Raw genomic sequence first — 48,152 nt, 5'->3', positions numbered from 1 at the left:
CCGCAGGGCAATACTTACGACAACACAACCGGCCAAACCGTTGAAGGGTCTACGATTTGGCAGCGTGACGCGGCGGGCAATCTCGAGCTGCGGACGGCGGTAGAAACCTGGATCGGGGTTAAGGCCGTGCCCAAAAAACGTGGCGTTAAGCCGGTCACGATCATGACCGCTACAGGCGAGCAAGTCACTCGATATCCCTGGTGGTATGACACTGAGCGATCGAAATTCACAATTCAGGTTGATGTTTATACGGAGTAACAGGCGATGGACGCTGTAGGGTTTCTAAGCGATCGGCTAAAGCATTTAGAAGAAACGGTGAATCAGGGCGATCGCGCGATTTTGCTCGAGCTGGGTGAAATTCGTGAAAAGTTGGGGGGTGTCACTGGCCTGACGGATCAGGTGAACGACATCGATGGCCGGGTGAACGCGATCGAACAGTTGTTGGCCCGGGCTGGTGAAACCGGACTGGTGTTGGCGGCCCGGGCCGCCCGGGCGGCCCAAGCCATGCCCGGGGGTTGGCGCGGTTGGGGCTTCCTGATTTTGGTGAGTGCGATCGCGGTTGATTTGCTGGTTGACTTGCTGGGCTGGGGGGAACTGCTGCGGGCGATCGCTCACCGGCTGTTTTAAACTTCGCGGCTCAACTATCAGTGATTTTGCAACGATCGCCACTTTGCATTTGTTTCGCTTAAGCTGCCCGTTTAATTGGGTGACCCCTTTCCTTGCTTTGCTACTGAATCGCACAAGGCCTTATCTGAGGCTTCTTTCAACAATTGAAGAAGCGTCAGAGCGTCTTTTGGGGGCTTACGACGTTTCGGCCCAAACAACTCGTCAACAAAGAAACGTCCATCCTTGAGTATCGACAGCCGAAGGGTTACACCTGAAGGGGGGTAAAGTGTCCAGATATTGATGTTCGGTTCTTTGTACCAATCCCAGCCCAGTTGTTTCACGGCAGCTTGCAGGTTGCGGATAGTGCGGCGCTCGATCCTGCTCAATTGGTTGCTTATCATTGGTCAATCCTCAATTTTGCCCAAATAGGTCGATCGCAGTTTGCCTGCCGATCGCCATCGCAGATACAGATATGGCCCATGGCGGCCAATTTTTTTTAGCTCGAAATATCCACCGCTCGGTTGTGCCGATTTTTCGGCTTTTCCACAACTTAGGGAGCGGTTTTCTTGGGTTTCGGCGGGGGCTTGCTCCCTAAGAGCTTGGGACAATCCCGCGATCGCATCCTGCAATAACAGCAGCTCCGAGGGGGATAGTTTGGCGGCGGCCTGGATGGCGATCGACAACCGATCGATCTTTCGACCGGCTTCCGGTGGTGCAGGTGGTGCGGGTGGTGCAGGCCCCCAACTGGGGTCAAGCTCCCTGCTTTTGCGATCGGGCTGCAACTTTGCCGCAATTGGGCATACATCAAGACCTAATGCGAGCTGCTCTCTCATTTCTCCCGGGGTAGAATTACCAAACCACAGAGCCTTTTCACAACAAAGCAAAACGAGCGATCGCATCGGGCGATCGCTCGTTTTTTTGGGCGCTACTCGGTTGGGGTCGGCGGATCTTCAGGCGCGAGCGTTTCTACAGTTTCCTGCCACTCCGCGAGAACTTGCTTCAGATTGTCTAGACGATTCCTGAGGCGCTGTTCTCGACGATCCAAGCGTGCTCGGTCTGATTGGCAATCCTCAATCTGATCCTGCAATTCCTCAATCAAGTAGCCAAGCGTTTTCCCGTGAGTTCGCGGCTTAGGTCGCCGCCTAGGAGACCCCGTGCAAACTGTTCGATCAGTTCGCTGCGGCTTACTCCCAGTGATCGCCCTTGAGCTTCGAGTGCATCCCAGGCCGTCTGAGTCAGAGTGAGAATCCGCTCTTTCTTCGTTTCCCCGTATTGACGGTTCCTTGCTTTCGGCATTGAAAACCCCTTCCATAACTTCTCCTCAAGATTACCCCCGGTAACACTTGCCAGTTTACCAGGGGTATTGATAAAGTTGATCGCATTACCCCAGGTAATAGCAGATTGAGCAAAGCGCCCCTGATGGCGCGGTCTATGACCAGCGCGGGATTTGGGGGAGACCGGCACAAACGGCGGCCGGCCACCTTGCACCCGAGATCACCGCGTGAATTTGCGTCCCTGAGTTGTGTTGAGAGATTGGTTTGCGGCGGGCGATTCACCACACGGACGATCGCCCACTTTCCTTCCCCCCAAACTTCGGAAAATTGCCTATGCAGAAATCTATCTACGACGACCGCACTGAGGCTCTCACCTTCGGGGCAGAGCAACTGTCTCTACTGGTGGCCCGAGTTCGGCAAGCCCTGAAGGAACTGGGTTACACCATCCGCAAGCGCAACCAGCGCCCTGAGTGGCTGATCATCGCGCCTAACGAAAAATGGGCGCTGCTGGTCTATTCCCAGTCGAACGGATGGCAAGTCAAGGGGCCAGCCGATGAGTCCGACAAGATCGCGATCGCTGACACAATCCAACACTTCGTTATTGCCATCAGCGCCTATGAAACCCGCGCCAAAGAATCCAAAAGATATTGATCTGAAGGACTTCAGCCCATCCCTGCCCTGGGTTGTCTACCGGTTGGGCCGTCCCAACCGCCACGGCCAGCGGTCGCGGATCCGACAAGCTGCCTTCACCAGCTATTCCTACGCTCAGATCTTCGTCCGGGGATTAATTGCCATTAATTCCGATTTGGCTCCATGCCTGGAAATCCAAAACCGTGAGGGGAGGTTACCCGATGATTCGATTGTTAGCCGTGCCTAAGGTGAATCGTCTCCATTGGCTCCATGCCTTGAGACCCGCTGGCCGACTATTGCCGCTGCATCCTGGCGTACCGATCCGATCAGTGCGGCCTCGGCGCGATGTTCCCATCGGGGGTGAGGCCGAATGCTGGTGCTATGAGTTGTCCGATCAAGAGCTGACCGATTGGCAAAAATCAATCTTGGTCAGGTCAATGGACCAGGAGGGGCTGGATCGAGAAGCAACACTATGCAGGCTCGATCGCGGTTTCCCCGTGCCCGTTGCTGATGTCGATTTTGTCCAGATCGAAGCCAACGGGGCCATCCAAACGGTTGTGATGTTTCCAATTGAAATACCGGAGGTCACCGTTTCATGAATTCAATGATTTGGGTGGGCGATCGATTCCTGAATTTGAACTGGATCCGGCAGATTCAGGTAGACGAAGAAACCGGCGAGCTGACCATCGTTTGGTCAGATGGCGATCTCCTAATCCTCAGTGGAGCGATGGCCGTAGGGCTGTTCCGGGATTTAAAGGAACGGTGCGCCGCCAAAAATCGGGCGCTGGATGTCGTAACAGACCCGAAATTCGAGTCACCCGATTGGTTCCATGAACTTTGGGGTTCAAGTCAATACCCGGGGCCAGTGGATCTTGGAGACGACATCCTAGACGAACTTGAGTTTTAGACATGCCCCAATCTTGCTCGGTCTGACTCACCGGGCAAGCTTGGGGCAGCGTCCAAACCTGCTCCAACCGTCTGGCGATCGCGCTTAGGGCCTGAAGGACGAATCGAGCTTTCGCGCTCTTTCTTATTCATAGGCTCGGCGCGATCAATTGACGGTTTAACCCACGCAACCGGCCCATAACCAAAAGCCGGTAAATGCCTCAAGAGGGAATTGAGCTGGGCATAGTCCCTGGCTTTTGGGTGATTCATAGGCTCGGCGCGTGGGATAAATTAACACCCAATCATGCCATGAGAATTGTTGGCCTTGACGTAAGTAAGTCCTCGGTCACCGCTTGCGTCACAGACACCAGACCGACTGAACCTAGACAATTTTATTACGATGCAAAATTCCTAAGTTTGCCCGCCAACGCGGCCGGCATCAGGGCCTTACTCGACTTGGGGGCCGATGTGGCCGTCATGGAACCCACGGGGGTGAACTATTCAAAACTGTGGGGAACTCAGCTCGCCCGTGCCGGTGTGCGGGTGGTGCTGGTCGGCCACAAGGAACTGCGGGGTTATCGTGCGGGTCATCTCGGATTACCCGATAAAGATGACGATGCTGATGCCTTGGCCCTGGCCTGCTACTACTGGGACTATTGCGACTCACCACGGCGGTTTGTGTCCGATCGCACTGAGGCGATCGTGCAAATCAGGCGATTGGTGTTGCGGCTGTGTCATCTGAACCGGGTGCAAAGTCCGATCATTAACCGATTGCGTCAGGATCTCGCGTGGCAATTTCCAGAGGTGGCCCATGTCAAATCAAAGCGGGTTTTGCTCTCAGATTTGCCGCCGCTTCTATGGAGCTGGATGGCTGGGCTGCGTCCGTCGGCCAAATACGATCGCCTATACGCGGCGACTTGTGGCCTGGGCCTGGATGATCTATCGCGCAATCATGCGGCCCGGCTTTGTGATCTGCACTCGGAAGAATGCGCGATCGAACGTCAGCTTTACCAATTCCTGCAACATCCTGACTTTGCGCCCTACCGCAAAGTTTTTGCCCGCTTCGGCTTCGGTCTGAGGGTTGAGGCCTTACTGATTTCGCAGATTTACCCGATCGAGAACTACCTAGGGCCCGATGGGAAACCTGAGATCAAGATTCGCAAGGGTCGCAAGTCTGGTAACCCAACCAAGCGGCATCTCAGCCTGCGGCGATTCACCAAGGCCTTGGGCTGTGCTCCTGGGCGTGAAGAATCAGGCGACATGAAGCGCGTCCAGGTCGTTGGTGGATCTGATTTATGCCGCCGCGCTCTTTGGCAGTGGATCTTCACTCGGATCGAACCTGAGCGGGCCCGGCCGAAAAATCAAATTGGAAAGCTGCTGGGCGATCGGCTCGATCAAGAGAAGTCAACTAAGCCCATTAGGCTCGCTCGCTCCCGGTGCGCTGGCTACGCTGCCCGGTTGTTATTCTGCGAGCTGGTTTCAGCCCTTATTACATAGGCTGGGTTCACTCAAAAATTTGACCCCAAAGCGATCGCTCGTAATTACGGGCGATCGCTTTGCTGTGTCTGGATTTTGGTGCTGTGGTGAATCTCAGCATTTATATTGACTAGAGGGAATAGGATGGCTCAGGGTTGAAAGGGTTGATTTTTCCTAGCCTAATCGTCCCAGACAAGGGGTTTAAGTCCCTTGTCCCCCGAGATCTTGCAGTGGCAGGCTGCAAGTCTCGGGGATTGGATCATAACCCCTATACCCAGCATTCAAACATCACTGCCCTAGAGCACAATATGGAACAGATTTAGCCCCCAATTCAAAACATAGCCAACTGCCAAAGCGAAGGGGAAAATAAATGACACCATCAACAGGGCAGTTTTGACTCCTCGCTCCTTGATGATCATCTGCAATTGGGCAATGCAAGGCAAAAACAGAGTCAGCACCACTGCTGCAATCAGCAGTTGATCGCCCGTGAGCTGACCGCCCTGCTGCAAATCAAATAAACCCGCAGCGCCATAGTCCCGCCGGAAGAAACCATAGAGCAAAATGGGTGCGGTTTCTTTGGGCAAACCTAAGCCTAGGGCGATCGGCTCAATGCCGCTAATTAGCCAATCAAAAATTCCCGTTAAGCGACCCACCCAAATAATAGCCGAAGCCCAAATGAACAATGGCAGTACTTCCCAGAAATACCACTTCATCCGCACCCAAGTTTTGGTGATCACGTTGCGGATTTTGGGCAGGCGCAGAGGGGGCAGTTCAATATAAAACTGAGCCGCAGAACCGGGCAGGAATTTATCAATTAAGAAGCCGGCCAGCAGGAAAATGCCCACGATCAACCCAGCCCAGGTGACCAAAGCCGCTGGGCGCTGGGCCAGGAGTCCCAAAATCACACCCCATTGGGCTGCACAGGGAATAGCCAAGGACAGCAAAAAAGTGGCGATCAGTCGTTCCCGCTTGGTTTCCAGGGTGCGGGTAACGATCGTGGCCATGGTGTCACATCCCAGCCCCAAAACGATCGGGATAACAGCTCGGCCCGAGAGGCCGATCGCCTTAAACAGTCGATCGAGCATCAGGGATAACCGAGGCAAATAGCCGCTATCTTCTAACAGGGAAAACATTAGAAAATAGGTCGCCACCACCGGCAACACAATCGCCGTGGCGTAGCGAATTCCGAGGGTAATAATTCCGTAATCATGGGCAAAGAGATCCTGCAAGGCGGGCCAGGGAATCACTTGCTCCGTGACATGGTTCACAACGGGGTTAATTTGTTCCTCAAAGAAGGTTTCAATCCGATCGACCAGTTCCCCGGCTCCGAATTCCCCAACGAATTTATAAACTCCCCAATAGAGCACCAATACCAAAATGGGGAAACCCGAAATGGGGTTCACCGTTAGCTTATGGATCCGCTCGCCCCAACGGCGCTGGCTGGGGTTCGGTTCCGCTAAGGTGTTTTGTTCGATCGCCTGGGCAAATCCTTGGCGTGCCTGGGCAATTTCCAGCGAAATCGGTCGGCTGAGTTGGGCTTGGGTCGTGGCGATTAATTGCTCTAGATCCTGTTGTCGATCGCCCGGTAGTTGCTCCCACAAATTGGGGTCTTTTTGCAGCAACAACAGGGCAAAGCTGCGAGATGACAAATGGCGATCGGCAAAGTCTTGACCCCAGCCCGATCGCCACCAAGTTTCAATTTGGGCGATCGCCACTTCGATCGGCTCTAAATATTGGATTGTTAGACTCATTTCTGTTTTCTATTGGCCTGCTCCTGGGCGGCCTTGATAGTTCAGCAATCGTTCAGCGATGGCACGTCCTAGCCCACCGCGGCCAAGACTGGGGCTGGGGTGCTGGCTAGGCGATCGGCCAGGGTTTCTCGCAATTGATCCACGCCCCAGTTGCGGGCCGCCGCCATCAACACCACCGGCACGCCTAACTCTTCAATCAGGGCTTCCCGATCGATGGTCAGGCCCCAACGCTGGGCCTCGTCCATCATGTTCACTGCCACAATCACGGGCAGCTCTGCTTCTAGCAACTGCACCGTTAGCGCCAACATCCGCCCCAAATTCTTGGCATCCAGCACATGGACGATCGCCCCAAAGGGTTCCGACATCAGCAAATCTCGGGCCACCCGTTCTTCTTCGCTAATCGGCAACAGGGAATACATTCCCGGCGTATCAATCACGCTGACGGCGCGATCGTCCAGGGTCATGGCCCCGCGCGTCACTTCCACCGTTGTGCCGGGATAGTTAGACACCGTGACGTAAGTGCCAGTCAGGGCATGGAACAGGACGGATTTGCCCACATTCGGCATTCCCACCAGGGCAACTTGTGGCCCACTGGGTTCGATCGGGGGCCGGTTGAAGTTTTCGCCAAAGGGCAACCACCGCAGCGATCGCTTAGACCCACAACTTCCGTTGTTTTGATGGCACTGATGACAATCCATGACCCAACTCTCCCTGGCAATCTTGCCGGGCAACGTAATTTGCAGACGCTATTTCAAGACGCTATCCCAAAGTGCTCAAACCCAAGTGCTCAAACACCTGCAAGCAGCCAATGCCAACGCCAGCCCCGGACTGAGAGCATTTTGAGACGGTCGCCCTCATTTTAGAAGTGGCAGGAGAGCTTACTGGAAATCTGCAAGACTTTCTCAATAATCCTGATTCTACTTCTTGAGCAGTTTAGAGTCTAGAGAACCGGTGCTGGGGCGGGGCGATCGGCCCTGATCTGTGCCGAAATTTGGGAAGTGGCCGGGCCGATCTAGAAAGTGCAAACCGAAGTCGGCAAGCTCAAGAAATTCAGAATTTTCAATAATTGCAGCGATTGGGTGGGTATTGGGAATAGTGGAACTTTCACCCATTGCCAACAAACCATGGAGGGTCAAATTCTGTAATTTTGGCAATTAGCCTCCCGAGAGCCATGCCACTCTATTAAGAAAAATCAGCAATTTTATTGAAAATATCCGTCTATTGCACTTACACTGCTAATGAGTTTGGACAGTTCTGTCCCTCCAAAAGCTTTTCCCCTAAGATCCTTGAAGCCACCGCGCCCCTGGGGGTTTGTCCCGCTGGGTCGTGGGCCACTGGCTGGGATTGTTTGTGCCCCCCATCCTTGTTATGGGGAACTAAAGCCATGAGTCATTCCTCAAACCCCGATCGCGAGCCATCCGTAACCCCTGAGCCGCAACCGTTGGCTAATTCAGGGTTGGACTCGGCCGCTGAGGTCTCTCCAATCGCCCCAGCTTTCCAGGAGCAGCCCCCCGAGTCCGATCGGCTGGTGATCAATGCTTCCTCTGCCCCTCCTCAATCCCAACCTGTGAATTCTGATTCTGATCTGGCCGAAACGGCAACGGGTGCGTTGGCGCAATCCACCCCATCCGGCGCGATCGAGCCGGGCCCTGACTCTGCGTTAAGCAACCTCACCCTGTCTGCCCAATTGGGGCAATGGTTGCAGGAATACGGGGAAATTACGACGATTTTGCCGGTGTTGGCGGGCTTGTTTGTCACAACCCGGTTTCAACTGCGCGGCTCGCGGGCCCTGTTGACCAACCTGGCGATCGCGGCGGTGGTGCGCCAAGTCATTCTGTACTTCAAGCAGCAGGCCAATAGCTCGGCGGGCACGTTGGCGATGGTGACGGCGGGGGCGGCTTTGGCCACGGTGGCCACAACGTCGGCCCCCAGCAACCAATCCACCGCCGCTGCCCAGACGAGTCCCATTTCCCTCACTGAACTGGGCAATAATTTGGGCGTTGGTTTGGGTTGCGAAGATTGCACGATCGTCCATTCCGTGCCGGGGCGGATTCGGTTGCGGATCGATCGCCTCCGCACCGATCGAGCCTATGGCAAGCGGCTGGAAACCCTGCTGAAGGATGAGCCGATCGTGTTGGGCACGCGGATCAATCAGGCGGCGGCCTCCTTGGCGATTCAATACGACTCCACGGGCCTCTCGGATTTGGAGTTGGGGTTGCGATTGTTGCAGGTGTTGAATCGCGCCAACCAGGATTAGCCACCATCAGGATTTCAGCGAAAAGGGCATGGCAATGGCAAACATGGGGCAGACCGTGGCGGACGATCGCACCTGGCGCTGGGAACGACCGGCGGCCTGGACCCATTGGGAATTGATCCATTGGCAGCCGGGCCGGGTGCGGGTGCGTTGGTGGCCGGCGCGGTCTTCGGCCCTGGCGGTGGAACGGTTGGAAACGGCCCTGGCGGCGCGATCGGACGTGGCGGCGGTGCGGGTGGTGCGGGCGGCCGCTTCGGTGACGATTGTGTATCACGATCGCCAATTACCAATGGCCGGCCTGCGATTGCGCTTGGATGACTGGCTGGCCCTGGCTTGGCCCGATCGGGCCCTGCTGTTGCAACCGGCCCCAGACCTGCCAGCTCCTACCACAGTCGGAGACCCGACAGAAGCGGCGGAGGATGAAGAAGAGGAAGAAGCCTCCTTGCCCCAAACCTTGACGGCCTTGGCCCTGGCGGGGTTGGCCCGGTGGCGGCCCCTGTTGCCGTTGCGGGTGTTGGCGACGGTGGCCCTGTTGCGGGCCGTTTGGCCCGTGGCCCAGCGGGCCTGGCAAAGCGTGACGGTCGATCGCCGCTTGAACATTGATTGCATGGATCTGTTGGCGATCGGTCTCAGCAGCAGTGGCGGATCTTTGGTGGTTCCGTCCTTGGTCTTGACTCTGCACGCCTTGGGGGATGCGATTCGCGATCGCACCGCGCGGGCCACGGCCCTGCGAACGGCTAATTTGTCCGATGCGATCGGGCGGTTTGCTTGGGTGAAAATGAACGACGGGCCACCCCAACGGATTCCCAGTGACCAGCTCCAGGTGGGCGATTTGGTGGTGGTTTATCCCGGTGAGCAAATTCCCGCCGATGGGCCGGTGCTGTCCGGTGAAGCCACGATCGACGAAAAAAGCCTGACTGGGGAACCCTTGCCCGTGGCCGCCAGCGCCGGCCGCTGGGTTCATGCTTCAACCTTGGTGCGATCGGGGCAAATTTACCTGCGAGCCGAACGGGTGGGCAATCAAACCCGTGCCGCCGCCAGCTTGGCCCTGCTGGAACAGGCCCCGGTCTATGACACTCGGATGGCCAACTATGCCGAACGGCTGGCTGACAGGGCGATCGGCCCGGCCCTGATTTTGGCCCTGGTGGTGCTGATTGCCACCCGCGATCCGGCTCGGGCGGCGGCCATTCTGACCCTGGACTTTGTGACCGGCATTCGGCTATCGATTCCCACGGCGTTCCTGGGAGCCTTGAACCACACCACCCGTCACGGCGTGTTGGTGCGCAGCGGGCGAACCCTGGAACAGTTGGCGGCGATCGATACGGTGGTGTTCGACAAAACGGGCACGCTCACCCAGGGCGACATTGTTTTAGAGCAAGTGTTGCCCGCCCAACCGAACATCACCCCTGATCAACTCCTGCAACTGGCCGCTTCGGCGGAACAGCGGCTCACCCATCCGGTGGCCGAGGCGATCGTGCGGGCAGCGGCCGATCGGGGCCTGACCCTGAGCGATCGGGGCGAATGGAACTATGAAGTGGGCTTGGGGGTGCGGGCCCAACTGGCGGCGGGTGATGTGCTGGTGGGCAGTGCGCGATTCTTAATCCAACAGGGTGTGACAGGTTTGGGCGAATGGCTGACCACCCTGGATCAACAGGCCAGCAGCCAACCCTCGATCGCCCAGCCTTCGATCTATGTGGCCGTGGATGGCCGATTCATGGGCGAACTGCGCTACACCGACCCCCTGCGGCCCGAAAGCGCGGCCCTGGTGCAAACCCTGCAAACGGAATTGGGGTTGGATGTGCGGTTGCTGACCGGCGACACGCCCGCCCGCGCGGCCCAGGTGGCACGGGCCCTGGAAATTCCAACTGATCGGGTCTATGCGGAAGCCTTTCCCGATCGCAAAGCCACCATCATTCGCGATCTGCGGCGATCGGGGCGCACCGTGGCCTTTGTGGGCGATGGCCTCAACGATTCCGTGGCCCTGGCCTATGCGGATGTGTCCATTTCCTTTGAGCAGGGGTCGGAAATTGCCCGCGAAACCGCCGATGTGGTGTTGATGAATAACCATTTGCTGGATTTGCTGGAGGTGTTGACCATCGCCCGCCAAACCCAAGGGTTGATTGAACAAAACACCGCCTTGGTGGTGTTACCCAACCTGATTGCCTTGGGCTTGGCCACCACCCGCGGCCTCAGCCCCCCGATCGCCACCGCCATCCACAACGGCTCCGCGATCGCCGCCGGTCTCAATAGTTTGCGCCCCCTGATTCAGCACCACTTTTTTGAGCGGCCCCGCGATCGCTAGCGTTCCCTCCCCGCCCACCGATCGCCCCTGTTCACCCCAGCGTTCACCTCGTCGTTCAACCTGCGTTCACTGCCTCGATTTGCAAACCCTTCACCCCCTTCAGACCCATGGCTTGGATTCATCTGGATAAATCCGTGATCACCTTTCATGTCAAGGAAATGATTGAGGATGGCTGTCAACAGGACTTGACTGCCTTGCTGGGGTTGGGGGCCGTCCTGGTGGGGCCCGTGGTGGTGCGATCGCTCCTGCAATCCTTGCACCAGCGCCAACGCCCGATCGCCCTGAGCGATTGGATTACCCAAGCCCAACAAACGGCCCCCGCTCCCACCCTGCGCCTGGCTCCCGCGGCCCAAAACCAACGCCCCAACCGCGCAATGGCAATTGGGGCTTCTCAGCAGGATTCAGTTCAGGGCACAGCACAAACCAACAACGCCGCTTAGGAGAGCGTTAACCGCTCGATCGAACTCGGCAGGAACACCTTGGTGTTCATTCCTGGGTGCTTATATGGGCGCTTATAATTGGGCGCTCATTGTTTGATGACATCGGGACAGAATTGGGCAGTGAGTGGATCGGCTGGCGCATCCAGCCCGATCGCTCACCCTTCCCATTAGACCAGTCGGTGTTCTTCTTCCGGCGAGGTTGCATTCAACGCCGGGGTCACCTCCGATCCGGGCGCACTGGCCGTTAAACCCAGCGGTACCCGAGCTTCCGCGAGGGCTTCAGCACGGGCCTCCGCCGCAATATCCGCGATCATTTCGCCGGTTTCCGCGATCGCGGCTTTTGTCTTTTCAAACAACACAACCCCGGTTTTCAACCCTGCCTTGAGCGCTGGTTTCAACAAAGGCAAAATAATCGGGGCAACCACCACCGTTGCCACACCGGCCAAGGCCACCTTAGCCGCAGGTTCTTGAGCCAAACCGATAATGCGCGATCTCAGACGAAGTTCGCCAAGATTCATCATGGGAGTTACTCGCCACCGACGATACATGCCCTAATTCTATCAAGTCTTTCCAAAAGGATTGGCTTAAAACAATCTAGATTTCAGGACAACATCAGTCAGCTTATTGAATATTTTTTAGAGGATTGTGATCGCAATTTTGGGCTGCAAAATGATTGAAAAATGACCCAAAGCAGTCCTGTGATTCGTTTATGATTCCAGATTCCTATAGAGAATTTCTGTCAAATTTTACGCCAACGGATCTCCCAATTGAGCACCCAACGGGTCTCCCAACTAATCTCAAGGAACCCAGAAATTGGATGCCGAGGATGTCTGAAAAGCCAAGGCTAGGAGAAAACTTGGGTTGGTGGTCGCCTGGTGGTGCTGGTTCCAGTTCGTCGCGGCCGTAAAAAGCGAGGGCGATCGATTCCCGATCGCCCTCGCTATTGATGCTCTTTATCGATGCCCTTTATCGACGCACTGAAGCTGTGCCGCATGAAGGGCCGAACGGTCTTACCGCGCGCCCACCAACAGCTTGTCAGCGTTCTTCGCCGTTTCAAAGAAGAAGGCGGCGTTTTCTTCCGGGGTGGTGGACAGAATGCCATGGCCCAGGTTCAGGACGTGACCCTTGCGGCCGGCCTTGTTGATCGTGTCGATGATTCGATCGCGGATGAATGCCTTGGAGCCAAACAGCACGCCGGGATCGATGTTGCCCTGCACCATGATGTCTGGGCCCAGGCGACGACGCGCATCGGCCATATCCACCGTCCAATCAACGCTGACCACATTTGCGCCCGATTGGCCCATCCGTTCCAGAATGCCGGCGCTGCCGCTGATGTAAAGCACCAGGGGCACATCAGGGTAGCGATCGCGCACCTTCTTGAAGGCCCGTTGTTGGTAGGGCAGGGCAAAGGTGTCGTAATCCTGGGGCGACAGTTGACCCGCCCAGGAGTCGAACATTTGCACCATTTGTGCGCCGCAATCGATTTGGTGACACATGTAATCTGCCACCATGTCCGACAGCTTTTCGAGGAAAGCGTGCAGCACGGCTGGCTCCGAGAAGGCCATCCGCTTAATCACGGCATATTCTTTGGAGCTTTTGCCCTCGATCGCGTAGGCCGCCAACGTCCAGGGCGCGCCCACAAAGCCCAATACGGCCGCCTTGTTGCCCACTTCTTGGCGCAGGGTGGTCAAGATGGTGCGGATGTAGGGCATGGCCGCATCGGGATCCAGACGAGTCAGGGCCTGGACTTGCTCCATTGTCCGAATTGGCGACTCAATCACGGGGCCGCGGCTTTCGATGATGTCGAAGGGGATGCCGATCCCGGTCAGGGGCGTGAGAATGTCCGAAAACATGATCACGCCATCGGGTTGGAAGGCGCGGAAGGGTTGCAGGGAAATTTCGATCGCCAAGTCAGCAATTTCTGAGCGATCGCGGAAGGACGGATATTTTTCGCGCAAATCCCGATAAACCTTCATGTAACGCCCTGCTTGGCGCATCATCCACACGGGCGGGCGAGGCAGTTCTTCGCCCCGCAGCGCTCGCAACAAATAAGGCGTATCGTTTGCGCTGGTCATCGTCGCCGCTTCCTTCTTACAAAAACCGGTTTGTTAAATCGAGTGCTTTGACAGCTTACCACCCGTGCGAGCAAGGGCGACTCTCTTGCTTCGTAACGGTTTGCAACGATTTTCGGGCCGCAATTTAGGCAGTCATGGGACGGAGATTTAAGCAGTCATGGGACGGAGATTTGAGCCAGGAAAAATTCCGGGACCCAAATTTCGAGACCACTCGAATCGGATTGCTCCAAGAATCATGCGCCACTCAAGCGACTCTCGCAATTGTGCCAATAACCTAGCCAAACTACATCCGCCCCGGTCAAATCTCAACCAGGTAAAATAAAGATAAAACTCATTGAGCTATCTGCATGGATGGCGATCCCTTCTGGGAGGATTCTTAATCCGGACAATTAGATGAACCGTGGGCAATGGGGCAAAGGCACAGGTGCATCTGCCACAAAGCCGGAAAATCTAGCGCTGAGAAAATCCAGCGCTCAAAAATGCTAGGACGGCGGGTAATCAATCCGCTATGCTGCTGGCAATTCCCCCTCCATGCCGAGTCTGACCGTTAGCCTTATCTAACCCCCCCCAAACACATGGAACCCTCCACCATGGGCGATCGCGCCGCCAGCCCCCGCCCGGAACGCGAAAAAGTTGAGCTTTCGATTCGTCTCGATCCGGACTTGCTCGATCGAGTCAATCACCTGACCGACGATCCAAGCAAAATTATCGAAGCCGCTGTGCGCCAATGGTTGCGGGGTGGCCCAGCCCGCGAGGATGACCTCTCGCGGTTGTTGCCGCGCAATCCCGTTGTGCCGCCCCGTGGCGAATGGAACGATTAGCCGATCGGCCTGAGCTTGTGTTCCCTGAGCTTGTGTTCTTAGATTGCGTTGCCAGTTGTGTTGAATCGCGGAAATTGTGGTGAACTGGGCCTCAGGATTGAAGCTCAGAGATGTTACCACTGAGGTTATTGAGCGGTTATGGCCCTGTAAGCGAGCGCGTAATGTCTGGATCCCCTTCGTCTTCGGATTTTTCGCCATCTACGTTGACCTCCCCGGACAACTCCGCCATGGATCCGACTGTCCTCCCGCATCGCCCTGGTGATCATCGGGATCTGACGACATATCCAGCGCCGCTTGGGTCTCTTGGTGTGGGTTCATCTCCGGTTAGCGTTCCCTCAGAATCGATCGCACCAGAATCGATCGCACCGGGATCGATCGCCTCGGGATCCGTCAGATCGGGATCCGTCGTGTCTGGCTCTGTGCCATCTGATTCTGTGCCGTCGGGAGGGGTTGCGCCCGAATCTGGTGCGCCTGAATCCAGCCTGCCGGAAGCAACCGCGAAGCCAGGGCGATCGGGCATGACCATTGATGAACCCCTCGCGCTTCAGCACTTGGGGGCCGAGTTGGCCTACATCCAAGACAACGAGGGTCACTATCGAGCTTTCCACTGGCGAGAAGCCGCCGCCGTGGGCCTCGATTCCCAACTCATTTGCGCGGCTCCGCCCGAAGAACCCCTCTTTGGGCCAATCAGCCTGCCTGAGTATTTTGAGATTTTGAATCGGGTCATCTTGCAGGGTGCTCCAGAACGTTTAACTTGTCGCCTGGCCTGGGCGAATCAGTCGCGTACTTTTGATTTAGTGCTCAGTCCGATGCTGGGGGACGATGGGCGAGCCGATCGGGTGTTGGTCATGGGGCGATCGATTTCAACGCGATCGCACGAGCCAATGACTCCGGCGAATCTCCCTTCTGCCCTGGATGCTCATCAAAAGCTCCTGAGCAAAATTGCCACCAGCATTCGGCGCACCCTGCCCCTCAGTTCGGCTCTCTATCAAATTCTCTTGACCAAGATTGCGCGCAACATTCGCAAAACGCTCGATCTCGACACCATTTGGCAACAAACGGTTTGTGGCCTCGTCCAAGCCCTCAGTGTTTGTCGGGCCGTTGTTTGTGCCTACCCGGGCCCCCAGGAGGGGGTGGTGCGAGTCGTGGCGGAACATACCCGCAGCCCCAGTCCCCATCCCATGCTGGGCGCTGATCTCTCCGTGGCCCATGACACACCGATGGGGGAGGCGCTGATTAGCCTGGAACCCGTGGTGATGGATCGGCTAAACCAAGATCCCTTCGGGAATCAGTCGGCAATTATTGTGGCGGCTCGTCACCAGGGCAAGGTGAACGGACTGATTGCGCTCTATCAGTACGATCGCACCCGCCACTGGACGACGGCCGAAGCGGAACTGATGCGAGAGTTGGCCGACCAAGTGGGCACGGCGATCGCCCATGCCACCCTCTTTGCGGAAAGCCAAGCCCTGACCCACGAGCTGCAAGAGAAAAACATTCACCTGATTCAAAAACAGCAGGAACTAGAGGAAGCCCGCGAACAGGCGGAGGAGGTCTCGCGGCTTAAGAGTGAATTCTTGGCCAACACATCCCACGAAATTCGCACGCCCCTGAACGGGGTGATTGGCTTTCTGAAGCTGATTTTGGATGGGATGGTGGATGATCCCGAAGAGCAGCAGGACTTTTTGCAGGAGGCCTACAACAGCGCCGTTCACCTGCTGAATATCCTGAACGACATTTTGGACATTGCCCGCATTGAGGCCGATCGCCTGGAATTGCACCTGGTGCCGGTGAACCTGCGGGAACTCTGTCGCCATGCTTCGGACTTCACCTTGGCCCAAATTCAGCAAAAGGGCTTGCGCTATGACTTGCAGCTCCCGGATACCCACGACGATGTGTTGATGTATGGGGACGATCAACGGTTGCTTCAGGTGTTGCTGAATCTGATTGGCAACGCCATTAAGTTCACCCACGAAGGCGGCATCACCGTCAGCGCTGACCTGATTTGGCAACCGGTGGTGGTGCAAAATCGCGAGCTACCGGGATTTGTGCGAATTCGGGTGGCCGACACGGGCATTGGGGTCTCGCTCGATAAACAAGACCGGCTGTTCCAATCCTTCAGCCAGGTGGATGGGGCCCGCACCCGACGCTATGGGGGTACGGGGTTAGGGCTGGTAATTTCCCGGCGACTGGTGGAGGCGATGGGGGGTGATATGAACTTCTACAGCCTGGGTGAAGGGCTGGGTTCCACGGTGACCTTCACGGTTCCCCTGTATCAGGAACCGGTGATGCGATTGGTGGAGACCTAGGGGCGATCGCCCGCTAGCGACGACGGATTCGACCGAGGGTGGTGATATACAAAACCGCTTCGGCCGGGGGAATGCCCAACACCTCGTTCACTTGGTTGTCAAAGAATCCGGCGATGCCGCTGGCCCCTAACCCCAGGCGGATGGCCGCCAAGTTCAGCCGCTGGCCCAGGTGGCCGCTGTCTAGATGTAAGTAGCGATAGGCGCGATCGCCATAGCGCTCGATCGCCGCGTCTAGGTCTGCCGTTTGGAACACCACCGCCGCCGCATCTCGCCCCAGTTCCTGACCCAAGCAGAGGAAGTGCAACTCTTCTCGGAAATTTTTGAAGCGAATTTGCCGCAACTCGTTGGCCTGGGGAGCGTAGTAGTAGCAACCGGCTTCGAGACCCTCCACATCGGACACCGCCACGAAGCTGTTGATCAAATAGGGGTCGAAATAGTCCGGGTCAGGATCGAGACCCTGATCGGCGTAATCGCGGGGATGGTAGGCGAAGGTCAGGATGCTGGATAGGTCACTGAGGCTGAGGCTGTCACCGCTGTAGGCCCGGGTTGAGCGACGGTGCAAGATGGTGCGCTCCAACTCCTGAAGCTGCTGACCCCAATGGATGGGCGGCGCGGCGATCGGGGCTTTGAGACCAAAGGGCAGATTGTACTTGTCGGCGGCGACCAAACGGTTGTCCTGGGTGAGCAAGCTCGGATCGATCGCGGCGGATTGGGACGTGATTCGCGTGGCCTGGTGTAGGTAGCGCAGTAGTTGACCATCGGGCAAGTCAGGATAGGCGCGATCGGCCCGGGAGGGCAGGGCACTGGGGGCGGACAGGTGCGGGCGATCGGGCCCGGTTCCTTCGGTGAGGGCCACCACCGCCGTCACGCCCTCTTGCTCGGGTTCCAGAAACAGCAGCCGTTCCAGTTGCTCATCATCAAAACCACCGATCAGCGTGGCCTGATAGTCCACTAGGGAGCTGGCCAGCGTGGCATTGGCCAACAAATGCCCCGTATCCAGACAAATGCGGCGATAGGCTCGATCGCCATAACGCCAGGCCGAGCGCTGAAAAACCGCTGTGGTGACCAACGCCAGGGAAGCGTCGGTTAACGCAGGGTGCTGAAAGCAGGCCGCTTGCAGGTCGGGCCAAAGGGCGCTGTCCCACACCTGAACCAAACCATGGGTTTTTACTTGGTAGTGATATAGCCCCGCCGCCAAGGGGCCATTGCCCGGCGACAACAGATAAACCTCCGCTGGATATAGCCCCCCCGCCGAAGGAGCCGAACGGAGCGCCACGCCCATTTGCGGCAGCCGAGCCGTGATCCCATAGGCGCAATAGAGCAACTTGGACAGTCGCCGCCACCAGGTTGCGATTGGGCTGTCTAAAACATCGATCGCGCTGGGCTTGAGATCCAGCACTGTGCCAAATCGATAATCCTTGTATAGTTCCGGGCGATCGTCCCAATTCAGCGGTCGAGATTGACGCTCGATCGTTTCAGGATCATACTTAGTGCGCTCGTGATAGTACTGAGCGATAGACAACTCTACCTCGGGCATGGCTTCCAATTGAACGAGGAACGATCGCGCAATCAATATCCAACAACAACGGGGACAAATCAATCCACTCGCGGTAAACATCATCGCCCAATTACACCCCCGATCGTCCCACCACGGGAGCAAGATCAACCATCAGCGCCGTGAGGTACATCTCCCCATTCCGAGTCAAGGGTGTGGCTGCCTGGGAGAATTTTTGAAAATGGCTTAATGATGATTTTTTTTAAATCAAATGATAATTATTTTTGATTAATAAATTTGCCCTCTATTCAATGCTGAATTGGCTGCTGATCCCACTTCCATCGCCAGCCCATGCAGACGCTCCTGTCCTTGGGAATGTGGCCTTGACCGATGGCCCTAGTTCGCAATTTGCACCACTGCTGGAGCGAGGATTGCCCAGGAAGCCTAGGAGTCTTCAAAGCGATCGAGGGATCATGATGTCTGTAAGATTAATTATTTTTTGGCAATTTTAAATGTGTTTTCCTGGTTTATAATTTTCTCGATTATTTTCTAATGCAACCTCCCGATCGCCGCTGGGATTGCTGGAGAAGCAAATTCACAAACTGACAAAATTGATACCTGATCATGGACTGGAAAGACAGTAACCCCAGAAATTGAATCTAAAAAAAATCTTAGGTCTGCAAAAATATCCGAAAAATTCTGATAGAAAACGGTTGAATTTTAGAAAAATTCTGACTTCTTCCTGAGACCTACAGTCAGCCAATATCCAGCCAATATCCAGCCAGTATTAGTTAATTAAGCTTTCGTCGATGGTTTAGGAATGCAGCCCAAAATTTGCCCAGTCAGCAATCACCCCAAGGGTTTACCCCGGCAGTAGAATAAGCTCCCGCCACCACTTTGGGCAGAAATTGAGCAGAAACTGACCTGTCACCGTCGCTCCCGCCGTCGCTCGGGAGCCTGTTGTATCGTCGTCGATGGTATGCAAAAACTGACCGCAGCAGAACTCCAATCTGCATATCAGCAAGGTCAACGCAATTTTCAAAAAAGTGATCTTCAGGGAGTGGATCTGTTTGAAGCCTCGTTACCAGACATTGATCTGCAACAGAGCTGTTTGGTCATGGCCTACCTGCCCTATGCCAACTTGAGCCAAGCGCAACTGGCGAAAGTTCAGGGACAACGGATGGAGTTGGGAAATGCTCAGCTCTATCAGGCCAACTTGGCGGGCGCGAACTTGCAGGAGTCCCAATGTGTGCGCAGCAACTTTCGCTATGCCAACCTGCGATCGGCTGATTTGCGTCATGCCAATCTCTGTGGGGCCGATCTATATAGTGCCGATCTGCGGGAGGCGGATTTGCGAGGGGCCGATTTGACCAGTGCCAACCTGAAGTCAGCGCATTTGGAAGGGGCCAAGCTCCAGCGGGCTAATCTGTTTCGGGCGAAGGATCCGGATCTGTCCCAAGCCTTTTATGACCACACAACCCTGCTCCCCGATGGTTACCGGGCCATGGAAAATGAGCGCCAATCGCCAACCGGTCAGCAGTCTTTGGATTAGTTAGATTAGACAGCGCTCCGGATTGACGGGAAAATTCAACTCGACCCTACAATGGCGGTTGATGCTCGGAAAGAGTGGATGGGGCTATGGCACAAGAACAGCGCAATCGCATTGACGAACAAGCAACGGTGACCCCGAAAGAAGGTCGATCGCCCCGAAGGTTGGGGTTGCGTTCTGGGGGCTGGCTGTCTTTGGGGGTATTGGGCTTGGGGATGTTCGGGGCTTGGCAAGCGCAGGCCCAAACCCAGCCATCGGGAGCTGCGGCGATCGCCCAATATGCCGATGCGGTGTTGGCGATCGAGCCGGTGCGCCAGGCCGCGGCCAGCCAACTGAAAACCGTCATGGGTGATCGGCCCCTGCCGGTGGTGATTTGCTCTCAGGGCGATACGGTGAAATCGCTGTCACGGGAGGCGCGGGAAATTGCCGTTTCTTTCTGCAACCAAACCAAGGGCATCATTGAGGGAACGGGCCTCTCGATCGCCCAGTTTAATCAAATGACTCAAACCCACGCGATCGATCCTGCCCTGCGCCAACGGATCCAAGAGGAGTTGGTGAAGCTACAGGCTCCGTCGCAGCCCTAACTGTTTGCAACAAAAGACATCCCGACACAGCAAAAAGCACCCCGGCGTTAGTGATCGCGGGGTGCTCAATTTGGTATCGGATTGAGAAAACGCTTTTAGTTGAGATTTGGCATCAAGGCAACCCATCCATAGAGACCGATTGCCTTGAACCTCCCGGCCTGTCCGGATTGCAACCACACCTGATCACGCCATCGGCAGGCCTGGCAGTGGCGGCAACGAGGCCAGTTCTAGAACTTGAACTCGGTGCGCAGTACGCCCATCACAGCCGTATCACCGTTGTCGTTGGCATCAAACACAGCCACCACACCCGGAGTCAGGTAGATGTTGTCGTTGAGGGCGAACTTGTACATGGCTTCCACCAGAATCGGCGTGTTGTCGTCTTCATCAACGCCGTCGGCATTCACCACCGTCGGCGGTTGACCCACCGTCAGTGCGCCCATGCTGCCTTCCTTGCCCAGGTCGGGGAAGGTGAAGCCCACACCCCAAGTCAGGATGTCGGCATTTGCATCATCGTTGTTCAGGCTGTCGGCCCAGGTGTAGCCGAAGAAGCCGTGCATTCCGAAGTGCTCCGAGAAGCGGTATTGGGTTTGGAAGCCAATGTTGTCGCTGTCGAAGGAGTCACCCTTGAACAAGTTGAAGGTGTTCTTCGTGCCCGAGCCGCCCAGGACGTTGAAGGGGCGATCAACCCGAGAGTAGTAGGAGTGGGCGTAAAGCAGACCGGCCGAGAAGCGATCGTCTGAGCTGGTGTAGTTCAAGCTGACGCTGGCGCTGTAGCTACCGTCAAACAAACCGCGACCCTCATCGGGGCTGGCGGAGTTGCCGGCCGAGTAGAGTGCGGCCACCGTGAAGTTGTCGCTAGCCCGCCAACGAATCCCCGCACCACCGTAGGTGGGCTGGCGATAGATCGGGTTCAAGTCGGCAAAAGCGCTAATGGCTCCATTTCCGCCGCCATAGAGGGGGGTGTGAACCGGGTGGGCATCTTCGAGCAGCAAATCTTGACCCACGATCGCCGTGGCGCGATCGCTCAGGGGGAACTCATAGGCCAAGAAGGTCAGGCGGAAGTTCGTATCGGAACCGTTGCCATAGCTGAGGTTAGTTAGCCCCGTCACATCGTTCAGGGGGCTACGAACGCTGTTGGATTCCAAACGGGTGAACAGCTTGTCCTTGCCGGTGAAGCTCGTGACCAACAGCAACCGCGTCCGTTGGCTGAAGGTGACGTTTTCTGCGCCACTATCGTCGCTGTCGTCGCCCGTGAGCGTGCCACCCTGCATTCCGAAGATTACCTGACCGGACAGCTTGGTGGTGGTTGAAAACTGGTTGGCTTCCAGTTCTGAGGTGCGTGCTTCCAGGGAATCAACCCGGCCGCGCAGGGCTGCCAACTCAGCGGCAAATTCTTCTTGCAGCTTTTGCAGTTTCCGCAAATCTTCCTTGGTGGCCAGCGGGTCCGTGGCGGCCTTGATCAGGTCATTGATCCGATCGAGGCAAGCATTCAAACCAGCGGCGAACTCGTAGCGGCTGAGGGGGCGGTTGCCCTTGAACGTGCCATCGGGATAGCCCGCAATACAGCCGTAGCGCTCCACCAGGGACTGCAATGCTTGGAATGCCCAATCGGTGGGCTGTACATCCGACAGTTGCGAAACGGAAGTGACTTGATCCAGCGCCATTTCCGAGTCGATCGACCCGAGCAGCGTGGCTTCCGTGGAGGCGTTCACCCCAACCGGACTTTCAGCAGCCGCGCGATCGGCCGTGCCCAACATTGCCCCACCCGAAATGGCCAAGGCGGCCATCAGGATTCCATAGCGACTTTTCAACACGATCTATCCTCACACCAAAACTTTAGTAAATCCTCACTCAGCTCATCACCCTTGTAAACAACGGCGAACAAGCTGATCCTGATAGTAAATAATCAGTGAGGATTTGGTTAAGTATCGGTTATAACGTTTTTTTCAAAACAGCACAATATCCAAGTTATCGAATAGCGACAATTAGGGTCTGTGATGATGGCCCCCGTTGAAACTCGCCCCCCTCAGGACTTTCAGAAAAGCAGGAAAAATTTTTTCTGTATCCTCAGATACAACGACCTATATTTCAGCGCCCTAGGATGACGCTAAAATCGGGACAAGCCAGGGCTTTTTTGAGTCCTTTATCCAGGCAATAAGCGGGGTTTGTAACTGATTTTTACGCAAAGCTGAGGAGTGTAAAACAATACAATGTCCGGTCAATTTAATCGCCGTAAATTTCTGTTTTACGGCTCCGCTGCCCTGAGTGCCAGTGTTTTACTCAAGGCCTGTGGCCAAGCCCCGGAAAGCGCTCCATCGCCGGGCAGCCCTAGCCCCGGGGCTAGCCCCGCCGGATCTCCCGCTGCTAGTGGTGACACGATCAAAGTCGGCGTTCTGCATTCCCAGAGCGGCACGATGGCGATCAGTGAAAAGAGCGTGATTGATGCTGAACTGCTGGCGATCGAAGAGATCAATAAGGCCGGCGGTGTCCTGGGCAAGCAAATCGAGCCGGTTGTGGAAGATGGAGCCTCTGATTGGCCCACCTTCGCAGAAAAGGCGAAGAAGCTGATTGACCAAGACAAGGTGGTCACCATTTTTGGTTGCTGGACCTCTGCCAGCCGCAAGGCAGTGCTGCCGGTCTTCGAGGAGAAGAAGCACATGCTTTGGTATCCCGTGCAGTATGAGGGGCAGGAATGTTCCCAAAACATCTTCTACACGGGCGCTGCGCCGAACCAACAGATTGAACCGGCCGTTGAGTGGCTGTTCAAAAACAAAGGTAAAGAATTCTTCCTGGTCGGTTCTGACTACGTTTTCCCGAGAACTGCCAACACGATCATCAAAGCCCAAGTGGAAAAGCTGGGTGGCAAAGTTGTTGGTGAGGATTACATTCCCCTGGGCGGCACGGAAGTTACGCCCATCATCACCAAAATTCGCAGCGCTCTACCCAACGGTGGCGTAATCTTCAACTCCTTGAATGGTGACAGCAATGTTGCATTCTTCAAGCAGTTGCAAGGGGCTGGTTTGGGCCCTGACAAATATCCTTCAATGTCCGTGAGTATTGCGGAAGAAGAAGTGAAAGCGATCGGGGTGGAATACCTGGAAGGCCACTACGCCGCTTGGAACTATTTCATGTCGGTGGATTCTCCGGCGAACAAGAAATTCGTGGATGCATTCAAGGCTAAATACGGCCCCGATCGCGTTACGAATGACCCCATGGAAGCGGCCTACATTGCCGTTTATCTGTGGAAGCAAGCCGTTGAAAAGGCGAAGACCGCCGATGACCTGGAAAAAGTGCGGGCGGCTGCCTATGGTCAAACCTTCGATGCCCCAGAAGGCATGGTGACCATGAACGCTAACCATCACCTGTCGAAGGTGGTGCGGATTGGCGAAATTGAAAAGAGCGGTCAATTCAAGGTCGTGTTTTCAACGGATAAGGCGATCGAGCCGGTGCCCTGGAACCAATTTGTGGCTGAAACCAAGGGCTTCGCTTGCGACTGGTCGGATCCGAAGAAGGGCGGCAAGTACAAGATCTAAGCCATTTGATCTTTGTAACCCTGATGATGCTTGGCGGGCAATAGCCACTGCATAGGCATCGGTTCTACAGCAGCCAAGGGGCAGTCGGCCAAGTCGTCACTGCCCCTTTGTTGTTGAAGGACTACGGTAATGAGGTTTATTTCACCCGCACACTCAACCCAGTTCTTGAGATGCTTGATGCCATTTTTAGCGGAATTAGCATTGGCTCCGTGTTGCTCATTGCAGCATTAGGCCTGGCGATTGTGTTTGGGCTAATGGGTGTGATTAATATGGCCCACGGCGAGCTGATGATGCTCGGAGCCTACACAACGTTTTTGGTTCAGAATCTGTTCAAATCCTTCGGTGAGGGGGCGTTTGAAATTTATATTTTCCCAGCGCTGATTGCTGCTTTTATTGTGACAGCGATCGCGGGGGTAATTTTGGAACGGGGGGTGGTGCGATTTCTCTACGGTCGCCCTCTGGAAACCCTGTTGGCCACCTGGGGGGTGAGCCTGATGTTGCAGCAGTTTGTGCGCAGCATTAATTGGGTGATGGCGATCGGGCTGGTGCTGTTTTGTGCCCTCTTTTTTGGGGCTTGGGGGCTGTTGGGTAAACGCGCCAATTGGGTGGCCATCAAAACCCAGGCCCTGAGCATTTTGTTGCCGGTTTCAGCGGGGATTTCGATCGCCGTGGGCAGCCTGTTAGCTCAACAATTTAAGTTAACAGTCACCAAGCCCTGGTTCGGGGCCCAAAACGTGGACGTGACGGCTCCCCGGTGGTTGCGGGGCGGGATTCCGATCGGGGATTCGCAATTACCTTCCACCCGATTGTTCATCATTGCCCTAACGATTCTTTGCCTCTTTGGCCTGTATTGGTTCCTGAATCGATCGCTCTGGGGCCTGCGCATCCGTGCCGTTACCCAAAATCGCAGCATGAGTGCCTGCTTGGGCATTGCCACCAACACCGTCGATTCCTTGACCTTTGCCCTCGGTTCCGGGCTGGCGGGAATTGCGGGCAGCGCGATCGCCCTGTTGGGTTCCGTGGGGCCCAACACCGGCCAAAACTACATCGTTGATACCTTCATGGTGGTGGTGGTGGGTGGTGTTGGCAAACTGGTTGGCTCGATCGTCGCCGCGTTGGCCATTGGTACTGCGAGTTTCCTGATTGGTTCCGGAACCCTGGCCGCTGTGTTCGAGAAGATTCCACCCCTTGCGGAGTTCTTCAACTTCTTTGCCACCGCCAGCATGGCTAAGGTGATGGTCTTTGCCGCCATCATCGTCTTTTTGCAAGTGCGTCCAGGCGGTCTTTTCCCCCAAAAAGGACGGACGGTCGAGTCCTAAACAGCAATCTGGGAAATGTTTTGCGGCTTATCCATTTCTCCAGATTGTGCGTTTTGCCAGCTTTGATTCTTTAGTTTCGATTCTCAAATTCCAATTCGAGAATTGCAGCAATTGCTAACGACAATCCTCATTGCGGGATGTGAGTATGGGATCTTTACCTTCAACCCGAAAACAGCGATCAATTCCCCTCAGTTCGGAGGATTGGGCAGCCATTGTTCTCCTCATTGTGGCGCTTTTGATCCCACTGTTGCTGTCGGATTTTCGCCTGAACCTTCTGGGTCGCTATCTATCCCTGGCGATCGTGGCCTTGGGTATTGACCTGATCTGGGGCTATACGGGTCTGTTGAGCTTGGGACATGGGGTGTTTTTTACCCTGGGTGGCTATGCCTTGGCCATGCACCTGAAGCTAGTACAAATTCCGCCCGATGCCACGGTGAAATTGCCAGAGTTTATGTCCCTGTATGGGGTGACGGAACTGCCTTGGTTTTGGCAACCGTTCTATAACTTTCCGGTAACTTTGGTTGGCATGGTTGCCGTTCCCATGGTTGCCGCTAGTATTCTGGGCTATTTGGTGTTTCGGAACCGAATTCGAGGCGTTTATTTCTCCATTCTGACCCAGGCGGCGACCATTGTTTTCTTCAATTTTTTCAATGGTCAGCAAAAGTTAATTAACGGTACCAATGGGCTAACCAATTTTGGGCAATTTCTGGGCTTTGATATTTCATCCCCAGGAACCCAAAAAATCATCTATTTCATCACGGTTGGTGGATTGGTGGTTGCCTATTTGGTTTGTCGTTGGCTCATTTCTGGCCGCTTTGGGCGACTCCTGATCGCCATTCGGGACGATGAACCTCGGGTGCGTTTTTCTGGCTACAACCCCACGGGTTTTAAGGTGGTGGTGTTTGCGGTTTCTGCGGCCCTGGCGGGGTTGGCAGGGGCATTATTTACCCTGCAATCGGGAATTGTGTCGCCCAAAACCATGGATATTCCCTTCTCGATCGAGATGGTGATTTGGGTGGCCGTCGGCGGGCGTGCCACGCTCCTGGGCGCAATTGTGGGAGCGGTGTTGGTGAACTTTGCCAAAAGCCTTTTGAGTGAACAATTCTCAGCAATTTGGCTCTTTTTCCAAGGGGGCTTGTTCCTTTTGGTGGTGATGGTGTTGCCCGACGGCATTGTTGGTTGGCTCAAGACCTCTGGCATGGATTTAATCAACCGATTGATCGGTCGATCGCCCCAGCCGGTTGCCACCTATCCCAGCTTGGAAACCGATCCCGAAGTTCAATTTGAGCGCGAAGAATTGCAGGATAAATCATGACCCATTCTTTGGATCTGCCGACGGCGGCGGCTCAGCCAATCCTCGCCATTCAAAACCTGACCGTCAACTTTGATGGATTCAAGGCCCTGAATAACCTAACCTTCAGCATGGCCCCCGGCGAATTGCGGGTGGTGATTGGGCCCAACGGTGCAGGAAAAACCACGTTTTTGGACACAATCACGGGCAAGGTCAAGCCCACCCAAGGGGATGTGTTGTTTAAGGGCCGCAGTCTCAAAGGGCGCAGTGAATACGAAATTGCGCGCTTGGGTATTGGTCGCAAATTCCAAACGCCTCGGGTTTATCAAAACTTGACCGTGGCCCAAAATTTGGAACTGTCGGGCAATCCCCAAAAAGGCGTGCTCCATAGTTTGTTTCGGAAACCCCTGCGATCGGAACGACAGTCCGTTGCCCAGCTCTTGGAAACCCTAGGACTCACCAGCAAAGCCCAATTACCGGCGGCCCTGCTCTCCCATGGGGAAAAACAACGGCTAGAAATTGGCATGTTGGTTGCTCAATCGCCCGATCTTTTGTTGGTGGATGAACCGGCGGCCGGTTTAACCGACGAAGAAACCTACCAACTGGGAGAATTATTGATTTCTTTGGCGGAAGTTCATTCAATCATTGTGATTGAGCATGATATGGAATTTGTGCGGCAAATTGCCCGTACAGTGACGGTTTTACATGAGGGATCATTGCTGTTTGAAGGCACGATGGATGAAGTGCAAAGCGATGAACGGGTGATTGAAGTCTATTTGGGCAAAGAAGACGAGGACTAGGGATCTGGCAATTGCCCCTAGAAAAGACCCAAGTAATTGAGATGGAGGACTGGGGATGTTGAAGGTTTCGGGCTTGAATGTTTATTACGGTGAAAGTCATATTCTGCGCGACGTGGATATGACCGTGCGCGAAGGGGAAATGACTTGCTTAATTGGTCGGAATGGGGTGGGAAAAACAACACTCTTGAAAACCATTGTGGGCCTGCTGCCGCCTCGGAGCGGCGCGATCGCCCTGGCTGATTCTCCGATCGCCCATTTGTCTCCCGATCGCCGAGCAAAGTTGGGCATTGGTTATGTGCCCCAAGGTCGCGATATCATTCCCCGGCTGACGGTGCGGGAAAACCTGCTGTTGGGTCTGGAAGCTTGCCGAGGAACCGATCGCGCCGGAGCAAACGCCAAAGACTTAACGGTTCCTGAAGAAATTTTTGATCTATTTCCGGTGTTGAAAACCATGCTGAATCGGATGGGGGGCGATCTGTCCGGCGGTCAACAACAGCAACTGGCGATCGGGCGGGCTTTGATGGGCAAACCGAAACTTTTGGTGCTGGATGAACCCACGGAAGGGATTCAACCTTCGATCGTGTTGCAGATTGAAGAAGCGGTGCAACATATCATTCGATCGACCGGCATTGCGGTGTTGTTAGTGGAACAGCACTTGCACTTTGTGCGCAAGGCTAATCACTACTACGCCATGCAAAAAGGCTCAATGGTGGCCTCCGGTGACACGAGCGAACTCAGCAACGAAACCATCCAACAATTCCTGGCGGTTTAGGGAATTGGTGTAGGGCGTGAATGCCGGATTTCGCCAGTCCCATTGCGCTCTCATCACGTTCTTATTGCGGGGACTTCCCTCAACTTTCCAAAATCTTGCTCCCGATCGCGATCGCATTCAATTGAAGCGGTAGGATCGGGAGGTTTTGAGTTGAGGAAACCTCCCGTGGCCTTGGTGCGTGTTCGTGAGCATGTCAATCCCCTCAGTCGCCATTATGATCGGGCGATCGAACCCCCCAATTGGTCGCAACTGTTTCGCCAACTCGATCGGCCCCTTCATCTCGACATTGGCTGTGCGAAGGGGCATTTCATTTTAGCCATGGGGGCCCAAGAGCCAACCTGGAACTTTTTGGGCCTCGAAATTCGCGAACCCTTGGTGCATCAAGCCAACCGCTGGGCCGAAGAACGCGGCCTCGAAAATGTGCGGTATTTGCCTTGTAATGCCAATCGCTCAATTCGTCCTCTGTTGGCATCCTTGCCCCCAGGAATTGTGCAGCGGGTAACGATTCAATTTCCCGATCCTTGGTTCAAAAAACGCCACCAAAAGCGCCGGGTCGTGCAACCCAGCTTGGTCAAGGATTTGGCGGAGTTTTTACCCTTGGGAGCACAGGTTTTTGTGCAATCAGACATCGAAGAAGTGGCGATCGAAATGCGCGATCGCTTCTGTGAACATGCGGCTTTTCGGCTCACCCATTCCCTTCCTTGGTTGACGCAAAATCCGTTACCGATTCCCACCGAACGGGAAAAATCGGTTTTGGATCAAGGCTTACCGGTTTATCGGGCCTTGTTTGATCGCATTTGATGGCGAAATCTAGCAATTCACCGAATCGATCGAATTAATTTCACCGAATTAATTCCACCAAATCGATAGGGGTGGGTTCTGGGAACCTACCCCTACGGATTGCGCCGAACTGAGCGCCAAATTCAGTTTGAACTCCCTTGCATTCCAGTCGATCGCGATGCTAGGAAAAATCCTAGCCGCGATATTTACGGAAGGCGAGCGTCACGTTGTGACCACCAAAGCCAAAGGAATTTGACAGGGCCACTTCCACTGGCATTTCCCTTGCTTGATTGGGCACATAGTCCAAATCGCAAGCGGGGTCAGGATCATCCAGGTTAATGGTTGGCGGAACCTTGTTATGGACGATCGCCATAACCGTCGCCACTGCTTCAATACCACCGGAGCCACCCAGGAGGTGGCCAGTCATGGACTTGGTAGAGCTAATGGCCACCTTGGAAGCCACGTCTTCACCCAAAGCCGCTTTGATGGCCGCTGTTTCCGTGGAATCGTTGGCGGGGGTGCTGGTTCCGTGGGCGTTGATGTAGTTCACTTGGTTGGGAGTGATGCCTGCATCCTTCATGGCCAAGCGAATGGCTCGGGCTGCGCCTTCCCCGCCGGGAACTGGAGCCGTCATGTGGTACGCATCGCAGGTCATCCCGTAGCCGATGATTTCCGCGTAAATTTTGGCTCCCCGGCTGAGGGCGTGATCCAGTTCTTCAAGCAACAGAATCCCGGCCCCTTCGCCCATGACGAAGCCGTCGCGTCCTTGGTCAAAGGGACGGCTGGCGCGGGTGGGATCATCGTTGCGGGTGGACATGGCCTTCATGGCTGCGAAGCCGGCCATCCCCAGCGGTGTGATGGCTGCTTCTGAGCCGCCGCACACGATCGCCTGGGCATAGCCTCGCTGCACGAGTCGGAACGCATCCCCGATCGAGTTGGATCCCGCCGCGCAAGCTGTCACCGTGCAAGAGTTTGGCCCCTTGGCCCCCAGTTGGATTGCCGTCAGACCAGCGGCCATATTGGCAATCATGGTGGGAATCATGAAGGGGCTGCATCGATCGGGCCCACGATGGAGTAGCACTTCCACCTGGTCTTCGAGAACCTTCAGTCCCCCAATGCCGGTTCCGATTAACACCCCAACCTGCTCAGCGTTCAGGTCGTTGATCACGAACTGGGCATCTGCAACGGCTTGCTTACTGGCACAAACCGCGATTTGCGTGAACCGATCCATCCGCTTGGCATCTTTGCGATCGATGTATTGCAGCGGATCAAAGTCCTTCAGTTCGCCGGCAATTCGGCAGTCGTGGCGTGAGGCATCAAACAGCGTAACCGGCCCAATGCCGTTACGCCCCGCCATTAGCCCATCCCAATATTCACTGAGGGTGTTGCCAATGGGGGTAATTGCGCCCAGACCGGTGACGACAACGCGCCGACGGGGTTCGTCAGCGGGGGCCGCACCGGCAGCGCTTGCCACAGGGGTGTCAACGCGGTTGGAACTGGTCATGGTGATAACAGTCTGGAGGTCTGCAAACCCAGCACGAGAGGTCTACGAGCCGTCAGTGGGCGATCGGGCTGCAATAACTAAGATTGTTGAGCGAGGATATAGTCAACCGCTTCTTGCACGGTGGTGATTTTCTCAGCCGCTTCGTCAGGAATTTCGATATCAAATTCTTCTTCGAGGGCCATGACTAACTCAACGGTGTCCAGGGAGTCTGCACCCAGGTCGTTGCTAAAGCTAGCTTCCGGTACGACCTTTTCATCCTCAACGCTGAGCTGATCGGCTACGATTTTTTTAACTTTTTCGAAAATTAGAGCTGACATGATGACTCCTATTGGACAGCCCCCCAAGCCGCCCAGGTTCTAGTCTGACGGGGTGAGGGTTATCGTCGCACAACGGGGGTGCAATGATCGATCCGACAACAGATCTGAGCCGTTGAAAACTCTGAAAATGCTGCGATCGAGAAGGTGAGCAGGCGGGCCTTGCATCCGGCTCAGTCGGCTTGCGTCTGAATAGACCGCAGCGAGGCAGTCGGCTGGCTCGAAGATGACGATAACCAGGCCGCGACCAAGGGGCATCGAGACGGGTCACCGATGAGGGCGCATCTAAGCATTCCTTCATCTTATCGGAAAGCGGCCGTTGCGGGTGAGATTCTACGGGCGATTGCTCCCCGCAGTCCAATGCGAAGCGGTGGGCGGTTTGGGTTGACTTGGCGGGGCAGAAATTCTGGGGTGGGATCAAGGTACAGATACTGAAACCAAGCAACTGGCTCAGAATGGAACAGAATCCAAAAGATTTGCCCTAAACCCCAGTCGCGCCCTTTAAACTCAGAACCATCAACCATGACAGCGCCATGACTGAGTTGCCATGCCTTAGTTGCCACGATTCGGCTGCCGCGATTCGGCTGCCACGATTCGGCTGCCGCGATTCGGTTGTCATGTGTTGTCACGTAATCGATGGCTCATGATTCGGCAGTGGCCACGATCGGCAATGACGTGATTGGCAATGAAGTGAATGGGCGTTTGATTAACCCTTGGGAGTAATTTAACGATGGTTGTTGCCCAGAGTGGAACACCGACGACATCGCGATCGACCGGTTCTTTTCCCGATCGCCAGCCGCTACAGGGTCGATCGGGCAAGCTGAAATATGCCTACTACCCGGGCTGTGTGGCCAAGGGGGCCTGTGGCGAGTTGCACCAATCCACCACCGCGATCGCCCGTGTTTTAGGCATTGAACTGGTGGAATTGACGGCGGCCGCCTGTTGTGGGTCAGGCACGTTCAAGGAAGAATCCCAACTGCTTGAAGATACGGTCAATGCTCGCAACATTGCCCTGGCCGAGGCCTTGGATTTACCGATGCTGACCCATTGCAGCACCTGCCAAGGGGTGATTGGCCATGTGGATGAGCGACTCAAAACCGCCCGTGATCGACAACCGGACTATTTCCAACAGGTTAATGGCCTGCTGTCGGATCAGGGTTGCTTGCCCTATCGGGGTTCCACGGAGGTGAAGCATTTGCTCTGGGCCCTAGTGGCCGACTATGGCATTGAGGCGATCGCCCAGCGGGTGACCCGCCAACTGGCCGGCCTCAACTGCGCCGCCTTTTATGGTTGCTATTTGCTGCGGGCCCAGTCGTTCAATCGTTACGACAACGCCGACAACCCCCGATCGATGGAGCAAATTTTTGCGGCCTTGGGCGCTGGGGCGATCGACTACCGTGGGCGCACCCAATGCTGCGGTTGGCCCCTGGCCAGCTATGCCACTGAGACCTCCTTCCAGTTGGCGGGAACCCACCTTACCGAGGCGATCGCAGCGGGGGCCGACTGCCTGGTCACACCCTGTCCCCTTTGTCATCTCAACCTCGATTCCCGACAACCGGAAGTGGCAAAAGTGACCGGGCGATCGCTCAACATCCCGGTGCTGCATCTGCCGCAACTGATTGGCCTGGCATTGGGCCTGGCCCCGCGCGATTTAGGCCTCGATCGCCACATTGTTTCCACGCGCCCAGCACTCCAAAAGCTGGGTCTGGCTTAGGCATCAGCCCCCGGCGACGGGCGATCGACCCCGGCGGGAATCGGCCCCCAAACGACCCACAATGACTGGCCCCCGCCGTCAAGCTTGGTTTACCAACTTTAAATTTTTGCAACCTTCAAGGAAGCCACCAAAACTCGCAAGATACACTGAACGGTGATTTCAACGGATTCTCGGCACGATCGCCGTTTACTTCAAACCAAGGAATCGAAGGGAGTATTGCTTCAATGTCTCATTCGGTAAAAATTTACGACACCTGCATTGGCTGCACCCAATGCGTGCGCGCTTGCCCCACCGACGTGCTGGAGATGGTTCCCTGGGATGGCTGCAAGGCCGCTCAGATTGCTTCCTCGCCCCGCACCGAGGATTGCGTGGGTTGCAAGCGTTGCGAAACCGCTTGCCCCACCGACTTCTTGAGCATCCGTGTTTATCTGGGCGGCGAAACCACCCGCAGCATGGGCTTGGCTTACTAAGCCACGGCTTTTGATGTTGGTTGAAGTTGGCTTGGCTGAATTAGCGCATCTTTGCTGGTTGGCTAAGTTGTCTTGCCGGGAGTCTCGATCGCATCCCCCGCTGGGGTGGTGAACTTGGGACAACGTTGCAGGAATTTTTTAGATGATTTTAAGAGTACGCACCCTTTGCGTACTCTTTACTTTGCTGAACTTTGCTGAAGTTGGGTGGTTTTAGAATTTTGGCAATTTCCAATTAAACCGTTTTAAACCGTTGTGGCGGCCATGTCGTAGTGAATCCCAGCGGCAGCCAGGCGATCGAGCGCTTCACCCAATCGGGGCAAGTCGCAAATCAAGCTGACCCGCACATAGCCTTCGCCCCCCGGGCCAAAAGCATTCCCCGGTGTGAAAACAACGCCCGTTTGCTCCAACACCGAAAGGGCAAAATCCGTAGAAGTCAGACCCGGCGGGCAGGGAACCCACAGGTACATGGTGGCGCGGGTGGGCTTCAGAGACCAACCCAATTGGTTAAACCGCTCCACTAGGAAATCCCGGCGCGATCGATAGCGTGTTTGCACCTCCGTCAGGTAGGTATCAGGCATCGAAAGGGCTGTTTCCGCCGCCTTTTGCAGGGCTGAAAAGATGCCGTAGTCCAAATTGGTTTTCAGGGTGCGCAACCCCTGGACAATCTCCGTGTTCCCCACCACAAAACCAACCCGCCAGCCGGCCATGTTGTAGGTTTTCGAGAGGGTGTGGAATTCCACACCAATCTCCTTCGCGCCCGGAATTTCCAGCAAGCTGGTGGGTTGATAGCCATCAAAGGCCAGCTCGGCATAGCAGAGATCGTGAACCAACAGAATCTCGTGCTTGCGGGCAAAGGCCACGGCTTCCTCGTAGAACTCGCGGGGGGCAGTGGCGGCGGTGGGGTTACTGGGGTAGTTGAAGTAGAGAATTTTGGCGCGATCGGCCACGTCGTCCGGGATGGAACCAAAATCAATCAGCCAATCCTGTTCTGCCTTGAGCATGATCGTGTACAGATCAGCGCCGGCCAGCAGGGGCCCCCGGAAATGGGGAGGATAGGCAGGGCTAGGAACAAGAATGGTGTCGCCCGGATTGATGTAGGCCAGCGCCAGGTGGGTTAGGCCCTCCTTGGAACCCAACAGGGGCAGTGCTTCGCTGTCGGAATTGAGCTTTACGCCATAGCGCCGCTCATACCAATCGGTGATGGCGCGTCGAAAGCTGGCGTTGCCTTCAAAGGGGGGGTAACCGTGGCCGTTGGGATTGTCGAGGGCTTCTTTGGCGGCGGCAATGACCGGGGCGGGCGCGGGGCCGTCGGGGTTGCCCATGCCCAAATCAATCAAATCTAGGCCCTGTTCCCGGGCGCGGGCTTTCAGTTCGTCAAGGCGAGCAAAAACGTATTGTGGTAGGACGCGCAGGCGATCGGCTGGTTGAATTTTCATGGCTGAGTGACCTCCTCTCCGGTGTAGATGGGGGCCGCGGCGATCGGCCCGCCATCGGGGCTGAAGCTGCTGCGGCAGGGGGCGAGGGTTGACACCAGGGCCGCCATCACTTGGTCGGCACTCACGGGGAAGGGGAGGTGATGAATATCCGATCGCTCATGGCAGGCCAACTCTGCGGCCTGTTTCAAATCCTGAAGTGTCATTTGCCCAAGGCCCAGGTCTTCCAGGCAGCGCGGCAACCCGATCGCCTCGTAAAAACTCAGCAATTGGGCCCGGGCGGCGGCGGCCAACTGACTGCCTTGGATCATTTCTTCGAGCCGCAGTTGGGCCAAAATTCCGAGGGCCACCTTTTCGCCATGCAGCGTGCCGTGGCTGGCGCTGATGTGGGTGAGACCGTTGTGGATCGCGTGGGCGGCCACGGTGCGACATTGGGCCCCGCCCAAACCGCCAATCACCCCGGCCATCAGCACGGAAGCGTCGACCACTTCTTGCCACAGGGGGCCGCCGGGTTGGGCGATCGCCTCGGCGGATTTTTGCAATAGCAAATCTCGCAACACTCGGGCCGATTGGACGGCGGCAACGATCGTGGTTTGTTCAGAGCGCCCGCTGCTGATGGCGGCTTCATACCATTTGGCGATCGCGTCACCGATGCCCGCCACCAGGGTGCGAGTGGGGGCCGTCAGCACCAGTTGATAATCCAAAATCAGCAAATCGGGGCAGCGATCGAGCGTCACGTCATACAAAAACGCTCCCGATTCGGAATAAACATTCGAGAGGGCTGTCCAGGCGGCGCAAGTGGCTCCGGAACTGGGAATCGTGGCGATCGGGATTTTTAGTTGGTGGGCCACCAGCTTGGCCGCATCCAGGGCCTTGCCGCCGCCGGTGCCGATGAGGTAGTCCGCTCGATGGGTCTTGGCCGCCACGCGCAGGCGTTCCAGGCTGCTTTCACAGCAATCGGGCAAATAATTGGCGGCGGTGCTTTTAGCCCCGATTTGCTCCAGGATCGGTTGCAAAGGAGGTAATAGGGCCGCCAGGGAGCGATCGCCCCCGATGATCAAGGGTCGCTTGCCCAACCGGGCCAGTTCTGCTCCTGCCTGGGCGATCGCACCCCAACCGCGTGTCACCCTGGCCGGGGCGATCGTTAAGGCTGGAATTGGCACGGTCACGGCAATAGGAGCAGTCGGCATGGCAGTCACCCACTACGATTAGGAATTGACCAGAAAGTACACTTTACTCTATGGCGGGAATAGACAGCGCACGATCATTTTTTGGCTGTCGTTGGCTGTTGTTGGCTGTCGCCAATGGTGACCTTATCGAATGTTGTTGCGATCCAATTTTCAACTCTGGCGGTGGCGGGCGATCGCGGCGCGCTGCTCAAGCCTTGGCCTGCTCTCTCTACTCTTAGGTTGCGTCAGTGACTTGCCCAAAGCACAGTTACCGAGCGTTACAGAACTGCCCAACGATCGGGACACCCTGATCGTGACCACGGACATTAACAATCAAGGCCCCGACCCATCACGGTTGGCATTTTATACGGCCGACTTACAAACGGGCTTGGTGGCTCGCTGGCTGCTGCAAAACGACTTGGAAATTGAGCAGCCCAACAAAAATCAAGCCCTAATTGAAAATGGCCCGCCCGTTTTGTTGCGCGATGGCAGCGGGTTGATCTATCAAGGCGTATTTTCCGGGCGATCGAGTCCCTTTTTGATTACGCCCCAAGGGGGAGTGCGATCGCTCACCGTTCCCCCCGCCGCCCAAAGCTCCAATGGCCGGCGGGCCTGGAGTGCCGATGGCCGTTGGTTGGCCTATGAACGAATTGAGTCGCGTGGTGAAGCCACTTTTTCGGAAATTTACTTACTCGATCGGCAAACGGGCCAACAACGCCTTTGGCTTGCGAACGATGATGCCGATCGGGAAATTCGCTGGATGAGCTGGTCTCCCGATAGTCAGCGCCTGGCCGTTGCCCGCTATCAACTGGGGCAAGAGGCGGTCGATCTGACCCTGCTGGATTTGCAAAAGCCGCCCCAAGTGCTGATTCGGGAAGGGGAAACCACGCCTTTTCAAGTGCCCGAAGTCGCCATGTACGACTTCCAATGGTTACCGGATAGTCAGCGGCTGAGCTTTTTAAATCACCGCAACCCGGCCGTGCGCGGCAACGACGATCCGCTTGATGAATTTTTGAGTTTTCAGTGGCTGTTTCCCCAATCGTCCGGGGTGAAATCCCAGTCCTCAATTTGGATTTTAGATACTCGATCGCGCCAATTTCAGGAATTGCCGCTGGTGACCCAAGGGGAGCGCCTGGGGGATTTGTCGGCCTATACCTGGTCACCGGATGGCCAACAACTGGCTTTGGTAGCCGGCTTTGCGGGCCCCTGTCGGCGGCTGGTGACCGCTGGTCAGGTCACCTGTAGTGACCATATCTATGTGGCGAGTGCGGATGGTCGGCGGGTGCGGCAGTTAACCCAGGTGGAGCAGTGGCCGAGCTATCGGGTGTTGTGGTTTTCTCCCCAACGTCCTGCGGGACCATCATTCTGAGGGCAACTGATTTGAGCCTGATTTGAGCCTGATTTGAACTTGATTTGAGCCTGAGTTCTGCTTGATTTAAGCCTGATTTGTATCTCAGTGGCCTCAAATTCCGTGGAAGTGAACGAGCCAGCGAAAGAGCGACGGGAGAATGGCCTTTAAATTGGAGAAAGTATACATACACTGAGCCTAGCTTCCCGTGACTCCGCAGAATTCTGAGCCTTGGCAGTTCTCGATTGATCGGCTGCGTTCCCTCACTCGATATCGCTGCCAAACCGCTTGGCAGGGGTGGCGAGGGGAATTGCGTCTAGATTGGGCCTTGGATCCCGATCGGTGGTCGCGTTGGCCGCAGATGGCGGTGAATGACAAGGGCCACATCCCCGTGGCGGCGGGGCGATCGACCCTGTGGTTGGCCCAACGGATTGTGATTCCGGAATATTTGGCAGAACCCTACCCGATCGCGGGGCTGACGCTGCGACTGGCCTTGGGTTGGTGGGCGGAAGTGGCGGAAATTTATCTGAATGGGCAATTTGTCCAAGCGGGCGATCTCTTCGATCCGGCCTGTCGGCGGTTGCTGAGCGCGGCGGCGGAACCGGGCATGGCGTTTGATTTGGCGATTCGATTGGTGTCACCCGGCCATGATCAAGGGGCGCTGGTGAAGGCAGAGCTGATTTTTGAGACGGCTTCTTTGGTCGATCGCCTGGATCCGGGAACGCTGGCCGATGAGTTGGCGGTGGTGGCTCAGTTTGCCACTTTGGAATCGCCCGATCGCCCCGATCGCGCCAGTTTGGATCAGGCGATCAGGCAAATTCACTGGGCGGCCTTAGCCGATCGGGTGGCCTTTGAAGCCTCCCTGCAACGGGCCCGCCAAACCCTGGTGGCGGCCGGTTGGGCCGACTGGCTCAAGCAGCGACAAATTCACGCCGTGGGCCATGCTCATCTGGACATGGCTTGGCTCTGGCCCGTGGCGGATACCTGGGATGCGGCCGATCGCACCTTTCGATCGGTCTTGCAGTTGCAAACGGAATTTCCTGACCTCACCTTCACCCATTCCAGCCCGGCCCTGTTTGAGTGGTTGGCGGCCGATCGCCCGGCCCTGATGGCTCAAGTGCGCGATCGGGTTGGGGAAGGGCGGTGGGAACTGGCGGCGGGCCTGTGGATTGAGCCGGACTTGAACTGCATCAGCGGCGAATCGATCGCCCGCCAAATTCTTTACGGTCAACAATTTGCCCTGAACCATCAAGGCCAGTGGGTGGCGGATCAACCGGCCCGGATTGCCTGGTTGCCCGATACCTTTGGGTTCTGCTGGCAATTGCCGCAACTGTTGCGGTTAGGGGGCATTGATATTTTTGCCACCCAAAAACTGCGCTGGAACGACACCACCCGCTTCCCCCACGAGGCCATCACCTGGGAAAGTCCCGATGGGTCGCAAGTGTTGGGCTGGATGTTGCCGCCCATTGGCACGGACGCGGATCCCCTGGCGATCGCTCGGTATGCCGTCGATTGGGAACAGGCCACCGGCCAACCCACCAGCCTTTGGTTACCGGGGCTGGGCGATCGAGGAGGCGGCCCCACCCGGGAAATGCTGGAGCAGTGGCAGCGCTGGTCTGCTTCTCCCCTGTTCCCGCAGCTAGGGTTTGGACGGGTGACTGACTTGGGTGCAAAACTCGCCGCGATCGACACCTGGCCCCGCTGGCGCGATGAACTGTACCTGGAGTTTCATCGCGGCTGCTACACCACCCACTTGGATCAAAAGCTGGCCAACCGTCGCTGTGAAGGACTGCTGTATGAAGCGGAACTTTGGTGGTCTTTGGCGGAAATGGCAGGGCTGGTGACTCCCGAGTTGGCCACCGCTGCTTTTGCAGACTTAGAGCAGGCCTGGAAACGGGTGCTGTTTAACCAATTCCATGACATTTTGCCCGGTACTTCGATCCCCGAAGTCTACGAAACCGTGAATGGGGATTGGCAGGTGGCGGAAGCCGGAGCCTTGGCCGGGCGCGATCGCGCATTAAGTCACTGGTGCGCTGCGATCGACCTGACCCAACCGCCCGTGGCCGGAGCCTCCCCCGTGGTGATTTTTAACAGCCTCAGTTGGGAGCGATCGGGCGTGGTGGAACTGGCGTTGCCCCCGGGATCTTGGCGAGCGGTGAGTGGCGATGGGCAACCGTTGTTAACTCAGCGATCGGGGCCCCGGGGCGATCAGTTGTTGGTGCAGGTGAATGACTGTCCCGGCGTGGGTTATCAATGCCTGTGGTTAGTGCCCGATGCCGAACCCACGATGGTGGACTTGCAACATTTACCCAGCGAGCCGCCGATTCTGCAAAATCCCTGGTTACGGGTCACGATCGATCCGATTACCGGCAACATCAGCAGTTTGTTTGACATCATCCAAAATTGCGAAATCTTGTCCGGCCCCGGCAACGAGCTGCAAGCCTTTCGGGACGCGGGGCAATATTGGGACGCTTGGAATATTGATCCCGCCTACGAAACCAACGCGCTGCCTCCGGCTCAACTGTTGGATTGGCGATGGGAAGAGTCCGGCCCCGTGCGCCAAGTTCTGCGAGTGCGACGACAGGTGGGGCAATCGGTGATCACTCAAGATTACGTTCTGGAGTCCCGATCGCCCCTGTTGCAAATTCGCACTACCGCCCAATGGCAAGAAACCCAAGTGCTTTTAAAAGCCGCCTTTCCCCTCAGTGACGAACCGGATCTCGCCACCTACGAAATTCCTTGCGGGGCAATTGTTCGCCCCACCCGACCCAGCACCGCCGCCGAACAAGCGAAGTGGGAAGTGCCCGCCCTGCGCTGGGCTGACCTGGCCGCCCGCTTAATTGCGGATCATCCTGCTGTGCCTGGGCGATCGACCCCCGATGCGACCCCTGACGCGACCCCCGATCGGACTCCCCAAATTGCGGATCCCACGCCGCAGGATGTGGCGGCCTGGGGGGTGAGTTTATTGACCACGGGGCCCCATGGGTTTGATGCCAAGCCGGGACACCTGCGCCTGAGTTTGTTGCGATCGCCCTGTTGGCCCGATCCCCACAGCGATCGGGGTACCTGGGAATTCACCTATGCAATCTATCCCCACTTGGGCGGCTGGCAAGGGGCCCAGACGGTGCAGCGATCGGCCGAGTTGCAATCACCGCTCTTGGCCTGTTGGGTTCCTGTGCCCGCCACTGAGGATCCGCAATTAGCCGAAGCTGCGGCCGATCCGGCGATCGCGCCCCAGTTGCCCACCCAAGCTACCTTGCTCAACTTGGGCTGTGACTATGCCCAACTGATGGCCCTCACCCGCCATCCCCAACGGGCCGATCGCTGGGTGTTGCGGCTTTATGAAAGTGTTGGTCGATCGGGTCAGTTGCACCTGATTAGTGATTTGCCCTTGACCTGGGGCGATCGGGTCAATTTGTTGGGCGATCCCCTGCCGGACTCCACCCCAACGCCCACAGCAACAACCCCAGCAGACCCCGCCAGCACAAAGGCGATCAAGCCCTGGCAAATTTGTTGCCTGGAACTCGATCGCCTCAACTAATCGCTCCCAATTGAACTTATTTCCCAGACTGGCAGGGAACCACGGTCTCCGTTAGCCGCCTAGGATTCCCTTGAAGATTCGTGAGCCTCGCCCTCCGGAGCCGCGCTGCGTGGCCGCGGTTTCGATGGCTTTTGGTCTCCGCTCCGTTGGGGCCGTGGTGTGGCGGGCCGAGTCCCTTCGGGCCGATCCCCCGGCGGGCGATCGTTCCGATTAAACCGGCGACCTCCGCCGCCCCGAGGCTTGTGGTTACCCGTCGGCTTGCGGGGTTTGCGGGGGGGCATTCGTCGGATGGATGTGCCCTGCACGATCGTCAGCACATCCCCTTCCCGCTTCACCTCCACATCCCAGAAATGGCCCACGGCTCGCTCACCCAGCACGCCCTTCAAGTGGATCTTGAACGCCTTCGCCTTGTCATCGGGGCGACGCGGCGCTTGCTGGATGCGCATGGTTACCGCCTCTTGGTCGGCCCGATGGAACATCACCTCGCCTCGGATCGAGAAAAATTCTTGATCCACCACGGCTGGTTCTAAAACCGGCTCATCGGATCCTTCCGGCGGCTTGCGGTGCAAGGTTTCCGGCTCCCAAACGCCCACCACTTGCAAATGCAGGTGATTTTCACGGGTGCGCGGATAAACCACCCACAGGTGTTCCTTATCGAGGTCGATGTGGTTTTTGACAAGGCTCATGACCCGGCCCAGCAACACCGCATCGATCTGGATATCGTTTTCCACCACCAAAGCACCCTTGGTTAGGCGCTCTTCGGAAGGCAGATAGCGGCCTCGCACCAGCCCGATCGCCCGGTATTGCATGGGGTCACTGGGGGGCGGAATGGGATGCAGTCGCAAACCAAGGGTGCTGTCCTCTTCCGAGATGGGAGCGGCTTCCTCCGGTTCCACGGGTTCCGGCGCGGCGGTCGGTTCGGGGGTGGCGGTTGGGTCTCGCCGCACGGGCTTGGAAATACTAACGATTTTGGCGGACTCTTTTTCCGATTTAGCGGCTTCCTTGCGAGGGGCTTCTTCGGCTTGAGCGGCAGGTGGATTGGGACGGACGGGGGGCGGGTTTGGCCGCTTGGGCCCGTTGTTCGGTGTGGATGACTCGGCCGCAGGCGGCTCAGACGGGGGACACATAAGACCTCCTTGCAGGGGACGGAGACAGGAGCGAGGAACAGAGATCAGTTCGGCGATCGGTCAGCGATCGGTCAGCCCGGCGATCGGTGCATCACGGTGCGCATGACGATGTGTATGACACTGGATCAGCGCGAATCAGAAATGCAAATCAGAAATGCAAATCAGGGCGATCGCGCCACAGCCATTGAAGATCATTTGGCAAAAATCATTTGGCAAAGATCCTTCAGGGCCGGGCCTCAGCCAGCTTCCCGAGATGAGCCGAGAAATGAGCCAAGAGACCTCAGACGAAACCGATTCGGAACTGATATTGACGGGGCCAACCCAGGACTCACCCAACCCCCTGGAATGGCATTTTCCAGAGACCAATCACCCCATGGGTTCATGGGGAAACTGAAGGTGACGGCTCAAGGGCCAAGACCCGGGGGCTGTCAATCTGCCTATTCTACTGAATGCATGGATAGCCCAAGGGAGTCAGAAGATTTTTCTGGTTTTTTGGGAGTTCGGGGAAGCGTTGCCGATTTGGACTTGACCTAAAACCCTGATGCCATCATCATTTGAGCGAAATTAGGGATCGATCGCCGCATGGGGTTTGCTCGGTTGCCGAAGGGATCGGATCCAAGAATTCCTGTCGGTTTAGAGCGTGTGGATGTCAAAATGTCGGGTTACGGCCCCCCAAGAGACTCCCCAGCCCGGGGCGGCTCTTCCGTCAGGCAAACGAGGCAAAAACTGTGACGAATCAAAAGCAAAACCGTTGGCTCACGAGCGCTGTGCTGTTTTTGGCGCTACTCGCTTTTGTTGGACTGTCGGTGCTGCCCTTGTTGGGAGGCCTACGCCAAACCCCCAATTCTGCCGCCAGCCCGGGAACTAGCCCGGCCAGCTCGGAGCGCGATCGACTCATGAATGAGGCCAAGGGCTATGAGTTGGTGCTGCAACGGGAGCCGGACAATCAAACGGCCCTGCGGGGGCTGTTGGAAGCCAAGCTGAAAATGGGCGATCGCAAGGGGGCGATCGCGCCGTTGGCCAAGCTAGCGGAGCTGAACCCTTCCGAACCGGACTACGGCATTCTGTTAGCCCAAGCCCAAAAAGAGGCGGGGGACTTGGAAGCGGCGGCAGCCACCTACCGCACCCTGCTCGATCGTCAGCCCAATAGCCTCAAGGCCCTGCAAGGATTGGCCACCCTGCTGGTGGAACAGCAGCGCCCCCAAGCGGCCGTGGGTTTGGTGCAGGAGTCGTTGGATCAGGCGATCGCGGCCAATAAAAGCAAGCCCAACAGCGCCGATGTGGTATCAATTCGGCTGCTCTTGGGCGAGGTTTATGTCAAGTTGGAGCGGTATGACGACGCGATCGCTGCGTTTGACAAGGCCCTAGAGGGCAATCCCAAGGATTTTCGACCGGTTTTGGCCAAGGCGATCGTGCTGCGCAACCAAGGCAAGACTCAACAGGCTGAGGAATTGTTTGCAACGGCTGCGGGGTTAGCACCCGATCGATTCAAAGATCAAATCCGCAAGCTGGCGGCCACGGAGCCCGGCGCTGAACCAACCCCCGCCGCCAGCCCCAGTCCGTCGCCCGCACAGCCCTAGGCTCTGGTTGTCATTGCCTGCAATCCAGTGAAAGCGGTCGATCGATGCGTACCCTAACGGACCCAGACAAGGGGCTTAAGCCCCTTGCTCCAACGATCCGCGCCAACCAACCGGCCTAAGCGCCGCCCGGGCCATCCAAGTCTGCAAAGTCAACCTTGCCATGTATGTGGTTGTGGCGAGCAGGGGTTGATTCCTCGCCCTCCATGATGCCGTTGACGGTTTCCGTGAGGGCTTTGGGATCCATAAAGATCACCTTGGAGTTGGGGCTTTCGCTAATGCGCTGGCTAGCGTCCACATAGCGCTGAGCCACCAGGAATTTCACCATTTGCTCCAAGACCCCCTTGTTTTGGGGACGATCCTGCATGGCGGCCGAAATGAGCTGCACCGCTTGCACAATCCCTTCCGCCTCAGAAACGGCGGCCCGCTTGCGCCCTTCCGCTTCGGCAATGGCTGCATCGCGCTTTCCTTCTGCCTCTTGAACGGCGGCTTGACGTTCCCGCTCGGCAATTCGGGCCCGCTCCATGGCGCGATCGATCTCTTCAGGGCGCTTGATGTTTTGGATGGCCACCCGCAGCACCTTGATGCCCCACTCAGTGGTAATCGTATCGAGGCGCTCCAGCAGGTAATTATTCAATTCTTCAATTTTGGAGAAGGTCTCCTCTAGATCAATTTGGCCGAATCGGGCGCGTAATTCCGTCAAAACCAGGTTTCTGAGGGAATCATCTAGATTATCAACGTTGTAGTAGGCGGCTTTTAAGTTAACGATGCGCCAAGAAACGAGGGCATCTACCTCGATCGCCAAGCCGTCTTTGGTGATGACTTGCTGGGGGGCGATATCCAGGTCGCGTTCCCGCACGGTTTCGACAATCAGCGAATCCACGAACGGAATCACAAAGTTCAATCCCGGATCGAGCGTGCGTTGATAGCGACCGAGGCGCTCAACCAATGCTTTATTTCCCTGTTCAATCACCCGAGCGGAGCTGGCAAAATAGCCCAAGCCCACGGCGAGAGAAACGAGTAGCCCCAACACTGCATCCACTTTGATTCACTCCATGCTTAGGTGCGACCGTTGGTTGACGCTGCAACCAATGCCGATATTTGGTCTTGCCACTTTGGTTTTGCCACTCTTAGGGGCATTTGACAAGCGGCCGGGCCCCCTGTGTGGTTGGGGGATGACAGCGATCGCCCCAGAAATCTCCTGGAAGGATCAAAAAATGAATTCAAGATAACCCAAAAAAGATAGTCAAAAATAATCAAAATTGCTGACTGCGGGGCTTTTCGTGACCCTTGCTGGTTGCTCTAGGAATGGCTGATTCAGGAATAGCGGCTTCAGGAATTATGGTCGCCGCCCAGAGCAACATCCTCCAGAAGGGGGGTGGCCGTTGGCCAAATATGCGCTTCAGCCCGCTCGGCTCGCAATCGATCGAGGGTTTCCACAAAATCCCGAATGCCCTGAAATTGCTGATATACCGAGGCAAAGCGCACGTAGGCCACTTCGCTGAGCAATCGCAACCGATCGAGCACCAGTTCGCCTAATTCATTGGTTTTCACTTCCCGAATCGATCGCTGTTGGACTTCCGCTTCAATTTCGTCCACGATCGATTCCAACTGTTCTACGCCAATGCCAGTTTTTTCACAGGCGCGGATTAACCCCCGCAGCAGCTTTGAGCGATCGAACGATTCCCGCCGCCCGTCTCGCTTGACCACCGCGATCGGCACAAATTCCACCCGTTCGTAGGTTGTGAAGCGCCGTAAACAAGCCAAACACTCGCGCCGCCGCCGAATGCTTTGTCCGCCTTCCGCCGCCCGCGATTCAAGCACCCGACTATCCGTGTGATGGCAGAACGGACACCGCACAGGCATCACCCCTCATAACAGAACCCGAGTGACAAACCGTGCGATCGAGTTGCCCCACAGACCCTCCATCCAAACGATTCATCACTCGGGTTGAACGGTGATCATGGTCGATCGAGCCACCGAAGGGCTAGCTCCCAACTCTAGATTGGGCGATCGGGCCAACGATCCAAATATCAATACAGCCGATATGGCCAATACAGCCCCTGGCGCTAATGTTGCCAAGCCGAATGTCGGGAAGCTCAATATCGTGAGGCTCCGTGCAATCAAGCTCAACGCAGTCCATGCGGCCAAGCCTTGCCTACTTGCCAATCCGAGGAGGCTCGCGGAAGGCAATTGCAAAAAACAACGTCCCGATCGCCAACGCCAAAATCAAAATGTAGGCAACGCTTTCCATCGTTCATTTCCTAACAACTTTTCCTCAGTCTATCAAGCAAGGGTCGAAAACGTTCAGTTTCCAAAATCCCGTCAAATCAGGATTTACAACCTGCAACAATCTTCTGAAAAGGAACTTCCGAAAAAGAACTTTCGAAAAAGAACTTTCGAAAAAACCTGGGGCTGGCACTGAAGGCAAGCTGCCCAGGGCGATCGGCCCCACCGCCCAACACCCCCAAAACACAGCGAGAGAGCCTGGAATTCCAGACTCTCTCGTTAATTTTTGGGCTACCAAGGAGTCAGAGTCTGACCCCTAGCACCCCAAAGCTAGAGTGACCAAAGCCAAGCCCTAGACCGACTCCTTACGGGTGGTCAAGTCGCCCAGTTTTTGGAACGCACCAAACTCGATTTGTTCGCCCAGGTCAGCTTCAATCCCAGCAAACACGTCGCGGAACAGCGTCCGAGCACCGTGCCAGATGTGACCAAAGAAGAACAGCAGCGCAAACGAAGCATGGGCGAAGGTGAACCAACCGCGAGGGCTGGTGCGGAACACGCCATCTGCATCGGTGGTGTCGAACTCAAACGGTTCGCCCAACTGCGAACGGCGAGCCAACCGCTTCACATCCGCCGGGTTGGTGAAGGTTTGGCCGCCCAGCGCACCGCCGTAGACCTTAGCCGTGACACCGCTTTGTTCAACACTCAGCCTCGATTCTGCACGACGGAACGGAATGTCCGCACGCACCACACCATCCGCATCGGTCATCACAACCGGGAAGGTTTCGAAGAAGTTCGGCAGACGGCGCACGTTCAGTTCGCGACCTTCAGCATCGGTGAACACCGCGTGACCCAGCCACTTCTTGGCCGTGCCGTCGCCGCTGTTCATCTTGCCGACGCGGAACAGACCGCCCTTGGCGGGGCTGTTGCCCACGTAGTCGTAGAAAGCCAGTTTTTCGGGAATTGCCGACCAAGCTTCATCCAAGCTCTTGCCAGCCGCCACATCGGTTTGAACGCGACGTTGGATTTCCTGTTGGAAGTAGCCGCTATCCCACTGATAACGGGTGGGGCCAAACAGTTCGATCGGGGTGGTGGCGTTGCCGTACCACATGGTGCCCGCAACCACGAAGGCCGAGAAGAACACCGCAGCGATACTGCTCGACAGCACGGTTTCGATGTTCCCCATCCGCAGGGCCTTGTAGAGGCGCTCGGGCGGGCGGACGCTCAGGTGGAACAGACCGGCAATAATCCCGACAATCCCCGCAGCGATGTGGTGGGCCACAATCCCGCCGGGGTTAAAGGGGTTAAAGCCATCGGGCCCCCACTCGGGCGCAACGGGCTGGACATGGCCAGTGATGCCATAGGGGTCAGACACCCACATCCCTGGTCCAAACAGACCCGTGAGGTGGAATGCACCGAAACCAAAGCAGAGAAGACCAGACAAGAACAGGTGGATGCCGAACATCTTCGGCAAGTCGAGGGCGGGTTCGCCCGTGCGGGGATCGGTGAACAGTTCCAAATCCCAGAACACCCAGTGCCAAACGGCTGCCAAGAACAGCAGACCCGAAAGGACGATGTGGGCAGTTGCTACGCCTTCAAAGCTCCAGAAGCCGACGTTGGTGGCAGTTTCACCCGTGACGCTCCAGCCGCCCCACGATTCGGTCACGCCCAAACGCGCCATGAAGGGCAGCACGAACATGCCTTGCCGCCACATGGGGTTCAGAACGGGATCGCTCGGATCGAAGTTGGATAGCTCAAACAGCGCCATGGAACCGGCCCAGCCGGCCACAAGCGCTGTGTGCATTAGGTGTACGGCAATCAGTCGGCCTGGGTCATTCAGGACGACTGTATGCACTCGATACCAGGGTAGTCCCATTGACTACGGCCTCCTCAATCGTTGGTGATACAGCAGTGCAGTAAATCGATCGCCTGTTATGGAAGTCGCGATGCAGTTTCTCGAAAGAATCCGTTAAGGCAGTTATCTAAAAAAGTGTATAGAGTCCACATACCGATCGCAAGCAAACGGGGAGGCCGATCGCCCTGTGATGGCGGCAATGGGTGATTGGCAGGGGAATGCGCCAGCCGTTGTTGACGGTTGGGGATCGAGACCGTGGCGATCGGGGAAACCCTAGAACTGGCCGGCTTTTTGGGTTTGAAAGTGGGCTTGGGCCAGGCTCAGCCGTTCGATTACCTGGTCGGCGCTGATTAAACGGGTGAGCAGCACTTGCCCAATCGGCTGATTGAAGTTGCCGTCGCCCGTGGTGGTCGGTTCGGGCTTGACCTCGATGGTGACGATGCTGGACTCGGCCCGATACAGCCAGAGCACTTCGTCCTGCTGGGTGATGGAGAGGTGGGTGCGTTCAATGCGGGGCCCGCGTCGCCAAGCGATGGTGCTCCAGGGGCCATCGGTGCTCCAAACGCGCCCAACAACCCACCCGTCCGCAAGAAAGAAATATTTCCAAGATTCAGTGCTGTTCATGGCTGTCCCCGGGGAGGCGATCGCAAGTCCGCGCTCAACTTATCACCAATTCACGGCGGGTTGTTGACAGCATCGGGAGTGATTGTCGAGGCTTGGCAGCCGTTGGGCAAGGGGAGGGGAGCGGCGGCCACAACGCGATCGCCCAAGTCCGCTTGGCGGGCCCAAAGAGTTGCGCCGCTGGCAAGGGAACTGTTGGGATTGCTGCGGCCCAGGGTACAGATTTTGAGTTCCACCCAGGTCAGTCCCGGTGGCGGCCCAGAGGGGCGATCGCCGGTTGGTGGGCTGGCGATCGGGGTGGCTGTTGGGG

General features: G+C 56.5%; 44 protein-coding genes. 25 read left to right on the top strand and 19 right to left on the bottom strand.

All coding sequences use genetic code 11. The annotated features are described in order from the left end of the window. Both AMR42_RS20245 and AMR42_RS04950 read left to right on the top strand, forming a co-directional pair. On the top strand, positions 1-258 hold a 258-nt coding region (locus tag AMR42_RS20245; protein ID WP_158234365.1), incomplete at its 5' end, for a hypothetical protein. Between the two features lie 6 nt (positions 259-264). Next, complete coding sequence (locus AMR42_RS04950; RefSeq protein WP_099532354.1) at positions 265-627, top strand: hypothetical protein; 363 nt, start codon at positions 265-267, stop codon at positions 625-627. Positions 628-698: 71 nt separating this feature from the next. Here the strand turns inward: AMR42_RS04950 and AMR42_RS04945 are convergent, their stop codons facing one another. Then, positions 699-1,007 (bottom strand): hypothetical protein, encoded by a 309-nt coding sequence (locus AMR42_RS04945; protein WP_099532353.1) that lies wholly within the window; start codon positions 1,005-1,007, stop codon positions 699-701. 3 nt (positions 1,008-1,010) lie between these two features. Continuing rightward, the gene (locus AMR42_RS19750) at positions 1,011-1,505 is read right to left on the bottom strand and encodes a hypothetical protein (RefSeq protein ID WP_143472941.1); all 495 of its coding nucleotides are present in this window, start codon (positions 1,503-1,505) and stop codon (positions 1,011-1,013) included. A 708-nt stretch (positions 1,506-2,213) separates the two neighbouring features. Here AMR42_RS19750 and AMR42_RS04930 point away from each other — a divergent pair. The 4 genes from AMR42_RS04930 (at position 2,214) to AMR42_RS04915 (ending at position 4,892) form a co-directional block, all read left to right on the top strand. Next, entirely contained in the window at positions 2,214-2,531 is a 318-nt protein-coding gene (locus AMR42_RS04930) for a hypothetical protein (protein WP_143472940.1), read from the top strand. 200 nt (positions 2,532-2,731) lie between these two features. Beyond that, entirely contained in the window at positions 2,732-3,109 is a 378-nt protein-coding gene (locus AMR42_RS04925) for a hypothetical protein (protein ID WP_143472939.1), read from the top strand. 5 nt (positions 3,110-3,114) lie between these two features. Further along, entirely contained in the window at positions 3,115-3,417 is a 303-nt protein-coding gene (locus tag AMR42_RS04920) for a hypothetical protein (RefSeq protein WP_143472938.1), read from the top strand. 287 nt (positions 3,418-3,704) lie between these two features. Continuing rightward, positions 3,705-4,892 (top strand): transposase, encoded by a 1,188-nt coding sequence (locus AMR42_RS04915; protein WP_099532348.1) that lies wholly within the window; start codon positions 3,705-3,707, stop codon positions 4,890-4,892. A gap of 275 nt (positions 4,893-5,167) precedes the next feature. On the opposite strand, the gene AMR42_RS04910 is transcribed toward AMR42_RS04915, so the two are convergent. Continuing rightward, the gene (locus AMR42_RS04910; protein ID WP_099532347.1) at positions 5,168-6,622 is read right to left on the bottom strand and encodes a ferrous iron transporter B; all 1,455 of its coding nucleotides are present in this window, start codon (positions 6,620-6,622) and stop codon (positions 5,168-5,170) included. Positions 6,623-6,690: 68 nt separating this feature from the next. Then, entirely contained in the window at positions 6,691-7,320 is a 630-nt protein-coding gene (locus AMR42_RS04905; protein ID WP_099532346.1) for a FeoB small GTPase domain-containing protein, read from the bottom strand. Here AMR42_RS04905 and AMR42_RS20240 point away from each other — a divergent pair. The 4 genes from AMR42_RS20240 (at position 7,319) to AMR42_RS04890 (ending at position 11,618) form a co-directional block, all read left to right on the top strand. Continuing rightward, positions 7,319-7,465 carry a hypothetical protein gene (locus tag AMR42_RS20240; protein ID WP_158234361.1) on the top strand — a complete coding sequence of 49 codons (147 nt, stop codon included), beginning with the start codon at positions 7,319-7,321 and terminating at the stop codon, positions 7,463-7,465. The two genes, AMR42_RS04905 and AMR42_RS20240, sit on opposite strands and share 2 nt — an antisense overlap. Positions 7,466-8,006: 541 nt before the next feature. Continuing rightward, complete coding sequence (locus AMR42_RS04900; protein WP_199858088.1) at positions 8,007-8,879, top strand: HMA2 domain-containing protein; 873 nt, start codon at positions 8,007-8,009, stop codon at positions 8,877-8,879. A 43-nt stretch (positions 8,880-8,922) separates the two neighbouring features. Beyond that, the gene (locus AMR42_RS04895) at positions 8,923-11,178 is read left to right on the top strand and encodes a heavy metal translocating P-type ATPase (RefSeq protein WP_099532345.1); all 2,256 of its coding nucleotides are present in this window, start codon (positions 8,923-8,925) and stop codon (positions 11,176-11,178) included. 107 nt (positions 11,179-11,285) lie between these two features. Next, entirely contained in the window at positions 11,286-11,618 is a 333-nt protein-coding gene (locus AMR42_RS04890) for a hypothetical protein (RefSeq protein ID WP_099532344.1), read from the top strand. A 167-nt stretch (positions 11,619-11,785) separates the two neighbouring features. Here the strand turns inward: AMR42_RS04890 and AMR42_RS04885 are convergent, their stop codons facing one another. Continuing rightward, entirely contained in the window at positions 11,786-12,094 is a 309-nt protein-coding gene (locus AMR42_RS04885; protein WP_199309193.1) for a DUF5132 domain-containing protein, read from the bottom strand. 534 nt (positions 12,095-12,628) lie between these two features. After that, the gene (hemE, locus tag AMR42_RS04880; RefSeq protein ID WP_099532343.1) at positions 12,629-13,693 is read right to left on the bottom strand and encodes a uroporphyrinogen decarboxylase; all 1,065 of its coding nucleotides are present in this window, start codon (positions 13,691-13,693) and stop codon (positions 12,629-12,631) included. A gap of 575 nt (positions 13,694-14,268) precedes the next feature. Here hemE and AMR42_RS04875 point away from each other — a divergent pair. Continuing rightward, entirely contained in the window at positions 14,269-14,514 is a 246-nt protein-coding gene (locus tag AMR42_RS04875) for a hypothetical protein (RefSeq protein WP_234406618.1), read from the top strand. Positions 14,515-14,921: 407 nt separating this feature from the next. Next, the gene (locus AMR42_RS04870; protein ID WP_234406616.1) at positions 14,922-16,820 is read left to right on the top strand and encodes a GAF domain-containing protein; all 1,899 of its coding nucleotides are present in this window, start codon (positions 14,922-14,924) and stop codon (positions 16,818-16,820) included. A gap of 13 nt (positions 16,821-16,833) precedes the next feature. Here the strand turns inward: AMR42_RS04870 and AMR42_RS04865 are convergent, their stop codons facing one another. Then, the gene (locus AMR42_RS04865; protein ID WP_099532357.1) at positions 16,834-18,357 is read right to left on the bottom strand and encodes a SagB/ThcOx family dehydrogenase; all 1,524 of its coding nucleotides are present in this window, start codon (positions 18,355-18,357) and stop codon (positions 16,834-16,836) included. A 937-nt stretch (positions 18,358-19,294) separates the two neighbouring features. On the opposite strand from AMR42_RS04865, the gene AMR42_RS04860 reads away from it, so the two are divergent. Both AMR42_RS04860 and AMR42_RS04855 read left to right on the top strand, forming a co-directional pair. Then, positions 19,295-19,867, top strand: coding sequence for a pentapeptide repeat-containing protein (locus AMR42_RS04860; RefSeq protein ID WP_099532341.1), 573 nt, complete (start codon positions 19,295-19,297; stop codon positions 19,865-19,867). An 86-nt stretch (positions 19,868-19,953) separates the two neighbouring features. Beyond that, a complete protein-coding gene (locus AMR42_RS04855; RefSeq protein ID WP_143472937.1) occupies positions 19,954-20,448 on the top strand; it encodes a DUF4168 domain-containing protein in 495 nt (164 codons plus the stop codon). A 227-nt stretch (positions 20,449-20,675) separates the two neighbouring features. On the opposite strand, the gene AMR42_RS04850 is transcribed toward AMR42_RS04855, so the two are convergent. Continuing rightward, positions 20,676-22,262 (bottom strand): iron uptake porin, encoded by a 1,587-nt coding sequence (locus tag AMR42_RS04850; RefSeq protein WP_099532339.1) that lies wholly within the window; start codon positions 22,260-22,262, stop codon positions 20,676-20,678. Between the two features lie 396 nt (positions 22,263-22,658). On the opposite strand from AMR42_RS04850, the gene urtA reads away from it, so the two are divergent. The 6 genes from urtA to trmB all read left to right on the top strand — a co-directional run bounded on the left by urtA (position 22,659) and on the right by trmB (position 28,964). After that, positions 22,659-23,981 carry an urea ABC transporter substrate-binding protein gene (gene urtA / locus AMR42_RS04845; RefSeq protein WP_099532338.1) on the top strand — a complete coding sequence of 441 codons (1,323 nt, stop codon included), beginning with the start codon at positions 22,659-22,661 and terminating at the stop codon, positions 23,979-23,981. A 170-nt stretch (positions 23,982-24,151) separates the two neighbouring features. Continuing rightward, on the top strand, positions 24,152-25,300 hold the full coding sequence (locus AMR42_RS04840) for a branched-chain amino acid ABC transporter permease (protein WP_099532337.1): 1,149 nt from the start codon (positions 24,152-24,154) through the stop codon (positions 25,298-25,300). 145 nt (positions 25,301-25,445) lie between these two features. Further along, complete coding sequence (gene urtC / locus AMR42_RS04835) at positions 25,446-26,615, top strand: urea ABC transporter permease subunit UrtC (protein ID WP_099532336.1); 1,170 nt, start codon at positions 25,446-25,448, stop codon at positions 26,613-26,615. Continuing rightward, complete coding sequence (gene urtD, locus AMR42_RS04830; protein WP_099532335.1) at positions 26,612-27,391, top strand: urea ABC transporter ATP-binding protein UrtD; 780 nt, start codon at positions 26,612-26,614, stop codon at positions 27,389-27,391. Before urtC ends, urtD begins: the two co-directional genes overlap by 4 nt. A 55-nt stretch (positions 27,392-27,446) precedes the next feature. Next, on the top strand, positions 27,447-28,163 hold the full coding sequence (gene urtE / locus AMR42_RS04825) for an urea ABC transporter ATP-binding subunit UrtE (protein WP_099532334.1): 717 nt from the start codon (positions 27,447-27,449) through the stop codon (positions 28,161-28,163). 165 nt (positions 28,164-28,328) lie between these two features. Next, positions 28,329-28,964: a tRNA (guanosine(46)-N7)-methyltransferase TrmB gene (gene trmB, locus AMR42_RS04820; protein WP_099532333.1), complete on the top strand. Its 636-nt coding sequence runs from the start codon at positions 28,329-28,331 to the stop codon at positions 28,962-28,964. A 172-nt stretch (positions 28,965-29,136) separates the two neighbouring features. On the opposite strand, the gene fabF is transcribed toward trmB, so the two are convergent. Both fabF and acpP read right to left on the bottom strand, forming a co-directional pair. After that, a complete protein-coding gene (fabF, locus tag AMR42_RS04815) occupies positions 29,137-30,447 on the bottom strand; it encodes a beta-ketoacyl-ACP synthase II (protein WP_099532332.1) in 1,311 nt (436 codons plus the stop codon). A gap of 77 nt (positions 30,448-30,524) precedes the next feature. After that, positions 30,525-30,767, bottom strand: coding sequence for an acyl carrier protein (gene acpP / locus AMR42_RS04810; RefSeq protein WP_099532356.1), 243 nt, complete (start codon positions 30,765-30,767; stop codon positions 30,525-30,527). Between the two features lie 724 nt (positions 30,768-31,491). Here acpP and AMR42_RS04805 point away from each other — a divergent pair. Both AMR42_RS04805 and psaC read left to right on the top strand, forming a co-directional pair. Then, entirely contained in the window at positions 31,492-32,475 is a 984-nt protein-coding gene (locus AMR42_RS04805; protein WP_099532331.1) for a CoB--CoM heterodisulfide reductase iron-sulfur subunit B family protein, read from the top strand. A gap of 224 nt (positions 32,476-32,699) precedes the next feature. Next, positions 32,700-32,945, top strand: a complete 246-nt coding sequence (gene psaC / locus AMR42_RS04800; protein WP_099532330.1) for a photosystem I iron-sulfur center protein PsaC — start codon at positions 32,700-32,702, stop codon at positions 32,943-32,945. 242 nt (positions 32,946-33,187) lie between these two features. On the opposite strand, the gene AMR42_RS04795 is transcribed toward psaC, so the two are convergent. Continuing rightward, positions 33,188-34,381 carry an aspartate aminotransferase gene (locus tag AMR42_RS04795; RefSeq protein ID WP_099532329.1) on the bottom strand — a complete coding sequence of 398 codons (1,194 nt, stop codon included), beginning with the start codon at positions 34,379-34,381 and terminating at the stop codon, positions 33,188-33,190. Beyond that, the gene (locus AMR42_RS04790) at positions 34,378-35,568 is read right to left on the bottom strand and encodes an iron-containing alcohol dehydrogenase family protein (protein WP_099532328.1); all 1,191 of its coding nucleotides are present in this window, start codon (positions 35,566-35,568) and stop codon (positions 34,378-34,380) included. Before AMR42_RS04790 ends, AMR42_RS04795 begins: the two co-directional genes overlap by 4 nt. A 130-nt stretch (positions 35,569-35,698) precedes the next feature. Here AMR42_RS04790 and AMR42_RS04785 point away from each other — a divergent pair, with 130 nt between their 5' ends. After that, entirely contained in the window at positions 35,699-36,916 is a 1,218-nt protein-coding gene (locus AMR42_RS04785; RefSeq protein WP_099532327.1) for a PD40 domain-containing protein, read from the top strand. Positions 36,917-37,103: 187 nt separating this feature from the next. Continuing rightward, positions 37,104-40,436, top strand: a complete 3,333-nt coding sequence (locus tag AMR42_RS04780) for a glycoside hydrolase family 38 C-terminal domain-containing protein (protein ID WP_099532326.1) — start codon at positions 37,104-37,106, stop codon at positions 40,434-40,436. A gap of 59 nt (positions 40,437-40,495) precedes the next feature. Here the strand turns inward: AMR42_RS04780 and AMR42_RS04775 are convergent, their stop codons facing one another. Continuing rightward, positions 40,496-41,563: a hypothetical protein gene (locus tag AMR42_RS04775; RefSeq protein WP_099532325.1), complete on the bottom strand. Its 1,068-nt coding sequence runs from the start codon at positions 41,561-41,563 to the stop codon at positions 40,496-40,498. Between the two features lie 728 nt (positions 41,564-42,291). Here AMR42_RS04775 and AMR42_RS04765 point away from each other — a divergent pair. Further along, positions 42,292-43,143, top strand: coding sequence for a lipopolysaccharide assembly protein LapB (locus tag AMR42_RS04765; RefSeq protein WP_099532323.1), 852 nt, complete (start codon positions 42,292-42,294; stop codon positions 43,141-43,143). 115 nt (positions 43,144-43,258) lie between these two features. Here AMR42_RS04765 and AMR42_RS04760 read toward each other — a convergent pair whose 3' ends face one another. The 6 genes from AMR42_RS04760 to AMR42_RS20235 form a co-directional block, all read right to left on the bottom strand. Further along, positions 43,259-44,182 (bottom strand): SPFH domain-containing protein, encoded by a 924-nt coding sequence (locus AMR42_RS04760; RefSeq protein WP_158234360.1) that lies wholly within the window; start codon positions 44,180-44,182, stop codon positions 43,259-43,261. Positions 44,183-44,472: 290 nt separating this feature from the next. Continuing rightward, positions 44,473-45,000 (bottom strand): transcriptional regulator NrdR, encoded by a 528-nt coding sequence (gene nrdR, locus AMR42_RS04755; RefSeq protein ID WP_099532355.1) that lies wholly within the window; start codon positions 44,998-45,000, stop codon positions 44,473-44,475. A gap of 298 nt (positions 45,001-45,298) precedes the next feature. Further along, on the bottom strand, positions 45,299-45,394 hold the full coding sequence (locus tag AMR42_RS04750; RefSeq protein WP_037216787.1) for a photosystem II reaction center protein T: 96 nt from the start codon (positions 45,392-45,394) through the stop codon (positions 45,299-45,301). Between the two features lie 327 nt (positions 45,395-45,721). Beyond that, positions 45,722-47,242 (bottom strand): photosystem II chlorophyll-binding protein CP47, encoded by a 1,521-nt coding sequence (psbB, locus tag AMR42_RS04745; RefSeq protein ID WP_099532321.1) that lies wholly within the window; start codon positions 47,240-47,242, stop codon positions 45,722-45,724. Positions 47,243-47,494: 252 nt separating this feature from the next. After that, positions 47,495-47,845: a hypothetical protein gene (locus AMR42_RS04740; RefSeq protein ID WP_099532320.1), complete on the bottom strand. Its 351-nt coding sequence runs from the start codon at positions 47,843-47,845 to the stop codon at positions 47,495-47,497. A gap of 50 nt (positions 47,846-47,895) precedes the next feature. Next, a partial coding sequence (locus AMR42_RS20235; protein ID WP_158234359.1) for a hypothetical protein occupies positions 47,896-48,152 on the bottom strand: 257 nt, incomplete at its 5' end.

It is taken from the genome of Limnothrix sp. PR1529, from assembly GCF_002742025.1.
Lineage (GTDB): Bacteria > Cyanobacteriota > Cyanobacteriia > CACIAM-69d > CACIAM-69d > CACIAM-69d.
The sequence above is the reverse complement of the archived record's forward strand: the minus strand, read 5'-3'. Positions and strand labels throughout refer to the sequence as shown.

Coding starts and splice junctions, on each gene's coding strand:
- AMR42_RS04950 (WP_099532354.1), top strand. CDS start 265: ATGGACGCTGTAGGGTTTCTAAGCGATCGGCTAAAGCATTTAGAAGAA.
- AMR42_RS04945 (WP_099532353.1), bottom strand. CDS start 1,007: ATGATAAGCAACCAATTGAGCAGGATCGAGCGCCGCACTATCCGCAAC.
- AMR42_RS19750 (WP_143472941.1), bottom strand. CDS start 1,505: ATGCGATCGCTCGTTTTGCTTTGTTGTGAAAAGGCTCTGTGGTTTGGT.
- AMR42_RS04930 (WP_143472940.1), top strand. CDS start 2,214: ATGCAGAAATCTATCTACGACGACCGCACTGAGGCTCTCACCTTCGGG.
- AMR42_RS04925 (WP_143472939.1), top strand. CDS start 2,732: ATGATTCGATTGTTAGCCGTGCCTAAGGTGAATCGTCTCCATTGGCTC.
- AMR42_RS04920 (WP_143472938.1), top strand. CDS start 3,115: ATGATTTGGGTGGGCGATCGATTCCTGAATTTGAACTGGATCCGGCAG.
- AMR42_RS04915 (WP_099532348.1), top strand. CDS start 3,705: ATGAGAATTGTTGGCCTTGACGTAAGTAAGTCCTCGGTCACCGCTTGC.
- AMR42_RS04910 (WP_099532347.1), bottom strand. CDS start 6,622: ATGAGTCTAACAATCCAATATTTAGAGCCGATCGAAGTGGCGATCGCC.
- AMR42_RS20240 (WP_158234361.1), top strand. CDS start 7,319: ATGACCCAACTCTCCCTGGCAATCTTGCCGGGCAACGTAATTTGCAGA.
- AMR42_RS04905 (WP_099532346.1), bottom strand. CDS start 7,320: ATGGATTGTCATCAGTGCCATCAAAACAACGGAAGTTGTGGGTCTAAG.
- AMR42_RS04900 (WP_199858088.1), top strand. CDS start 8,007: ATGAGTCATTCCTCAAACCCCGATCGCGAGCCATCCGTAACCCCTGAG.
- AMR42_RS04895 (WP_099532345.1), top strand. CDS start 8,923: ATGGGGCAGACCGTGGCGGACGATCGCACCTGGCGCTGGGAACGACCG.
- AMR42_RS04890 (WP_099532344.1), top strand. CDS start 11,286: ATGGCTTGGATTCATCTGGATAAATCCGTGATCACCTTTCATGTCAAG.
- hemE (WP_099532343.1), bottom strand. CDS start 13,693: ATGACCAGCGCAAACGATACGCCTTATTTGTTGCGAGCGCTGCGGGGC.
- AMR42_RS04875 (WP_234406618.1), top strand. CDS start 14,269: ATGGAACCCTCCACCATGGGCGATCGCGCCGCCAGCCCCCGCCCGGAA.
- AMR42_RS04865 (WP_099532357.1), bottom strand. CDS start 18,357: ATGCCCGAGGTAGAGTTGTCTATCGCTCAGTACTATCACGAGCGCACT.
- AMR42_RS04860 (WP_099532341.1), top strand. CDS start 19,295: ATGCAAAAACTGACCGCAGCAGAACTCCAATCTGCATATCAGCAAGGT.
- AMR42_RS04855 (WP_143472937.1), top strand. CDS start 19,954: ATGGCACAAGAACAGCGCAATCGCATTGACGAACAAGCAACGGTGACC.
- urtA (WP_099532338.1), top strand. CDS start 22,659: ATGTCCGGTCAATTTAATCGCCGTAAATTTCTGTTTTACGGCTCCGCT.
- AMR42_RS04840 (WP_099532337.1), top strand. CDS start 24,152: ATGCTTGATGCCATTTTTAGCGGAATTAGCATTGGCTCCGTGTTGCTC.
- urtC (WP_099532336.1), top strand. CDS start 25,446: ATGGGATCTTTACCTTCAACCCGAAAACAGCGATCAATTCCCCTCAGT.
- urtD (WP_099532335.1), top strand. CDS start 26,612: ATGACCCATTCTTTGGATCTGCCGACGGCGGCGGCTCAGCCAATCCTC.
- urtE (WP_099532334.1), top strand. CDS start 27,447: ATGTTGAAGGTTTCGGGCTTGAATGTTTATTACGGTGAAAGTCATATT.
- fabF (WP_099532332.1), bottom strand. CDS start 30,447: ATGACCAGTTCCAACCGCGTTGACACCCCTGTGGCAAGCGCTGCCGGT.
- AMR42_RS04805 (WP_099532331.1), top strand. CDS start 31,492: ATGGTTGTTGCCCAGAGTGGAACACCGACGACATCGCGATCGACCGGT.
- psaC (WP_099532330.1), top strand. CDS start 32,700: ATGTCTCATTCGGTAAAAATTTACGACACCTGCATTGGCTGCACCCAA.
- AMR42_RS04795 (WP_099532329.1), bottom strand. CDS start 34,381: ATGAAAATTCAACCAGCCGATCGCCTGCGCGTCCTACCACAATACGTT.
- AMR42_RS04790 (WP_099532328.1), bottom strand. CDS start 35,568: ATGCCGACTGCTCCTATTGCCGTGACCGTGCCAATTCCAGCCTTAACG.
- AMR42_RS04785 (WP_099532327.1), top strand. CDS start 35,699: ATGTTGTTGCGATCCAATTTTCAACTCTGGCGGTGGCGGGCGATCGCG.
- AMR42_RS04775 (WP_099532325.1), bottom strand. CDS start 41,563: ATGTGTCCCCCGTCTGAGCCGCCTGCGGCCGAGTCATCCACACCGAAC.
- AMR42_RS04750 (WP_037216787.1), bottom strand. CDS start 45,394: ATGGAAAGCGTTGCCTACATTTTGATTTTGGCGTTGGCGATCGGGACG.
- psbB (WP_099532321.1), bottom strand. CDS start 47,242: ATGGGACTACCCTGGTATCGAGTGCATACAGTCGTCCTGAATGACCCA.
- AMR42_RS04740 (WP_099532320.1), bottom strand. CDS start 47,845: ATGAACAGCACTGAATCTTGGAAATATTTCTTTCTTGCGGACGGGTGG.